Origin of the sequence: Streptomyces hygroscopicus, assembly GCF_026168105.1 — a bacterium.
GTDB lineage: Bacteria > Actinomycetota > Actinomycetes > Streptomycetales > Streptomycetaceae > Streptomyces > Streptomyces hygroscopicus_D.
The window spans coordinates 56,587-113,133 of the sequence record NZ_LBMW01000025.1 but is presented as its reverse complement, the minus strand read 5'-3'; the positions used below and the strand labels follow the sequence as shown (position 1 = coordinate 113,133).

Sequence of the window (56,547 nt, the reverse complement as noted above, 5' to 3'; positions counted from 1 at the left end):
TCAAGGACGGAATCGGCGACCTGGACCTGATGCAGCGCATCGTGAGCGCCGTACGCAGCGAGGCCCCGGGCGACTTCCTGTACTTCAACGGCCTGCCGACGGCCGAGCAGACCCAGCTCGCCTACCGCGCCATCGGCATCACCCTGTACTCGTCCGCCGTGTTCTGCTTCGTCCCTGAGATCGCCCTCGCCTTCCACGGGGCGCTCGACTCCGGCGACGACCCCACCGTCCACCGGCTCCTCGACGGCTTCTACCGCCCCTTCGTCGAACTGCGCGCCCGGGGCCGTGGCTATGCCGTCTCGCTCGTCAAGGCAGGCGTACGGCTGCGCGGACTCGAGGTCGGCGAGGTGCGGCCGCCGCTGCACGAACCGGCCGAGGAGGACGTCAAGGACCTCGCTGCGCTGATCGACCGCGGGTACGCGCTGCTGCGGGAGGGCAGGTGAAGGCGTCGGCGTTCGTCTACCCCTGGGACGTCAACGGGGACCCCCGGGCCCCGGACCGGATCGCCGGGCTGGGCGCGGACCAGGTGACGCTGGCATCCGCGTACCACTCCACACGCGCGCTCACGCCCCGGCACCCGCGGCACCGCATCGTGACGGCCCGCCACGCGGCCGTGCTCTATCCGGCGGACGGGCGCTGGGAGGGCCGGACGCTGCGGCCCCACGCGGCCGGGGACTGGGCTCCGGGCGACGCGTTCGGCGAGGCGGCCGGGGCGCTCGCCGGCGCCGGGCTCGAGGTGCACACGTGGGTCGTGCTCGCGCACAGCTCCCGTCTCGGTGAGGAGCATCCGGAGACCTCGGTGGTCAACGCCTACGGCGACCGCTACCCGTGGGCGCCCTGCATCGCGCAGTCGGGCACACGCGCGTACCTCGTCGACCTGGCTGCCGAGGCGGCGGTGCGGCCCGGGGCGTGCGGCACCGAACTGGAGTCGCTCGGCTGGTACGGCCTGACCCATCTGCACGCCCACGACAAGACCGGCGGGGTGGGGCTCGGGGACGCCGGGCAGTACCTCATGTCGCTGTGCTTCTGCGCGAGCTGCCGGGAGGGCTACGGGGGGCTGGGCCTGGACGCCGGGGAACTGGCGGCGGCGGTACGAGCCGCGCTGGAGCCGAGCTGGCGCGGCGCGCCCTCCGACGGGGGCTGGGCGGGAGTCGAGAAGCTTCTGGGGGACAGCACGGCGGCGGCCACGCGCGCGTGGCGTGACACGACCGCTCGCACGCTCCAGGAGGCGGCGGTTGCGGCGGTCCGCGCCTCGGCCCCCGAGGGCTTCCAGGTGCTGCTGCACGCGGACCCGGTGTCGTACCACTGCGGGGCCGACGCGGGCGTCGACCCCGCGCACGTCCTGTCCGTCGCGGACGGGGTGGTGGTGCCCTGCACGGGCGGCGTGGGCATGCTCACCCCGTTCGCCGAGCAGGGGCGGTCCGGTGCCGTCCTCGCCGCCAACCTCACCGTGGTCTCCGGGCTGGGCGGCAGCCCGGGCACGCTGCGGCGGGACGCGCGCGCGGCGGCGGACCTGGGCGCCAACGAACTGCGGCTCTATCACGCGGGACTGGCATCCGACGGCGACCTGGAGGCGGTACGGGGGGCGCTCGCCGGGCTCTGAGCCGCCGGCGCGAACCGGCACCAGCAGACCCAGGCCCAGCGCCACCAGGAGCAGCCGGTGGCCGAAGGCCGGTCGGCGCCGCCCCGGCCCGGACCAGCGCCCCGTTGAGCCACGTAGTGCGTTCGCGCAGCACACGCGCGACCGATGAGTTCCGTGGCGGCCGTCGGTCCACCTTCCGAGGAAGAAGACTTCGGAGGAGAACATGACCGACACGATTCTCGACCTGGGACCGCAGACACTGGTCGTCGCCCGGCTTGCGGCGGGCGTGCGCGACGAACAGCTCACGGACGTGACGCCGTGCCCGGGATGCGCCGTGCACAACATGCTGGGCCATCTGCTCGGACTCGCCGCCGCCTTCCGCGATGCCGGCCGCAAGGACCTGGGCGTCACCACGGACACCAGTCCGAACACCGTGGTGCCGGACATCGGGCCCGGCTGGCGCGAGGACCTTCCCGTGCTGCTCGACGAGCTGGCCGAGGCCTGGCGCGACCCGGCCGCCTGGACCGGCGAGACCCGGGCGGGCGGGGTGCCTTTGCCGGGCGCGGTCGCGGGCGCCGTCGCGGCCGACGAACTGGTGATCCACGGATGGGACCTGTCACGGGCCACCGGCCAGGAGTACGAGCCGGATCCGGCCGCGCTGGAGGCGTCGTACGGTTTCCTCCTCGCGGCGGCCGACGATCCCAACCGGGGCAGCGGCCTCTTCGGCCCCGTGGTGCCGGTACCGGCCGACGCCCCGCTCCTCGACCGTGCGGTCGGCCTCAGCGGACGCGATCCCGGCTGGAAGCCGTAGCGGACGGAACCCGGCTGGAAGCCGTAGCAGCCGCGATCCCGGCTGGAAGCCGTAAACAACGCCAAACGCCGGAAGCCGTAAACAGGCTGAAATGGCGGACGAACGCGGGCCCGGCTACGTACGCTCCCCACCATGCCCCTCAGCCTCACCGTCCTCGGTACCGCCTCCCCGCACCCGGGGCCGGACCGCCCCTGCTCGGGCTATCTGCTGCGCGGCGGGGGCGCCGAGGTGTGGCTGGACGCCGGGCCCGGCACGTTCGCGGAATTGCAGCGGCACACGGATCCCACCCGGCTCACCGCGATCTGGATCTCGCACCTCCACGCGGACCACAGCGCGGATCTGCTGTCCGCCGTCTACGCGTTCGCCTACGGCGGGCTCACCCCGCCGGCGCCGATCCCGGTCTACGCGCCGGTGGACTGCGCACGGCGGCTCGCGGGGTTCTTCGGGCGCCCGGACGTAGGGTTCCTGAGCGGCATCCTCGACTTCCGGCCCCTTTACGACGGCCACACCGTCCAGCACTGGAACCTGCGCCTTTCCGCACGCGGCGTCGCCCACGACGCCGAGGCGTACGGACTGCGCGCCGAGTGCCAGGGGAGCGTGCTCGCGTACTCCGGGGACAGCGGGCCCTGCGACGCGCTCGCCGAACTCTCCTCCGGGGCCGACCTGTTCCTGTGCGAGGCCGGCATCGACCGGCATGGCGAAGGCGCGCAGCAGGTGCACCTCACGCCCGAGGAAGCGGGCGCCTACGCGAAGGGAACGCGTGAGCTCCTCATCACCCACGTGGTACGCACGCTCACCCGGGAGGCGGCCGTGGGACGCGCCGCCGCGGTCTTCGGTGGCCGGACCGCCGCCGCCTACGAGGGCGACACGAAGACCGTCTGAACCCGGCCACCCCAACTTGCTCCGCCACAAGCGTTGGCGAAGCACATGCGCGCTCCCACCTTCGTCGCGTCGTGCTTCATACGTCATATATGAGACCCGATATATGAGATCCGAGAGGCGCACGACGCCGCCCGCTTCGCCGCCTTCGCGCGGGACGCGGGCCTCGAGCGCGCGCCGTCGAGACCGCTTCGGACGCGGTGTTCGGCCCGGTCGTCGTGCCCCGGGGGTCTGCCGCGCGGAAACCACCGTCGGTGCCATGAACTGCCCCCGACGGGTGAGTTGGGGCCCGCCGTCGTGGCCGAGAAGGTATCGATCAGGCAACGGGCCTCGCGCTCACCAGGGTGACGCGCGTAGAAAACCTGTCATGCATAAGCCACTTCGCATCGCGGCCCTCGCTGCCGCCTGTGCCGTCGCCGGTGGGGTCCTGTACGGGGCCGGCGCGGCCACCGCCGGTCAGTCGACGGCGAACTCCACCCACGAGCCCTACAACATCGGGCTCCTGACCAAGGACATCGACAGCTACTACGGCACCACCCTCGACGGCAACGGCGTGTACCAGCCGTCCCCGGACAGCCCGTACGCCAAGGACCTGGCGCGCATCGAGGCGGATGCCGAGCGCTACATCGACAGGGCGGCCCGCAGGGCGCACCGCCACGGCGAGAAGCCCGCGGTCATGTTCGACATCGACGACACGCTGCTGCTCAGCCTCGACTACGAGAAGAAGACCAACTACACGTACAACCCGACCACCTGGGCCGACTACGTGGCCAAGGCGGACCGGCCGTCCGTCCCGGGCACGCCCGCGCTCGTCCAGTACGCCAAGGACAGGGGTGTCGAGGTCTTCTACAACTCCGGCCTCAAGGAGTCGCAGCGCTCCGCTGCCGTCGAGAACCTGAAGAAGGTCGGCGCCGACATCAACCTCGACACCGACCACATGTTCCTCAAGGACGCGGCCAACCCGCCGTCCTACCTGAAGGACTGCGCCACCCCCCAGGCCTGGACCTGCACGACCGTGCAGTACAAGTCCGGCACCCGCGAGCACATCGAGTCCCTCGGGTACGACATCATCGCCAACTTCGGCGACCAGTATTCGGACCTCGACGGGGGCTACGCCGACAAGGCGTACAAGCTGCCCAACCCGACGTACTTCGTCGGCTAGCCGGTAGGGGCGCCCGTCCGTACGGGCCCGATCGGCTCCAGGGCCGGCACCACCGGCACGACGGTCCCGTCCGCCGCGAACCGAAGGCGGTCGACCGTCGTCTGCCGGTGCGTGCCGGTCCCGCCCTGCCTTTCCGGGCGGTTCGGCGCGCACCTCGTCCGCGCCGGCGGCCACTCCGCGGGACGGTTCGGTTCGGCATCTGTACGGAATGTCGAACGACGTGTGGCAGGTCGAACTCGATTCCGTAACACGGGGAAAACCTGAAACCGGTTCGCCAGGGGAACAATCCAGCCAGCATCCCGCACCGGTTCATCAGGCAACGAGGAGTATCGCCATGTCCGACACACAGAAGGCGACCGACCGGTCAAGTGCCGCTCCCCCGGAGGTGAACGGGGTCGACCGGTTCTTCCGGATCTCCGAACGGGGCTCCACCTTCGGCCGGGAGATACGTGGCGGCTTTGCCACGTTCTTCACCATGGCCTATATCCTTGTCCTGAATCCGATCATCCTGGGCAGCGCCAAGGACAAGTTCGGCCACCAGCTCGATGCGGGCCAACTGGTCACCGCCACCGCCCTGGTGGCCTGTGTGATGACGGTCGTCATGGGGGTCGGCGGCAACCTGCCGCTCGCCATCGCCGCGGGCCTCGGCCTCAACGCAGTCGTCGCCTTCCAGCTCGCCCCACTGATGAGCTGGGCCGACGCCATGGGCCTCGTGGTCATCGAGGGCATCCTGATCTGCATCCTGGTCCTCACCGGACTACGGGAAGCGATCATGAACGCCATCCCGCAGCAGCTCAAGCAGGCCATCGGCGTCGGCATCGGCCTCTTCATCGCCTTCATCGGCTTCGTCGACGCAGGGTTCGTCAGCCGTATCCCGGACGCGGCGAACACCACCGTGCCGGTGCAGTTGGGGGCCGTCGGCCGGCTGACCGGCTGGCCCGTGCTGGTGTTCTGTCTCGGCGTGCTTCTGACCATCGCGCTGCTCGCCCGCAGGGTGAAGGGCGCGATCCTGATCAGCATCGTGACCATGACCGTCGTCGCGATCGTCATCAACGCCGTCGCCGACATCAAGAGCTGGGGCCTGACCACCCCGAAGGTGCCCGACAAGATCGTGGCCACCCCCGACTTCGGGCTCGTCGGGCACTTCAGCCTGTTCGGCGCCTTCGGGAAGACCGGGGCGCTCACCGTGATCCTGCTGGTCTTCACCCTGATCCTGTCGGACTTCTTCGACGCCATGGGCACCATCGTGGGCATCAGCGCGGAAGCCGGGCTGCTCGACGAGAACGGCAAGGTGCCGGGCATCGGCCGCGTTCTGTTCATCGACGGTGCCGCCGCGGTGGCCGGTGGTGTCGCCTCCGGCTCGTCCAACACCGCCTACATCGAGTCCGCGGCCGGCGTGGGCGAGGGCGCGCGCACCGGCTTCGCCAACCTGGTCACCGGCGGCCTCTTCGGTCTCGCGCTCTTCCTCGCCCCGCTGCTGACCATCGTCCCGCTCCAGGCCGCCGCACCGGCCCTGATCGCGGTCGGGTTCCTGATGATGACCCACGTCAAGCACATCGACTGGGACCGGTACGAGATCGCCATCCCGGCGTTCCTCACCATCGCCGCGATGCCGTTCACGTACTCGATCACCGACGGCATCGGCGCCGGTTTCCTGTCGTACGTCGTCATCAAGGCGGTCCTCGGCAAGGCCAGGGAGGTGCACTGGCTGCTGTGGGGCGTGTCGGCGCTGTTCCTGGTGTACTTCGCGATCGACCCGGTGGAGCAGCTCCTCGGCGTGAAGTGAGGCGGCCGGGGGCAGCCCTGATGGGGTTGCCCCCGGGGGGCGCCTAGTTCTTGAGCGCTGCCTGCATCATCGCCTTGGCCACCGGCGCGGCCAGCCCGTTCCCGCTCACCTCGGAACGCGCCGCGTCCGACTGCTCGACCATCACAGCGACAGCGACCTCCTTGCCGTTGCCGGGGGACTTGGCGTACGACGTGAACCACGCGTACGGCGTCTTGCTGTTGTTCTCGCCGTGCTGGGCCGTGCCCGTCTTGCCGCCCACGGTGACGCCCGGGATCTGCGCGTTCGTACCCGTGCCCTGCTGCACGACCGCCTGCATCGCCGACTGGAGCTGCGCCGCGGTCGAGGAGCTGACGATCTGCCGTGAGCCGGCCTTGTCGTCGTCGTTCTCCAGCACATTGCCGTTGCCGTCGCTGATCTGCGACACCATGTGCGGCGAGACCAGCTTGCCACCGTTGGCTATGGCCGCCGACACCATCGCCATCTGCAGCGGGGTGGCGGTGACGTCGAACTGGCCGATGCCGGTCAGTGCCGTCTGCGCCCGGTCCAGCCCCGACGGGTACACGCTCGGGTACGCCCGCACGGGCACGTCCTGCGACTGGTCGTTGAAGCCGAACTTCTCGGCCATTGCCTTCACCTTCGCCTGGCCGAGGTCGACGGCCATCTTCGCGAAGACGTTGTTGCAGGAGTACTGCAGTGCGGTGCTGATCGTGGCGTTCGCGCAGGGGGCGTCCGGGTTCTCGTTCGACAGCGTCCGGGTGGTGCCCGGCAGCGTGTACGGGTCGGGACTGGCCGTGTGCTCGTCCACCGACGAGTACAGCCCGTTCTCCAGCGCGGCCGCCGCCACGACCAGCTTGAACGTCGAACCCGGCGGCAGCGGCTGGCGCAGTGCGCGGTTCGTCATCGGCTTCGCGGGGTCCTGGCTCAGCTGCTGCCAGGCCGTGCTGTCCCCGGCGCTGAGCGTCGCCGGGTCGTACGAGGGGGTGGAGACGACCGCGAGGATCCTGCCCGTGGCCGGGTCGATCGCGACGGCCGCGCCCTTGTTCCCGCCGAGCGCGTCGTACGCCGCCTTCTGTACGCCCGGGTCGATCGTCGTGACCACGTCACCGGGCTCGGCGCGCCGGCCGGTGATGGCGCCGAGGGGGTTCTTGAGCCGGCTGTCGGTGCCGTCGAGGAGGCTCTGGTAGAGGCCCTCCAGCTGGGTCGCTCCGTAGACCTGTGAGCTGTAGCCCGTGACGGCCGCGTACAGCTTGCCGTCCTTGTACGTGCGCTTGTACTTCAGGTCACCGCCCGTCGTCTTGGCGGAACCGGTGATCGCGCTGCCGGACACGATGATGTTCCCCAGTGGCTGGGCGTACGCCTCGATCGCCTTGCGTCGGTTGTTGTTGTCGTCCGCGAGGGCCTTGCCGTCGTAGAACTGCACCCACGTCGCCCTGACCAGCAGAGCGAACACGAGCAGCAGTGTGAAGACGGAAGCCCGCCTGATCGTCTTGTTCATCCCGCTCAGGAGGACGAACGAGGAGGAGCGAATCGTTCCCATCCGCCCCGGTTTCTCATCGGACGTTCATGAACCCGGGTGGGCCGTCCTCAGGAAGCCCGCCTCGTACGCGGCGATCACCGCCTGGGTACGGTCCCGTGCGCCGGTCTTCGCCAGGACCGCCGCCACGTGGGACTTAACGGTGGCGGAGCCGACCTCCATGCGCCGGGCGATCTCCGCGTTCGTGAGGCCGCCGGCCATGTGCCGCAGCACATCGCTCTCCCGGCCTGTGAGCTTTGCCACCCAGGCCGGAGGGGCCGCATGGGCGCGCGCGTGCTCGGCGGCCAGCGCCCGCACGGCCGACGGGAAGAGCAGGCTGTCCGTTCGCGCGACAAGCCGTACCGCCTGGACGAGCGTGTCCGCCTCGGCCCGCTTGAGCAGGAACCCGGCGGCCCCGGCGCGGAGCGCGTCGTACACGTAGGAGTCGTTCTCGAAGGTCGTGACGACGACAATGCGGGGCGGGCCGTCGAGTGTGGCGAGGATCTGCTCGGTGGCCCGGATACCGTCGGTCTCCGGCATGCGGACGTCCATGAGGACGACGTCGGGCCGCGCCTGACGGACGACGGACACGGCCTCCGCGCCGGTCGCGGCCTCGCCGACGACCTCCAGGTCCGGCTCGGCGGAGAGGATGGCGCGCAGGGCGGTGCGGACCATGCGTTCGTCGTCGGCGAGGACGACACGGATCCGGGCGTGGGTCATAAGGGTCCCTTCACTTCAACGGCAGTCGTACGCGCAGTCGCCAGGTTCCCCCGGCCGGACCCGCCTCGGCCGCCCCGCCAAGCAGCCGGGCCCGGTCCACGATGCCCCGCAGGCCGTGGCCGCCGCCGGGGCGGGAGGCGGAGGGATCGCCCAGCGGGTTTTCCACCGTGATTTCCAGATGTCCGTCGACGGCCTCGGTCCGCAGGGCGACGGTGCCCTGCCCGCCCGCGTGCTTGAGCGCATTGGTGAGTCCCTCCTGCACGATTCGGTAGGCCTCGCGGGAGACGAGGGGCGGCAGGGACGCGGGATCGGTACCGAGGGTGGCGCCGATGCGCAACCCGCTCGCCCGGGTCCGGCGCAGGAGGCCGTCGAGGTCGGCCGCGAGGGTGGGTGCGGGTGCCGTACCGGGGGCGTCGCCGTCGCGTAGCACGCCGAGCACGGCGTCGAGTTCGCCCACCGTGCGCCGGGTGGTGTCCTCGATCGCGGCGAGCGCCTCGCGCACGAACTCCCGGTCCGTGTCGAGGACGCGGCGGGCCGCGCTCGCCTGGAGAGTGACGGCGCTCAGCGCGTGGCCCACGGAGTCGTGCAGTTCGCGGGCGAGCCGGTTGCGTACCGCGAGGTCGGCGGCGCGTGCCTCCGCGACGGCGAGCCGGTCCTCGGGGGTGGGCCCGAGCAGCGTGGGCGCCCAGTGCGCCAGGAGCGCGCTCGCGCCGGCCGCGCAGGCCGCGAGCGCGACGAGCATCGCGCCTCCGCCGATCGGCGAAAGCGCCAACGCCCAGGAGTGGTCGAGGACTTCGGGCAGCCCGACCCGGCTGTCGCGCAGCCCCGCGAAGACCGGCAGCGCCATCAGCACCGCCGCGAACGGCGGCACCGCGAGCGACATACCCGACACGATCCCGCCGAGGCCGAGGTGCAGGGTGAACCAGGCCGCCGTCCGTGCCCTCGCGGCCCGGGTCCGCGCTGGACCGTCGGCGAGCCGTTCCGCATCGATGCCGCACAGGGCGCGCGCGGCGCTCGCCTCCAGGGGCCGGGTCAGCGGAAACAGCGAGGTGAGGGCGGCGAGCGGCAACCCGACGGCGAAGGAGACGAGTTGCAGTGGGAACGAGCCGAATACGTTGCCCGCGCCCCCGACCGGTCCTACGACGACCGAGCCGACGAGGACGTACGGCATCGCGAGCGCGCCGCCCAGGATCAGATGGATCCAGCGACGGCGCGCCCGCCGACCGAACAGGAGACGGCCCCACTTCCTCACGGCGACGGGTGCCTGCCGACCGCGGCGGACCGCTCCGCGAGGAAGTGGGCGCCGAGGGCGGCCACGAGAATGCCGACGATCATCTGGACAGCGTAGGTGAGGCTCATCATCGGCGTGGGTCGGCTGGCGGTGTCCTCCACGCCGGGGAGCGACGCCAGCAGCATCCAGGCGCCCCAGCACGCCGCGGCACCCGAGCCCACCCACGCCAGGGCCAGCGGCACCGCGACGCGCAGCGCCCGGCCGCGCCGAAAAGCGAGCAGCCAGGCGCCGGTGACGCAGGCGATCAGGAATCCGAGGTGGAGGACCTCCATGAGGGAGGAGTCGGCGCCCCGGTCAGCGATACGTCCCCGGCTCAGTCCGGTGGTGGCCCCGCAGGACCACAGCAGCCGCAGGGTCGCCGGCCACAGCGCGAGGACCGCCGCGGCGACGGCCGTGGCGCGCTGCGTCGCCCCGGTGACGGAGGCCGGCAGTTCGCACACCCAGCCACGCCACAGACGGCCCCACCGGTCCCGCGCGTACAGCCCGAACAGTGTGCCCAGCGCCAGTCCCTGCACGATGAACCCGCTGTACACGACCCCGAACACCCACGCGTCGAGGAACGGTTTCCCTCCGCCGCCGGGGTTGTCGTCGAACGCCCTCACCACCAGCTGAAGCGGGAACCCGGTCATGATCGGTGCAAGCAGCCCGGTGGCCGGCCACATCGGCACCGCGAGCGTCCAGGCCGGCACGCGCAGGCCCCAGGGCCGGGTGAGCAGGAGGGACAGCACGATGACCGTGCCGTCCATCAGCACGGTGATGCCGTTGGCGACGGCCATGGTCGTCCGATGCGTCAGCAGCGGGCTCCCCTGCGGTATCCCGAGATGACTCCCGGCGATCCAGGCGACCTTGAGGCAGAGATACGGCAGGCACGCGACGACGGCGACGGAGCGCAGGAGCCGACGGGGCCGGCTCGGGCTGCCGGGGAAGCGGGGGCGGGTCACGGGATCGGGGAGGAGTAAGTGCGTCATACGCCCAGGTTCCCGGGCGTGCGCCTTCGGGCGCCTCCTGCACGACGACGATCCGCCTCCGCCGGGCGGGGGAGACGGAAGGGTGCCGGGGCGTATCGGGCGGCGCCGGACACCGCCGCCTTCATCCCTCCACCGTCAGCACGACCTCGTCGATCTCATGGCCCCGTGCGTTCGCGTACCCCCTGGTCCGCGTGGTCGGCCGGAACCCGCACTTGCGGAGCACGCGCAGCGACCCCTCGTTGTCGGCCGCGGCCCGCGCGTACAGCGGGCGTTCGGGTACCACGCCCAGCAGGGCGCGTAGGGCGGCCGTGGCGATGCCGCGTCCCCAGCGGGCGCGGTCGACCCAGTAGGTCACCTCGCGCTCGCCCGGCTCGCCGTACACCGCGGTGCTGCCCACCACGTCCCCGTCGGCCAGGATCGTGCGCACCACGGCGGACGAGGCGCGGATCCGCTGCCAGTGGGCGGCGAAGACGTCGTGGTCGGCCGGGTCCGGCGGGGTGAACGCTGCCATCCGGAGGGCCTCCGGATCGTTCATCAGCCGGTAGAAGACCGGCAGGTCGCTGTCGTGGACCTCGCGGAGCGCAACCTCCATGCCTCAGAGCCTCCGGGTGGCCAGGGTGAGACGGTCACGGGCGTCGAACAGCGCATCCTTGATCATCTGTTCGTGCGCGGGGGTCAGCCGGGCGACCGGGACCGAGCAGCTGATCGCGTCCCGGGCGGGTGTCCGGTAGGGGATGGCGACGCCGAAGCAGCGCAGGCCCAGCGTGTTCTCCTCACGGTCGACGGCGAAGCCCTGCTCACGGACCTGGTGCAGCTCCGCGATGAGCTTCTCCCGGTCGGTGATGGTGTGTTCGGTCAGCGCGGGCAGCGTCTCGGGCAGCATCTTGCGGACCTGCTCGTCGGTGTACGTACTCAGCAGTGCCTTGCCCAGTGACGTCGAGTGTGCGGGCAGCCGACGGCCGACCCGGGTGAACGGGCGCAGATAGTGCTGCGACTGGCGGGTCGCGAGGTACACCACGTTCGTACCGTCGAGCCGCGCCAGGTGGATAGTCTCCGTCGTGTCGTCCGACAGCCGGTCGAGCGTCGGGCGGGCCGCCGCCACCACCTCGTCGCCGTCGATGTACGACGTGCCGACCAGCAGCGCCCGCACCCCGATGCCGTACCGCGTGCCCGTCGCGTCGGTCTCCACCCAGCCCAGCTCCACAAGCGTGCGCAGCAGCATGTACAGGCTGGACTTGGGGTAGCCCACCGCCTCCTGCACGGCGGCCAGCGAGTGCATACCGGGGCGGCCGGCGAAGTACTCGAGCAACTCGACAGTCCGCACCGCGGACTTGACCTGCGCCCCGCCTGTCTCGCCTTCCGACATCGCCCTTGACCCCTTCGTTCGACGGGAATTACTCTCCGAGCCTCCGAGCAGTATTCATCATCAGAGACAGCGTTCAGTATATCGAACGAGCCTGGCGGACGGCGTACGTACTGCGGCATGACATCTGGAGGGGACCCGCGGTGGCAGCAGCACCAGTCTGGAGCGTCGACCCCCGTACCGGGAAGCAGCGTGAACAGGTTGCGGTGGAGGCCACGGCCCAGGAGGTGGACACCGCCGTCCGCGCGGCCCGCGCCGCGTGCGGAGCCCTCGCCGACCGTGCGGTCCGCTCGGCCTTCCTGCGCTCCGCCGCGGACGGTTTGGAGGCCGCCGGGGACCGGCTCGTCGAGGCGGCGGACGCGGAGACCGCGCTCGGACCGGTCCGGCTGACGGGCGAGCTCGCCCGGACCTGCTACCAGCTGCGCGCCTTCGCGGACATCGTCGACGAGGGCGCCTTCCTCGACATCGTGATCAACCACCCGGACGACACGGCGACCCCGCCGATCCCCGACCTGCGCCGCTACAAGGTCCCGCTGGGCGTCGTCGCCGTCTACTCGGCCTCCAACTTCCCGTTCGCCTTCTCGGTGGCCGGCGGTGACACCGCGAGCGCGCTCGCCGCGGGCTGCCCCGTCGTCGTCAAGGCCCACCCGGACCACCCGGCGCTCTCCGAACTGGTCGCGGCGACCTTGCGCCGGTCCGCCGGGCGGCACGGCATCCCGAGGGGCGTCATCGGGCTCGTCCACGGTTTCGAGGCGGGCATCGAGCTGATCAAGCACCCGCTGGTCGCCGCCGCCGGGTTCACCGGCTCCGTACGCGGCGGCCGTGCCCTCTTCGACGCGGCGGCGGGCCGTCCCGTGCCGATCCCCTTCCACGGCGAGCTGGGCTCGCTCAACCCGGTGGTGGTCACCGAGGCCGCCGCCGCCGAGCGCGCCGAGGCGATCGGTGCCGGGCTCGCGGGCTCGATGACCCTGGGGACCGGCCAGTTCTGCGTCAAGCCGGGTCTCGTGCTGGCCCCCACGGGTGCGGCCGGCGACCGCCTGGTGAAGTCCCTGACCGACGCCGTCGGTGACACCGAGGCCGGGGTCCTGCTCGACCACCGGATGCGCGACAACTTCATCGCCGGGGTCGCCGAACGGGCCGCGCTTCCCGACGTGGAGTCCCCGGTCACCGCCGGAGCGGGCGGCGAGCACACCGTCAGCGCGGGCTTCCTCACCGTCCCGGCCCGGCGGCTCGCCGCCGAAGGTGAGCACGACCTCCTTCTGGAGGAGTGCTTCGGCCCGATCACCGTCGTCGCACACTACGAGGACGAGGACGAGGTCAGGCGAGTCCTGGACCGGCTTCCCGGCAATCTCACCGCGACGGTGCACCTGTCGGCGGAGGAGGCCGCGGGTGAGGGCCGTGGTGCGGAGATCCTTGCGGAGCTGACCCCGCTGGCCGGGCGGGTCCTGGTCAACGGCTGGCCCACCGGGGTCGCGGTGGCGCCCGCGCAGCACCACGGCGGCCCCTACCCGGCGACGACCTCCACGTCCACATCGGTCGGCGGTACGGCCATCGAGCGGTGGCTGCGGCCCGTTGTGTACCAGGGCGCCCCCGAGGCGCTGCTGCCGCCGGAGCTGCGGGACGGCAACCCGCTGGGATTGCCGCGGCGGTTCAACGGCCGTCCGCAGAGGTGACCGTTCAGTTCTCCGTGCCGCTGTCGGGCGTATCCACTCACCGGAACCCAGGAACTGGGACACTCCCCCAATGGACGTGAAACTTCCCGAACTCCCCTTCCTGCTTCGCACGTACGGGCCCGACGGGAACTGGTCGTACGAGGACGGGGTGCTCACCGGCTGGGCGGGCGCCCGGCAGGACCGTTTCGTGCCGCCCACCGGTGAGTCCCTGGACGCCGCCTCCGACGCGCCCCGGCTGCTCGGGGCGCCGGAAGGGGACTTCCAGCTGATCGCCCGGGTCACGGTCGGCTTCGCGTCGGCCTTCGACGCCGGCGTGCTCTACGTCCATGTCGGCGAACGGTCCTGGGCCAAGCTGTGCCTGGAGTACTCACCGGATGTGCCGACCGTCTGCACGGTGGTCACCCGGGGGCATTCCGACGACGCCAACTCCTTCACCATGGAAGGCAGTTCGGTCTGGTTGCGGATCAGCAGAACGGGCCGGGCGTTCGCGTTCCACGCGTCGCGGGACGGGCAGCGGTGGACGTTCGTCCGTGTGTTCACGCTGGCCGGCGAGGAGCCGACCTCGGCGGCGCTGGTGGGCTTCATGGCGCAGTCGCCGGTGGGCGAGGGGTGCGTCGTCACCTTCGACCACCTGGAGTACCGGGACGCGTGGCCGGAGGGCCTGCGGGACGGTTCGTAGGGATCTGGCTGCGCAGGCGCAGGGCGGCCGGACCCGGTTCACCCGGACCCCCGACGCCATCCGAACGGAGGAACGTCCGCACCGGAACCCATGGCTGAGCCGGGCGCAATCCCGGCAAGCCGCTCACGCTCGCCGACCCGGCTCGGCACGCGGGCGTCACCGTGCGCACCCTCACCCGCCGCTTCCCCGCCGGCAGAGGGGCCGGCCCGGCGCGTACCGCACCCGGTTCGGCCGCCTCGGAACCGCGGCGGACCCCGGCACGTCTTCCGCTGCATGATCAAAGCGCATCGGACCATGGAGTCCCTGGTGATCAGGACCGCCCTGCCCATCGAGGCCGAAGCCGTCGCCGGGCTGATGGTGCGCGCCAGGTCCACGTACTACCCGGACGGTCTCCCGGATGCCGGCGCCGACTGGTCGGCCAGGTGGCGGGGGGCAATCGAGCGCCCCGACGGCCATGTGCTGTGCGCCGTCACGCAGGGGCGCATCGCCGCCGTCGCCTCCTTCCGTACTCCGGAGGGCGCCACCCCCGACACGGTCAAGCTCTTCCAGTTCCACGTCGACCCGGACCACTGGCGGCGCGGCATCGGCACCGCCCTGCACGCGGCCTGTGTCGAGGAGTGGCAGGCCGACGGACGGCGCACGGCCGTTCTCGACGTGCATGTGGACAACCGGCGGGCCCAGGCTTTCTACGCCCGCCAGGGCTGGGTCCCCGACCCGGAGATCCCGCCCGCCGAGGACGACCACCATCTCTTCCTCAGGTTCTCCGTGCCCGCGGAATGAACTCCGCTGCTTGAACGTTCACGTACTGGCGGAGAGAGAGTCTCCCTGCCCGTACGAGCCGGAGAGAAGCCGAAGACATGCGCGTCGAAATATGGACCGACATCGCCTGCCCCTGGTGCTATGTCGGAAAGGCCCGATTCGACAAGGCGCTTCAGGCCTTCCCGCACCGCGACGAGGTCGAGGTGGTGCACCGCTCCTTCGAGCTCGACCCGCACCGTGCCAAGGGCGATGTCCAGCCGGTCCTCACGATGCTGGCCAGGAAGTACGGGATGAGCGAGGCGCAGGCGCAGGCCGGGGAGAACAACCTGGGCGCGCAGGCCGCCGCCGAGGGTCTTGAGTACCGGACCACGGGCCGCGACCACGGCAACACCTTCGACATGCACCGCCTGCTCCACTTCGCCAAGGAGCAGGGGCGGCAGGACCAGCTGGTTGAGATCCTGTACCGGGCGAACTTCGCCGAGGAGCGGTCCGTCTTCACCGAGGCCGACGAGAGGCTGGTCGAGCTGGCCGCGGAGGCCGGGCTCGACGCCGAGGACGCCCGGGGAGTGCTCGCCGACCCCACCGCCTACGCCGACGCCGTGCGGGCCGACGAGCGGGAGGCCGCCGAGCTGGGCGCGAATGGCGTGCCGTTCTTCGTCCTCGACCGTACGTACGGTGTCTCCGGCGCCCAGCCCGCCGAGGTCTTCACCCGGGCACTGACCCAGGCGTGGGGCGAGCGCCCGCAGCTGAAGCCGATCGAGGACGCCGGAGCGGACGCCTGCGGCCCGGACGGGTGCGCGGTGCCGCAGCCTTGAGCAAGGGTGCAGGTCAGGGCGGACGTATAAGCGTTGCTTGAGGGAAGCAGGCAGAATTCCGCAATGGACCTGGAGTTCTCGCGGCCGCACAGTGGTGCCATGGAGACCTTCGAGACCCTCGTCCGTACCGAGTTCGCCCCGAAGAACACCTATCTGAACACCGCGAGCACCGGGCTGCTGCCCGCCCGCACGGTGGAGGCCATGCGGACCGCCCTGGAGTCGGCCGCCGCCGGGCAGCCGACCGACATGTTCGCCGATGTGGAGGCCGCCCGCGCCTCATTCGCCCGGCTGACCGGGGTTCCCGTCAGCCAGGTGGCGGCGGGGGCCTCCGTCGCCGTCTACACCGGGCTGATCGCCGCCTCGCTGCCCGAGGGTGCCGAGGTCCTCACGGCCGAGGCCGACTTCAGCTCCGTGGTGAATCCCTTCCACATGCGCCGTGACCTCCGGGTGCGTACCGTTCCCCTGGAGCGGATCGCCGAGTCCGTGCGGCCCACCACGGCCCTCGTCGCGGTCAGCGCGGCTCAGTCCGCCGACGGCCGGATCGCCGACCTGCCCGCCATTCGCGCGGCCGCCGGGGAACACGGTGCCCGTACGTATGTGGACGCCTCCCAGGCCGTCGGCTGGCTGCCGATCGAGGCCGCGAAGTACGACTACGTCGCCGCTGTCGCCTTCAAGTGGCTCGTCTGTCCGCGCGGAGTGGCCTTCCTGGTGGTCCCCGAGGACCTCGGCGGGCTCACCCCCGTCTTCGCCGGCTGGGTCGCGGGCGAGGCACCCTGGGACAGCTGTTACGGACCGGTGACCGAACTCGCCCGCTCGGCGCGGCGGTTCGACGAGAGCCCCGCGCTCTTCTCGTACGCCGGCGCCCGCCACTCCCTGGCGCTCCTGGAGGAACTGGGCGTGAAGCGCGTACAGGCCCACGACCTCGCCCTGGCCGACCGCTTCCGTGCCGGCCTGCGCGCCCTGGACGTCGAACCGGTTCCGGCCCCGGACTCCCCGATCGTCTCCGTCCCGGGTCTCGGCGTCCGCCTGCCGGAGCTCAGCCGGGCGGGAGTCGAGGTCTCCGACCGCGCGGGACATCTGAGGGCCGCCTTCCATCTGTACAACACGGCCGCGGACGTCGATCGTCTCCTGGACGTGCTGTCGGGCTGACCCTCCGACACGGCGCAGCCCGCCCGTCCGGCTGCGGACGGGCGGGCCGCTCGGAGCGTTCGCGCTCACCTCACCGGGGTGAAGTCCCTCGCCCCGATGTACGCGGGCCTCGGGACCGGCGCCGCGAAGGGCTCCACCGCGGTGTTCTCCACGCTGTTGAACACGATGAAGACGTTGCTGCGCGGGAACGGGGTGATGTTGTCGCCCGACCCGTGCATGCAGTTGCAGTCGAACCAGGTTGCCGAACCGGCCTTGCCGGTGAACAGCTTGATGCCGTACTGGTTCGCCATCGCGGTCAGCGCCTCGTCGGACGGCGTACCCGCGTCCTGCATCTGCAGCGACTTCTTGTAGTTGTCCTTCGGCGTGGCACCCGCACAGCCGAGGAACGTCCTGTGCGACCCCGGCATGATCATGAGGCCGCCGTTGGTGTCGTAGTTCTCGGTCAGCGCGATCGAGACGGACACCGTCCGCATGTTCGGCAGACCGTCCTCGGCGTGCCAGGTCTCGAAGTCGGAGTGCCAGTAGAAGCCACTGGCCCCGAAGCCCGGCTTGATGTTGATCCTCGACTGGTGGACGTACACGTCCGAGCCGAGGATCTGCCGGGCCCGCCCGACGACGCGCTCGTCGCGGACGAGGCCCGCGAACACTTCGCTGATCTTGTGGACCTCGAAGACGGACCGGATCTCCTTGGACTTCGGCTCCACGATCGACCGCTCGTCGGTGCGGATCTCCGGGTCGGTGACCAGCCGCTGCAGCTCCTGCCGGTAGACGGCGACCTCGTCCGCGGTGATCAGTTCGTCGAGGGCGAGGAAGCCGTCGCGCTCATAGGCCTGCAGGTCGGCGACGGGGATCGGCCCGGGCGTGGCGGGCGACCCCCAGACGACGGGGTCCTGACGGGGGACGGACACCTCGGTGGTGCCGCGGCTGGGATAGAGATCGGTGACGGTGGTGGTCACGGTCATTCACACCTCCTCGGTGAGCAGCGGGTAGACGCCGTTCTCGTCGTGGTCCTCCCGTCCGGTCACGGGCGGGTTGAAGACGCAGATGCAGCGGAAGTCCTGCTTGACCCGCAGCGTGTGCCGCTCGTGCCCGTCCAGGAGGTACATGGTCCCGGGCGTGATTGTGTACGTCTTCCCGGTCTCCTGGTCGGTCAGCTCGGCCTCACCCTCGACGCACACGACGGCCTCGATGTGGTTCGCGTACCACATCGACGTCTCCGTGCCCGCGTACAGGATCGTCTCGTGCAGGGAGAAGCCGACCTTCTCCCGGGCGAGGACGATGCGTTTGCTCTCCCAGGTGCCGGACGCGGCCTTGACGTGGCGGTCGGTGCCTTCGATGTCCTTGAACGAACGGACGATCACGGTGGTACGTGCCTCCTTGTCGGGGTGGTTTCAGACGGTCTCGCGCACGGCGCGGGCGAGGACGCTCAGGCCCTCGTCCAGCTCGTCAGGGGTGACGGTGAGGGCGGGCAGCAGTTTGAGGACCTCGCTCTCGGGGCCCGAGGTCTCCACGAGCAGCCCGAGGTCGAAGGCGCGGCGGGCGATGCGCTCGGCACGCTGCTTGTCGTGGAACTCCAGGCCCCAGACCAGTCCGCGCCCGCGGTACTCCTTGACGTCGGCGAGGTTCTCCTCGGTGATCGAGATCAGCGCCTGCTCGACCTGCTCGCCGCGGGTGCGCGTCTGCTTCTCCATGGCGGACCCGTCGGCCCAGTACGCCTCCAGGGCGGCGGTCGCCGTCACGAACGCGGGGTTGTTCCCCCGGAAGGTGCCGTTGTGCTCGCCCGGCTCCCAGACGTCCAGCTCGGGCTTGAACAGGCAGAGCGACATGGGCAGTCCGTAGCCGCTGATGGACTTGGAGACCGTGACGATGTCCGGCGTGATCCCCGCCTCTTCGAAGGAGAAGAAGGCGCCGGTGCGTCCGCAGCCCATCTGGATGTCGTCGACGATCAGCAGCATGTCGCGGCGCGCGCACAGATCGGCGAGCCCCCGCAGCCACTCTGGCCGGGCGACGTTGATGCCGCCCTCGCCCTGCACCGTCTCGACGATGACGGCGGCGGGCTGGTTGAGCCCGGAGCCCTGGTCCTCCAGGAGCCGCTCGAACCACAGGAAGTCCGGGACCCGGCCGTCCAGATAGTGGTCGAAGGGCATCGGCGTCCCGTGCACGAGCGGTATGCCCGCGCCGGCGCGCTTGAAGGCGTTGCCGGTGACCGCGAGGGACCCCAGGGACATCCCGTGGAAGGCGTTGGTGAAGGACACGATGGCCTCGCGCCCCTTCACCTTGCGGGCCAGTTTGAGCGCGGACTCCACGGCGTTGGTGCCTGTGGGGCCCGGGAACATGACCTTGTACGGCAGATCGCGCGGCCGCAGGACGAGGTCCTGGAAGGTCTGGAGGAAGGAACGCTTGGCGGTGGTGGACATGTCGAGCCCGTGGGTGACGCCGTCCCGCTCCAGATAGTCGATCAGCGCCCGTTTCAGCACGGGGTTGTTGTGGCCGTAGTTGAGTGATCCGGCGCCGGCGAAGAAGTCGAGGTACTCGTGTCCGTCCTCGTCGTACATGCGGCTGCCGTGCGCGCGGTCGAAGACGGTGGGCCAGCCGCGGCAGTAGCTGCGCACCTCCGACTCCAGGGTCTCAAAGACGCTGAGGTCGGGCTGGGTGATGGTCACGGCTCAAACGCTCCTCGGTGCGTGGGGGAGAGGGGGAGGGGGAGTGTGGGGGTCAGACGGAGAGGGGGCCGATGCGGTAGAGGACCTCGGGGTTGTGCGGCCCGTCGGGGAACTGGCTCGTCTCGAAGAGGACCTCGCGTTCCACGTCCGCACCGTGTCGGCGGGCGTAGGACGTGAACAGGCGCTCGGAGGCGGTGTTGCCCGGGGTGATCGTCGTCTCGATCCGGGTCACACCGTGCTCGGCCCTGACCCGCGCCGTGAGCGCGTCGAGCAGTTGCGCCGCGAGTCCGCGCCCGCGGTGGGAGGCGTCGACGGCCACCTGCCAGACCAGGAGGGTGCGCGGGTGGTCGGGCCTCAGGTACGCCGTGACGAAGCCGACGGGCCGCCCGTCGGGCTCGGCCCGCGCCACCGCCGAGGTGCCCGCGAAATCACGGCACCACAGCAGATAGCTGTAGGAGGAGTTCAGGTCGAGCTCTCCGGAGTCCTTGGCGATGCGCCAGAGCGCGGCCCCGTCCGCCGTCTCCGGACGGTCGATCCGCAGTCCCTTCCGCATTTCCAGGATTTCCGCTTGCAGGTCTGCTTGTGCGGCGGTCATGCGGATTGAATTTACCCATGGAAATTGGAAAATGCATCGCTGGAGGGGGTTACGGATGAGCGATCCATGTGTTATTGCGCGTGCGCGCGCGTTCGCGTGAAGGTGAGAAGATTTGCCCATGTATGACCGGAAAATACAGGCCAAAAGGGGTGCGATGTGGAGTCGATCACATGCCGGTAATCCCCGGGAGATCTGCCCGAATTACATCGGTTCGCGTTCGCAGAATCTTTGCGTTTAGGTCCGGAAAAAGCGGGCAGAAGAATGTGGGAAGCTGCCCACCGGGGATTTAATGAAAAAGGGAGCCGGGGGAGCCGGAAAGTAATGCCGATTTCAGGCGCCGGTCACTCCGTCGATAGTCTCCCGCAGTATGTCCGCATGGCCGTTGTGGCGGGCGTACTCCTCGATCATGTGCACGTACGTCCAGCGGAGGCTGACCTCACGAAGGTCCGCCGCGTGCTCCCGGATGATCACGTTCGGCGTCGTCGTGCCGGGCCCGGCGCATCCATGGATCGCGCCCGCAGCGGCAGCGGCGCCTCACTCTGTGTGACCGCGGTCGAGGGTGAGGCGAGGCTGAACCGTATGTGATTTGCCCCTCTTGCCATCGATGCCTGAGGCGTAACCGTCTCGTAGCCATCGGATTGATTTGAGGGACTCAAACTTCTCCTTATAATCGGAACCCACAGCTCCCCCATAGACCCCTAGAGAGGTCCTCCGTGAACACGCTCCTCGGGCGCCGGGCCCGCATCCTGGCCGCCACCACCGCGACGGCCGGTGTGATGCTCGTGGCCGGCTGCACCTCGAGCGGCAGCGGCGGTGGTGCCGGCAAGGCGGCGGGCGGCGTCCAGGTCGTCAAGGCGGGCCAGCTCACCACCTGCACACACCTGCCGTACCCGCCCTTCCAGTCGGAGATCAACGGCAAGGTGCAGGGCTTCGACGTCTCGCTGATCGACCTGGTCGCCAAGGGCCTCGGCGTGAAGCAGCAGATCCTCGACACGCCCTTCGAGAACTTCAAGACCGGCGCGTTCCTGAACTCCGGCCAGTGCGACCTGGCGGCGGCCGGTATGACCATCACGCCCGAGCGCAAGAAGAACGTCGACTTCTCCGACCCGTACTTCGACGCCACCCAGGCCGTCCTGGTCAGCAAGAAGAGCGGCATCGGCTCGCTCGCCGACGTGAAGGCCAAGGGCAGGAAGCTCGGCGTCCAGGCGCAGACCACCGGCGAGGACTACGCGAAGAAGCAGGGCTTCGACCCCATCTCCTTCGAGTCCTCCGACGCCGTCATCAACGGTCTTCGCAGCGGCCAGGTCCAGGCGGTGGTCATCGACTACCCGGTCGTCCAGGGCTGGCTCAAGGACAAGGCCAACGCCGACGCCTTCAAGCTGGTCGGCAACCTCAACACCGGTGAGCAGTACGGCTTCACGGTGAAGAAGGGCAACGACAAGCTCCGCGCCGCGATCAACAAGGCGATCAAGGACGCGAAGGCCGACGGCACGTACAAGAAGCTGTACGAGCAGTGGATCGGCCCGTACAACCCCTCCCCGGCCTCGCCCTCCGCCTCATGAGTGGCACCACGGACACAGCCGAAACCGGATTCCAGCCGCGCAGAAGGGGCCTGACGCGACGTCAGAAGCGCAAGGTGTCGCGCGGCGTCCAGTACGCCGTCTTCGTCGCCGCCGTGATCGCCTTCGCGGTCACGGCGGACTGGGGGCGGCTGCAGAATCAGTTCGCACAGCCGGACATCGCGAAGCAGATGTTCCCGGACGTCATCACGCTGGCGCTGAAGAACACGGTGCTGTACACCGTGACCGGCTTCGCCGTCGGCCTGGTGCTCGGCATCGCCCTCGCCCTGATGCGACTGTCGTCCGTCGGCCCGTACCGCTGGGTCGCCGGCGTCTACATCGAGATCTTCCGCGGCCTGCCCGCCCTGCTGATCTTCATCTTCATCGGTGTGGCGGTGCCGCTGGCCTTCCCGGGCACGGAGATCGTCGGCGGCACCTACGGCAAGGCGGCCATCGCGCTCGGCCTGGTGGGTGCCGCGTACATGGCGGAGACCTTCCGTGCAGGCATCCAAGCGGTGCCCAAGGGCCAGATGGAGGCGGGCCGTTCGCTGGGCTTCTCGCCCGCCCGGGCCATGGTCTCGATCATCATCCCGCAGGCGTTCCGGATCATCCTCCCGCCGCTCACCAACGAGTTCGTCCAGCTCTTCAAGGACTCCTCGCTGGTCCTGCTCCTCGGAGTCACGCTGGAGGAGCGCGAACTGTCCAAGTTCGGCCGGGACCTGGCCAGCACGACAGCCAACTCCACCCCGATCCTGGTCGCCGGCCTGTGCTACTTGCTGGTCACGATCCCGCTCGGCTTCGTCGTACGCCGCCTGGAGTCCAAGGCCCGGGAGGCCGTCAAGTGAGCAGTTCCGCAGAGATCCGGATCCGGGACCTGCACAAGTCCTTCGGCGACAACCAGGTGCTGCGCGGCATCGACCTGGAGATCGGCCAGGGCGAGGTGGTCTGCGTCATCGGCCCGTCCGGCTCGGGCAAGTCCACCCTGCTGCGCTGTGTGAACCTCCTGGAGGAGCCCACCGAGGGGCAGGTCTTCGTCGGCGGCACCGAGGTGACCGACCCCGATGTGGACATCGACGCCGTACGCCGCCGTATCGGCATGGTCTTCCAGCAGTTCAACCTCTTCCCGCACCTCACCGTGACGGAGAACCTCACGCTGCCGCAGCGCCGGGTTCTCAAGCGGAACAAGGCGAAGGCCGCGGCGATCGCCGCCGAGAACCTGCGACGCGTGGGCCTCGCGGAGAAGATGGACGCGTACCCTTCCTCCCTCTCCGGCGGCCAGCAGCAGCGTGTCGCGATCGCCCGTGCGCTCGCCATGGGTCCCGAGGTGATGCTCTTCGACGAGCCGACCTCCGCGCTCGACCCCGAGCTGGTGGGTGACGTTCTCGCCGTGATGCGGATGCTCGCGGACGAGGGCATGACGATGATGGTGGTCACCCATGAGATGACCTTCGCCCGGGAGGTCGCCGACCGGGTCGTCTTCATGGACGGCGGCGTGGTCGTCGAGGAGGGCACGCCCGACCGGGTCATCGCAGACCCCCGCCACGAGCGCACCCGGCACTTCCTCTCCCGGCTACTCGACCCCGCGATGGCCGAGGTCGAGGAGGAGATTTCCGGCCGGGTGGGTGGAGGCGAGTAGCACCGAATTAAGGTTCGGTACATGAGCGATCACGCGGTGCTGCACGTGAAGGGGCGGGTGCTCGTCGGACCCGAGGAGGTCCGCGACGAGGTGTGGGTGGTCGGCGGACGGATCTCGTACGACCGCCCCGCCGGCGCCCGGGACGTCCGAACCGTCCAGGGCTGGGCGCTGCCCGGTCTCGTCGACGCGCACTGTCATGTCGGCCTCGACGCCCATGGCCCGGTCCCGGAGGACGTCTCGGAGAAGCAGGCGCTGACCGACCGGGACGCGGGCACCCTGCTGATCCGTGACGCGGGCTCCCCGTCCGACACACGCTGGATCGACGACCGCGACGACCTGCCGAAGATCATCCGGGCCGGCCGCCACATCGCGCGCACCCGCCGCTACATCCGCAACTACGCCTGGGAGATCGAGCCGGACGACCTGGTCGCGTACGTCGCCCAGGAGGCCCGGCGCGGTGACGGCTGGGTCAAGCTGGTCGGCGACTGGATCGACCGGGAGGCCGGGGACCTGACCGCGTGCTGGCCGCGGGAGGCGGTCGAGGCGGCGATCGCGGAGGCGCACCGGCAGGGCGCGCGTGTCACCGCGCACTGCTTCGCCGAGGACTCGCTGCGGGACCTGGTCGAGGCGGGCATCGACTGCATCGAGCACGCGACGGGTCTCACGGAGGAGACGATTCCGCTGTTCGCGGAGCGGGGCGTCGCGATCGTCCCGACCCTCGTGAACATCGCCACCTTTCCCAGGCTCGCGGACGGCGGGGAAGCGAAGTTCCCGCGCTGGTCGGCACATATGCGACGGCTGCACGAGCGGCGGTACGACACCGTGCGGGCCGCCTACGACGCGGGAATCCCGGTGTACGTCGGCACCGATGCGGGCGGCTCGCTGCCGCACGGGCTGGTGGCGGCCGAGGTGGCCGAGTTGGTGACCGCGGGGATCCCGCCCGTCGAGGCGCTGTCGGCGACCGCGTGGGGCGCCCGCCGGTGGCTGGGGCGGCCCGGTCTCGAAGAGGGAGCGCCCGCGGACCTCGTGGTCTACGAGGCGGATCCGCGCGCGGACGTACGGGTGCTGGCGGCGCCGCGACGGGTGGTGCTGAACGGGCAGGTGATCGAGTAGACGCCGCTCAGGCACCGCATAGGCGTCGCACTGACGCCTAGGGCATCCCGGTCACGCCTCCGTGAACCCGCTGAGCGCGAACGTGGCGGAGGTGAAGGGGACGGTGACGCTGGCCGACGTGTCGTGCGAGGCGCCGTCGGCGGCGCCGGACACGTCCGCCGCGCGGATCACGTCCGCCGGGTCGGCCGCGCCGGTCGCGTCCGTCGCTTTCGGGACGGCCCCCGCGCAGGACTCGAGGCCGCAGGGGCGCCCGCAAAGGCCGGTCTGGCGCAGACCGGGGGCAGTTCGGCGACGCCGTATGTCGTGGGCGGGGCGGTTGCCCTGTTGGCGGTGGGCGGCGGAGCGGTGGGGGTGGCACGCCGCCGCCGGGGCTGAGGCCGAGGGTTTCGCCCCCGCGCGCCGACCCCGCCGGGGGGCCGGGCCACCTGGTCCCCGTGCCCCGGGCTCCGGGGGCGGAGCCCGGGGCACGGCGGGCGCAGTTTCACCGCCCCGCCCGTGTCACCGCCCGGTCCAGCGCCCGCAGGAAGCGGTCCATCGTCGGCCGGTCCCGTACCGCGAGCCGCAGCCACTCCTCGTCCAGCCCGGGGAACGTGTCCCCACGCCGCACCGCGAACCCGAGGTCCCGCAGATGGCGTCGCACGGCCGCCGCCCTGGGCAGCCGGACCAGCAAGAACGGCCCCCGGGCGGGCTCGGCCACGTAGAGCCCGGCGGACCCGAACTCCCGCAGGCCCGCCACCAGATGCGCCCGGTCCGCGGCGACACGGTGTGCCGCGTGCGCCGCCTCAGCCAGTGCCCGGGGCGACACGCATGCCTCCGCCGCCGCGAGCGCGGGCGTGGACACCGGCCACAGGGGCTGCGCCCGCTCCAGCTCGGCGATCGTCCCGGGGTCGGCGAGGACGTAGCCGATGCGCAGGCCGGCCAGCCCCCACGTCTTGGTCAGACTGCGCAGGACCACGAGACCGGGCACGTCGGTGCGGCCCGCCAGCGCCTCGCATTCCCCGGGAACCGCGTCCATGAACGCCTCGTCGATCACCAACGTCCGGCCGGGGCGCGCCAGTTCGGTGATCACGGCCGCGGGGTGCAGCACCGACGTCGGGTTCGTCGGGTTGCCGATCACCACCAGGTCCGCGTCGTCCGGGACCAGCGCCGCATCCAGGCGGAAGCCGTCCGATTGACGCAGCAGGACCCGGTCCACCGTGTGCCCGGCATCGCGCAGCGCCGCCTCCGGCTCGGTGAACTGCGGATGCACCACGACCGCCCGGCGCACCTTCAGAGCCCGGGCGAGCAGCACGAAGGCCTCGGCCGCGCCCGCCGTGAGCAGGACACGCTCGGCCGGCAGCCCGTGCCGCGCCGCCACCGCCGCCCGGGCGGCCCGCCCGTCGGGGTAGGCCGCGAGCCCGCCCAGCGACCCGGCGATCACCTCGCGCAGCCACGCCGGAGGCGTGTCGGCGCGTACGTTCACCGCGAGGTCGGTCAGCGCCGCCCCGCCGTCACGGACCTCGGCGTCCCCGTGGTGCCGCAGATCGTGCACGTCGGCAGCGGACCCGGTCTCAGTGCGTGTGGGAATGTGCATGGCCGCCGTGGTGCCCCTGGTGGTGATGGCCGTGACCGTGGTGGTGGCCGTCGTCGTCCGGGTGGAAGTGCGGCTGCTGCGGCAGCCCCACCTTGTCCTCGAACCCCGGCAGCGCGATGCGGTACACGCACGAGTCGCAGTTCATCCGCAGATCGCCCTTCACCGCCTCCTCGTACCGCTCCATCACCAGGCCGACCAGCTCCGGCTCCGGCCCGATGACGTCCGCCGAGCGCACCTCGATCTCCGGGTGCGCCGCCGCCCAGCCCTCGGTCTGCTGCTGCACGCGGTCCGGCAGGATCCCGGTGAACAGGAAGTACGGCAGGACCACGATCCGGCGTGCCCCAAGCCGCGCGCACCGGTCCAGGCCGCTCGGCACGTCCGGCGCGGCCAGCGACACGAACGCCGTCTCGACACCCGCGTACCCGCGCCCCTCCCACAGCAGCCGCGCCGCCTTGTACACCTCGGCGTTGGCGTCCGGGTCGGTCGAGCCGCGCCCGACCAGCAGCACGGTCACATCGGCCCGGTCCGCGGGAGTGCGGGCGGTGCCTCCGAGAGCCTCGTCCAGACGCCGCTCCAGGACCGACAGCAGCGCAGGGTGCGGGCCCAGCGGACGCCCGTACGTGTACGAGATTCCTGGGTGCCGCTCCTTCTCCCGGGCCAGTGCCGCCGGGATGTCCCCCTTGGCGTGCCCGGCGGACACCAGCATCAGCGGAACGGCGGCGAATCGGCGTACCCCGCGCTCCACCAGCTCGGTCACCGCTTCGCCCAGCGGCGGCGGCGACAGCTCGATGAAACCGCCCGCGACGGGCAGTTCGGGGTGGCGGCGTCCCAGCTCCCGAACGAAGTCGCGGAACGCCTCGGCTCCGGCCTCGTCCCGGGTGCCATGGCCGGCGATGAGCAGGGCGGGCGGCGGGGTGGTCACGGCATCTCCTTTGAAATGGGGTGGTACAGCAGGGCGTTGAGCGCGGCGGCGGCGACCGCCGAACCGCCCTTCTCGGACACGTTGCTCACGGCCGGCAGTCCGCTCTCACGCAGCGCGGCCTTGGACTCGGACGCACCGACGAAACCGACGGGCAGACCGATGACCAGCGCGGGCGAGGCGTCGAGCTTCAGCAGCTCCTCCAGGGCGGTCGGCGCGCAGCCGATCACCCAGAGCGCTCCGGGGCCGACGTCCTCGTAGGCCAGCCGGATCGCATGCGCCGAACGCGTCAGTCCCGGGCCGGACTTGGCGTCCTTGAGGCGGCAGACGGTGTCGCGGCGGGTGATCCCGGCCGCGACCATCTCCACGTCCACCACCACCGGCGCCCCGTCGTGCAACGCCGCGTGCGCCGTCCTCAGATCGGTCTCGTCCATGACGAGGTCGGCCGCGTAGTCGAGGTCGGCGGCGGAGTGGATGACGCGTTCCACCACCGCCCGGGTCAGCGGCGCGAAGTGCGAGGTGTCCAGGCGGGTGCGCAGCCGCCGGAAGGACTCCTGCTCGATCGGGTGGACCACACGGTTCACCGGTCGGCCTCCTGTCGGTTGTCCTGCCAGCGGTAGCCGCGAGGCGTCACCATGCGCCCCGCGATCTCCCGGGTCGCCGTGTTGCCCACGGTCACGACCGTCATCATGTCGACCGTCGCCGGGTCGAGCGCGGCCAGTGTCGTCACACGGCTGGATCCGTCCGGCCGCGACGCGTTCCGTACGACACCGACCGGCGTCGTCGGCGCCCGGTGCCCGGCCAGGATCGCGAGCGCCTTCGGCAGTTGCCAGTCCCGGCCCCGGCTGCGGGGGTTGTAGAAGGTCACGACGAGGTCGGCCTCGGCCGCGGCCCGCACCCGCCGCTCGATGACCTCCCACGGGGTGTGCAGGTCGGACAGGCTGATCGACACGTGGTCGTGGCCCAGCGGAGCGCCGAGGATCGCGCCCGCGGCCAGGGCGGCCGTCACCCCGGGCACCCCGACCACGTCGATGTCGTCGGACGCCTCGGCCAGCGCGGGCGAGGCCATGGCGTACACACCGGCGTCCCCGCTGCCGATCAACGCGACCGCGTGCCCCCTGCGGGCCTCCGCCACGGCCGTGCGTGCCCGTTCCTCCTCCGCGCCGAGCCCCGACTCCAGGATCCGTGTGCCGGGACGCAGCAGATCGCGGATCTGGTCGACGTACTGGTCGAGCCCGACGAGCACGGAGGCACGCCGAAGCTCTGCCTTGGCGCGCGGTGTCAGCAGGTCACGGGCACCCGGCCCGAGCCCGACGACGGCCAGCCGCCCGCGCCCCGGCCTGCGAACGACGGCGCAGGTCGCCATGGCGGGATTCGCGGCCGACTTCCGCTTCGGAACGAGGAGTTCGCCGCCTCGTACGAGCGCGGCGGCCTCCGCGACGGACGGCGTGCCGACGGCGGCGAGCGGCGCGTCGGAGGGGTTCGGCACGTCGACCGCCGCCAGCTCCTCGGCGGAGAAGGTCACCAGGGGCAACCCCAGCCGTTCCGCCGCCTCGACGATGCCGGGCTCGTCGGCCTTGGCGTCGACGGTGGCGAACTCGGCGAGCGACGCGGCGGAGAGTCCGGCGTCCCGCAGCGAACCCTCCACGAGCCCCAGGATCTCGTCGGCGGAAGCGCCCCTGGAGGCGCCGACGCCGACGACGAGGGTGGGCGGCCGCAGCACGGCCTCGCGTTCGGCGGGCTGCACCAGGGCGTCGGTGACGCGGACGGTGTACGCGCCCTCGGCGGTGACGGACAGCGCCGGCAGCGGCCAGCTCACCTCCGCCTTCAGGGCGACCGGCTCCCCGTCCAGCAGCGCCCGTGAGACGCCGGCGACATCGCCCTCCGCCGGGAACCCGAGCGTGTCGAGGCCCGGCAGTCCCACGGAGTCCGTCGCGGTCGTCACCACGGGCTGCGCGCCGAGCACCTCGCCGACCTCACCGGCGAGTTCGTTCGCCCCACCCGCGTGCCCGCCCACGAGGGACACCGCGAACCGGCCGCCCTCGTCGACGCACACCACTCCCGGATCGGACGTCTTTTCGCCCAGCAGCGGGGCGAGCAGACGTACGACGGCCCCCGTCGCCAGGAAACACACGAGCTGCTCGCACTCCGCGAAGGCGGCCCGTACGGCGTCGCCGACGGGGCCGTCGTACACGCGCGCCCGGTCGGGCCACGCCGTGGCCAGCCGGTCCCGCGCAGCCGCCCCCGCCGCGGTGGCGGAAATGAGGCCGATCACTGAGGAACTCCTTCGGTACGCGCCGGAGGCCGCGTGCCCCACAGCAGGAAAACAGGGTTGGTCGCCGCCAGCCGGGTCACATCCCCCGGCAGCGGCGCGAGCCGCGACGACTGCAGCAGCACGCCGTCGCAGGAGAACCCGGCCTTGACGAGCGCCTCGCGCGCCGCCGGCACGCGGTCCAGCGCGGCCATGGCGACCACCACCGCCCGCCGGGCGCGCCACGCGCACGCGGTCACGATCGCGGGCATTTCCCGGCCGCCGCCGCCGACGAACACCGCGTCGGGGTCGTCGAGACCGTCCAGCACGTCGGGCGCGGCCCCGTGCACGACCCGCACGTCCACGCCGTGCGCCGCCGCATTGGCCCGGATGCGCTCCACCCCGTCCCGGGACTTCTCGACCGCGGTGACGGCGGCGCCCAGCCGGGCGCACTCCACGGCGACCGACCCGGAGCCGGCGCCGACGTCCCAGATCAGCTCCCCGAGTCGCGGACCCAGCCGGGCCAGGGCGAGTGCACGCACCTCGAACTTGGTGATCATCGAGTCCCGGTGGGCGAACTCGTCCTCCTCCAGGGCCCATCGGGACGGGCCGGACGGCGGCCCGGCGAGGGTGCGCACGGATCCCAGCGTCCGCGCCGTGTCGAGGCACAGCACCACGCTCACCGCCGCACCCCAGTCGCGCGCCGCGGCCCGAGCGGGCGTGATCCGCTCCACGCGCTCGTGCTCCGGATCGCCGAGCGCGCTCGCCACGACGAGGACGCGCTCGCCGGGATCCTCGGCGAGCGCCGCCCCCAGCTCGGCGGGACCGGCACCGGGTCCGGTCAGCACGGCGACCTTCGGACGAGCCCGGCAGACGTTCACCGCCGTACGCAGATCGCGCCCGTGCGCGCTCACCACCACCGCGTCGTCCCACGGCAGCCCGACGCGCCCGAAGGCAGCGGCCACGGAGGAGACGTCCGGCCTCACGTCGAGCCGTTCCGGCCCGAACCGTTCGGCCAGCGCCCGGACGATCCCGAAGAACCCGGGGTCCCCGGAAGCCAGCACGACGACCCGCCGCCCCTTGTCGAGGTAGCGCTCGATGGCGTCGAGCGCGGGCGCCAGCGGTCCGAGGACGATCCGCTCCGCGTCCGCAGGCAGCCGCGCGCCCTCCAGATGGCGCCGTGCGCCCACCACGAGGTCCGCTCCGGCCGGCACGTCGGCGGGAAGCGGCGCCCCGGTGCCCGTACCGACGACCGTGATCACGTGCTCGCGCTCCGGGCGCGCAGGGCCCTGCGGGCCTCGGGGTCGGCCTTGCGGTAACCGTGGAAGTGGCCGGGGTGGTAGAGGTGCGAGCGCGTGCCGTGCGCGTCGAGCGCCGGCCCGACCAGGAAGAGCGTGTGCTTCCAGAGCTTGTGCTCCTTGACCGTCTCCTCCAGCGTGCTGATCGTGCACTTCACGACCAGTTCCTCGGGCCAGGTCGCCTGGTACGCGATCACCACCGGGGTGGTCGTCGGGTAGCCGCCTTCCAGCAGCTCCCGCACGAGCTGGCCGCTGCGGGCCGCCGACAGGAAGATCGCCATGGTGGTGCCGTGCCGGGCGAACTCGCGTACCTCCTCCCCGGGCGGCATGGGTGTCTTGCCGCCGCCGAGCCGGGTGAGGATCACGGACTGCGCGACCTCGGGGACGGTCAGCTCCCGCTGGGCGAGCGCGGCGACGGCGGAGAAAGACGAGACGCCCGGGACGACCTCCGTCTCGATGCCGATGGCGGCACAGCGGTCCAGCTGCTCCTGCGTGCCGCCCCACAGGGCCGGGTCGCCGGAGTGGATACGGGCCACGCGCAGGTCCTCTTCCTGAGCGCGCCGGTAGACGGCGACGACGTCCTCGAGGGACAGGGCGGCCGAGTCGAGGATCTCGGCGTCCTCGCGCGCGTGCTCGAGGACCTCCGCCTGCACCAGGCTGGCCGCCCAGATCACGACGTCGGCCTCGGCGATGGCGCGCGCGGCACGGAACGTCAGCAGATCGGCGGCGCCGGGGCCGGCACCGACGAAGGTCACCTTGCCGGTGATGGCATCGGCCATGACAATCGGTCCTCTCCTACGAAAACTCGGGTGGTGCGAAACGCCGGTGCGCACACGGCCGCCGGTCCTGTGCGCACCGGGGCCGATCGGATAGCAAAGGCATATGGCGGTCTTCGTCGCGCTCGGCGCGTTCCTGATGACGCTGGCGGGCGGCTGGACGGCACAGCGCGTGACCGACCGCCGCCATCTCGTCCTGGGCCTGGCCGGCGGGCTGATGCTCGGCGTGGTGGGCCTGGATCTGCTGCCGGAGGCGCTGCACGCGGCGGGTGGCCAGGTGTTCGGCGTACCGGCCGCGCTGCTGCTGTTCGTGGCCGGCTTCCTGCTGGCCCATCTCGTGGAGCGCCTGCTGGCCGCGCGGCGCGTCTCCCACGGAGCCGACGAGCACGAACACCGCGCGCCCGAAGTGGGCCTGGCGGCGGCCGCGGCGATGGTCGGGCACAGCGCCATGGACGGCATCGCGATCGGCGCCGCGCTCCAGGTGGGGGGCGGCATGGGCGCGGCGGTCGCACTCGCGGTCATCGCGCACGACTTCGCGGACGGCTTCAACACCTACACGATCACGAGCCTGTACGGGAACGCGCGCCGCAAGGCCGTCACGATGCTGGTCGCCGACGCGACGGCACCCGTCCTCGGCGCCGCGTCCACCCTGGCGTTCACGATCCCGGAGCAACTGCTCGGCGGCTATCTGGGCCTGTTCGGCGGAGTGCTCCTGTATCTCGCGGCCGCCGAGATCCTCCCCGAGGCGCACCACGTGCACCCCGCCCGCTCGACCCTGCTGTGCACGGTCGCGGGCGCGGCACTCATCTGGCTGCTGGTGGGGCTTTCGGGGTGATCTGCCCGCGGTCACAGTTTGCCGCCGCGGGTGCCGTCGCGCCGGGCGGGCGCGATGAGGGTCGACAAGTAGGGGAGCGGTTCGCCGTCGAGGTCGGCGGCCGGCCGGATGGACTCCTCGGGCAGTCCGAGCGCCGACCCCCAGACGGCGTCGTCGATGCGCCCGGTCTCGCGCAGCACCTCGGCGACCTCCTGCGCCTGCCGCCCGAACTTGTAGGCGACGACGGTGCCGGGCCCGCCGAGCGCCTCCTTGAGCGCGGTGGCCCCGGCGGTGACGGGCACGAGCGTGAGCGGCTCGGTGCCCTCGGTCAGCACTGCCCCCGAGCGCGCGGCGAGATCCTGCATCGCGGTGATTCCGGGCACGGTCTCGACGACGGTTCCCGGCACGAGCTCCTGAACGGTCTGCGCGAGATAGGTGAACGTCGAGTACACGTTGGGGTCGCCGATGGTGGCGAAGGCGACGGCGGTGTACCGCTCGAGGAGCCGGGCCACGCGCTCCCCGGCGGCGTCCCAGGCCGCCTCGCGGCGCGCGCGGTCGCTGCGCTCATTGAGCGCGAACACGACGCGCAGGACCTTCTCCTCGGGCACGTAGTGCAGCACGGTCGCCTCGGCGCGCCCGCGTTCCCCGCCGTCCTTTCCGTCGGATGCGGCCATGACGGGCACGACGACGACGTCCGCCGCGCGCAGAGCGTTGACGCCCTTGACGGTCACCAGTTCGGGGTCACCGGGGCCCACCCCGACACCGATCAGCCTGCTGCTCATGACGTCCGGCACCTCTCCACGAACCGACGGGCGACACCGGGCTCGGCGGCCCAGTGGGTGTGCAGATAACTCGCGTGCACACCTTGTTGTACGAAACCTTCGAGGCGCCGGTCAGGGGCGCGCACCCCCCAGGCGGGAGCCGCCCCCGCGCCGGGTTCGACGACGGTCCGGTGGAACTCGTGTCCGCGCATCCGCGTCCCGGCCGCCGCGAGGACGCCGTCGCTCACGGCCACGGCGTCCCGGTAGCCGAGGGTGAGCCGTTCATTCATGCGGGCGCTCGCGTCGAGAACACCGCACATCGGCTGCCCGTCCAGCTCCCGGCACAGATACAGCAGCCCGGCGCACTCGGCGGCAACGGGAGCGCCGCTCAGCGCGAGATCGGCGACGGCCTTGCGGAGCGGCTCGTTGCCGGACAGCTCGGACGCGTACACCTCGGGGAATCCGCCGCCCACGACCAACCCGCGTGTGCCCTCCGGTAGTTGCTCGTCCCGCAAGGGATCGAAGACGACGACGTCGGCTCCGGCGGCGGAGAGCAGCTCGGCGTGCTCGGCGTAGGAGAAGGTGAAGGCGGGGCCGCCGGCGACCGCGACCACCTCCCGCTCCTTCGTGGGGGTGGCCGGTGGGCGCCAAGGATCACCGGGCAGCGGCCCCGCACTGCGCGCCAGCGCGGCCAGCGCCTCCAGATCGCAGCCCGCCGACACCTGCGCGGCCATCGCCGCGACCGCCTCCACGGCCTCCGCCCGACGCTCCGCAACGGGTACCAGCCCGAGGTGACGGGACGGCGTGCCGACCTGCCGAGCCCGCCGCAAGGCGCCGAGCACCGGCACCCCGGCCGAGTCCAGTGCCTCGCGGAGAAGCGTCTCGTGCCGGTCCGACCCCACCTTGTTCAGAATCACGCCCCCGACCCGCACCTGCGGATCCCAGGACGCGAACCCGTGTACCAGCGCCGCCACCGACCGCGACTGCGACGACGCGTCGACCACGAGCACCACGGGGGCGCGCAGCAACTTGGCGACATGGGCGGTCGACGCGAGTTCACCCTCGCCGGCCGCCCCGTCGTACAGCCCCATCACACCCTCGACAACGGCGAGGTCGCAGCCCCGCGCTCCGTGCAGGAACAGCGGCGCGATCAGCTCCGGCCCGCACAGATACGCGTCGAGGTTCCGCCCCACGCGCCCGGTCGCGAGCGCGTGATACCCGGGGTCGATGTAGTCCGGTCCGGCCTTGTGCGGGGACACGGCCAGTCCCCGCCGGGCGAACGCGGCCATCAACCCCGTGGCGACGGTGGTCTTGCCGCTGCCCGAAGCGGGCGCGGCAATGACCAGCCGGGGCACGGACGTCACCACTCGATGCCCCTCTGGCCCTTCTGCCCGGCGTCCATCGGGTGCTTGACCTTGGACATGTCGGTGACGAGGTCGGCGAAGTCGACGAGTTTCCCGGGCGCGTTCCGCCCGGTGATCACGACATGCTGGGTGCCCGGCCGGTTGCGCAGTACGTCGACGACCTCATCGGCGTCGACCCATCCCCAGTGCATGGGGTACGCGAACTCGTCGAGCACGTAGAGGCGGTAGGTCTCGGCGGCCAGGTCCCGCTTGACCTGCTCCCAGCCCTCGCGGGCCTTGTCCTCGTTGTCCATCTGATCATCGCGCTGGACCCAGGACCAGCCCTCGCCCATCTTGTGCCAGGCCACGGTCCCGCCCTGCCCGGACGCCCCCAGCACCCGCAGCGCGTTCTCCTCGCCGACCTTCCACTTCGCCGACTTGACGAACTGGAACACCCCGATCGGCCATCCCTGGTTCCAGGCGCGCAGCGCGAGCCCGAAAGCCGCGGTCGACTTGCCCTTCCCGATGCCCGTGTGCACGACGACGAGCGGACGGTTGCGCCGCTGACGAGTCGTCAGTCCGTCGTCCGGCACCACACTCGGCTGTCCCTGCGGCATTACGCGGCCCTCCTCGCGGTCCTCTGCGTCCCCTGCACGTTCCGTACCAGCCCGGCGATGCTGTCCGCGCGCAGCTCGTCCAGCGTCACCGCCGTACCGTCCAGCTCACCGGCGAGCTGTTCGGCGAGCCCCAGCCGTACCGGGCCCGACTCGCAGTCCACGACGACGGACGCCACTCCGTCGGCGGCCAGCAGCCGCGCCGCGCGCGAGGACAGCGCCACCGGCTCGGCACCGCCCGTGGCCCGCCCGTCCGTCACCACCACGACCAGCGCCCGCCGTGCGGGATCCCGCAGCCGCTCGACCCGCAGCACGTCATGGGCCTTCAGCAGCCCGGCGGCCAGCGGTGTCCTGCCTCCCGTCGGCAGCGACTCCAGCCGGGCCGCGGCCGCGTCCACCGACGAGGTCGGCGGCAGCGCGACCTCGGCCGTCGAGCCCCGGAAGGTCACGAGCCCGACCTTGTCCCGGCGCTGATAGGCGTCGAGCAGCAGCGACAGCACTGCGCCCTTCACGGCGCTCATCCGCTGCCGGGCCGCCATCGACCCCGAGGCGTCGACCACGAACAGCACGAGGTTCCCCTCGCGCCCCTCCCGCGTCGCCTGCCGCAGATCGTCCCGGCGCACCACGAGTCCCGGCCCCGACCGCCCGCGCGCCAGCTGGTGCGGCGCCGCCGCCTGCACGGTCGCCGCCAGGTGCAGCTTGGTGAGGGCCCCCTGGGGCCGGCGCGCTCCGGTGGTGCGCCCGTGCTCGGTGCGGGCCCGCGAACGCCGTCCCGCGGCGCCCTCGCCCAGCCCCGGGACGGTCAGCGCCTTCGTACGAAAGGGCTCGGAGGCCCGTACGGGCTGCTGTTCCCCGGAGCCGGAGGCCTGAGGCTCCCCGCCCTCCCCGGCCTCGGGCCGCGCGCCGGTGTCCCCGCCCCCGGGGCCCTCCTCCGGCGACGGCTGCCCGCCACCCCCACCGGGCCCGTCCGGGTCCGGATCGTCGTCCTCCGGGCCCCCGAACTCCTGGAGAGTCTCGTCGAGTTTGTCCTCGTCGAGGCCCGGCGCGTCGAAGGGATTGCGCCGCCGCCGGTGCGGCAGGGCAAGCAGGGCCGCCTGCCGCACGTCCTCCGCGAGCACATCGGTCCGCCCGGCCCACGCCGCCAGCGCGGTGGCGGTACGCGCCATCACGATGTCGGCCCGCATGCCGTCCACCTCGAACGCGGCACAGGTCGCCGCGATCTGCCGCAGCGCCCCGTCCCCGAGCCGCACCGACGGAAGCAGCTCGCGCGCCCCCACGATCCGGGCCCGTACGGCGGCCTCCTCCTCGCCCCAGCGCGCCGCGAAACCGTCGGGGTCGTCGTCGTAGGCGAGCCGTCGCCGTACCACCTCCACCCGCTGGTCGGGCTCGCGTGAGGCCGACACCTCGACGGTCAGCCCGAACCGGTCGAGCAGCTGCGGCCGCAGCTCGCCCTCCTCGGGGTTCATGGTGCCGACGAGCAGGAAACGGGCGGCGTGCCGTACGGAGACGCCCTCGCGCTCCACGTACGAGGCACCCATGGCGGCGGCGTCCAGCAGCAGGTCGACCAGGTGGTCGTGGAGCAGGTTGACCTCGTCGACGTACAGGATCCCGCGGTGCGCGTCGGCCAGCAGCCCCGGTTCGAAGGCCTTCACGCCCTCGGCGAGCGCCCGCTCGATGTCCAGTGCGCCTACCAGCCGGTCCTCGGAGGCGCCGACCGGCAGCTCCACCATGCGGGCAGGCCGCTGTGTGCCGGCTCCCGCCTCGTGCGGCCCGTCCGGGCAGCCGGGATCCGGCGCCGCGGGATCGCACGAGAACCGGCACCCGGCGATCACGTCCACCCCCGGCAGCAGCGCCGAAAGCGCCCGCACGGCCGTGGACTTGGCGGTGCCCTTCTCACCCCGCACCAGCACCCCGCCGACCGCCGGAGACACGGCGTTCAACAGCAGCGCGAGCCGCAGGTCGTCCTGGCCGACGACGGCCGTGAACGGAAACGGAGTACTCACTTCTCGTCGCCCTCCAGGTCGCCCTCGAGTTCCAGGTAGGTGGCGCGCAGCCGCTCCAGCGTGTCCGCGTCCGGCTCGGCCCACAGGCCACGGTCGGCGGCCTCCAGCAGCCGTTCCGTGATCCCGCGCAGCGCCCACGGGTTGGACTTCTTCATGAAGTCCCGGTTCTCCGCGTCGAAGACGTACTCCGCGCTGAGCTTCTCGTACATCCAGTCGTCCACGACCCCGGCCGTGGCGTCGTACCCGAAGAGGTAGTCGACGGTCGCCGCCATCTCGAAGGCGCCCTTGTACCCGTGTCGCCGCATGGCCGCCATCCAGCGCGGATTGACCACGCGGGCACGGAAGACGCGGTGGGTCTCCTCGCCGAGCGTGCGGGTCCTCACCTGGTCGGGCACGGCGGAGTCACCGACGTACGCCTCCGGGCTGGCGCCCGTCAGGTGCCGCACCATGGCGACCATCCCGCCGTGGTACTGGAAGTAGTCGTCGGCGTCCACGAGGTCGTGCTCGCGGGTGTCGACGTTCTTCGCGGCCACGGCGATCCGCCGGAATGCCGTCTCCATGTCCCCGCGCGCGGCCCGCCCGTCGAGTCCGCGCCCGTAGGCATAGCCGCCCCACACCGCGTACACCTCGGCGAGGTCGGCGTCGGAGCGCCAGTTTCGGGCGTCGATCAGCGGCAGCAGACCGGCGCCGTACGCGCCCGGCTTGGAGCCGAAGACACGGGCGGTGGCGCGCCGGCGGTCACCGTGTTCGGCGGTGTCCTCGTCGGCATGGGCGCGCACGAAGTTCTGCCCGGTGGGCTCGTCCAGCTCGGCGACGGCCCGCACGGCGTCGTCGATGAGACCGACGACGTGCGGGAAGGCATCGCGGAAGAAGCCCGAGATACGGACGGTGACGTCGATGCGGGGGCGGCCCAGTTCGCCGAGCGGCACGATCTCGAAGCCCGTCACGCGGCGCGAGGCATCGTCCCAGACCGGACGGCAGCCGAGCAGCGCGAGGATCTCGGCGATGTCGTCGCCCTGGGTGCGCATGGCGGACGTGCCCCAGACCGTCAGGCCGACCGACTTCGGGTACTCGCCGGTGTCCTGCAGATAGCGGGCGACGAGGGAGTCGGCGAGCGACTGGCCGACCTCCCAGCTCAGACGCGACGGGATCGCCTTGGGGTCGACGGAGTAGAAGTTGCGGCCGGTCGGCAGGACGTTGACCAGGCCCCGGGTCGGGGAGCCGGACGGGCCCGCCGGGACGTAACCGCCGTCCAGCGCCCTGAGGATGTGGCCGATCTCGTCGGTGGTCCGGGCGAGCCGCGGCACGACCTCGGTGCAGGCGAACTCCAGGACGGCCGCGGCACCGGGGAGTTCGGTGCCGACCACGTCACGGATGAGAGCCGAGCTCTCGGCGGCGGCCCAGCCGCGCTCCTCCATGTCCTGCGCGATCCGCCGGCACAACTGCTCCAGCAGGTCGATCGCGTCCGCGGCCGTACGGGACGGACCGTCCACCAGGTCCGTCAGCTCGACCGGAACCTTCACCGGCGCACCGGGCTCGGCGAGCAGTTCCTTCTCCACCAGCCCGAAGTGCTCGGCCAGCGAAGCCCGCAGCCCCGGCAGCGCGTTCGCCTGCCCGCCCCACACCTGGGAGGCGCGCAGCACGGCGAGCACCAGGTTGACGCGCGGCTCGCCCACGGGACCGCCGCCCAGAATGTGCAGACCGTCCCGGATCTGCACGTCCTTGATCTCGCACAGATAGCCGTCGATGTGCATGACGAACTCGTCGAACTCCTCGTCGTCCGGCTGCTCGTCCACATGCAGGTCGTGGTGGAGTTCGGCGGCCTTCACGAGCGTCCAGATCTGGGCCCGGACGGTAGGCGCCTTGGCCGGGTCCAGGTCGGAGACGAGCGCGTACTCGTCGAGCAGCTGCTCCAGCTTGGCCAGGTCACCGTAGGTGTCGGCACGCGCCATCGGCGGTACGAGGTGGTCGACGACCGTGGCGTGCCCGCGCCGCTTGGCCTGGGTGCCCTCACCGGGGTCGTTGACGATGAACGGGTAGATCAGGGGGAGGTCGCCGAGGACTGCGTCCGGCGCGCAGCCCTTGCTCAGCCCGAGACCCTTGCCCGGCAGCCACTCCATCGTGCCGTGCTTGCCCATGTGGACGATCGCGTCGGCACCGAAGCTGTTCTCCAGCCAGCGGTAGGCCGCCATGTAGTGGTGCGACGGGGGCATGTCGGGGTCGTGGTAGATGGCGATCGGGTTCTCGCCGAAGCCGCGCGGCGGCTGGATCATGACCACGACGTTCCCGAACTGGAGGGAGGCGAGCACGATATCGTCCCCGTCGACGTACAGCGAGCCCGGCGGCTCGCCCCACGCCTCCAGCATGGCGTCCCGCAGCTCCGGCTCGAGCTTGCCGAACCAGGCCCGGTAGTCGGCGAGCGGCACGCGCGCGGGCGCGGCGGCCAACTGTTCCTCCGTGAGCCACTCGACGTCGTGGCCACCGGCCTCGATCAGCCGGTGGATCAACTCGTCGCCGTTGTCCGGGTATTGGGTGAGGGAGTACCCGGCGTCCCGCAGCGCGTCCAGCACCCGTACCGCCGAGGCGGGCGTGTCCAGGCCCACCGCGTTGCCGACGCGTGAGTGCTTGGTCGGGTAGGCGGTGAAGACCAGCGCGACCTTCTTGGCGCCGTTCTCCTTGTGCTTCAACCGGGCGTGCCGTACGGCGATCCCGGCGACACGGCCGGCTCGCTCCGGATCGGCGACGTACACGGGCACCTCGTCCGGGCCCTGCTCCTTGAAGGAGAACGGCACGGTGACCAGGCGCCCGTCGAACTCCGGGATCGCGACCTGCATCGCCGCGTCCATGGGGGAGAGGGCGGCGTCGGACTCGTCCCAGGCGGCGCGCGAGGAGGTCAGGCAGAGCCCCTGCAGCACCGGGACGTCGAGGTCGGCCAGCGCCCCGATGTCCCACGCCTCCTCGTCGCCGCCCGCCGAGGCCCCCGCGGCGTGCGTGCCGCCCGCGGCGAGCACGGTGGCCACGAGGGCGTCGGCCCGGCCGAGGATCTCGTACAGGCCAGCCTCCGCCCCGCGCAGCGAACCGCAGTACACCGGAAGGGCGTTGGCGCCGCGCGCCTCGATCGCGTCGCACAAGGTGTCCACGAAGGCGGTGTTGCCGCTCAGCTCGTGGGCGCGGTAGAAGAGCACGCCGATCGTCGGACGGCCATCGACGTACGCACGCTCGCCGTGCACGCCGTACTCGGGCATCTTCCGCGGCTCGACGAACCCCTCGCCGGTCAGGAGCACGGTGTCGGACAGGAACCGGGCGAGTTCGGTGAGGTTTTCGGGGCCGCCCTCGACCAGGTACCTCAGGGCCTCGGCCACCACACCGGCGGGCACGGACGACTCGGCCATCAACTCGGCGTCGGGGACCGCCTCTCCGCCGAGCAGCACGGTCGGGATTCCCGAGGCCTTGAGCGTGGCCAGCCCCTCCTCCCAGGCGCGCTTGCCGCCCAGCAGCCGTACGACGGCGATGTCCGCGCCCTCGATCAGCGCCGGAAGCTCCCCGGCCACGTCCACGCGGGTCGGGTTGCCGATCCGGTAGGGCGCGCCGGAGGCACGGGCCGCCAGCAGATCGGTGTCGGCGGTCGACAACAACAACACTGTGCTCATGCGGGCGCTCCCGGTGGAATGAAAGGCAGTCCTTGCGGCGCGCCCGACTCGATGAGCCGCCACAGCGCGTCCGTGTCCGCGTGCTGTTCGATCAGGTCGCCGAGCCGGTCGAGCTGCTCCTCGCGCAGCGCGGCGAACGAGGTGTCGGGGGCCGGAACGAAGCGGCGGCCCGCGGCGGCCGCCACCTCGCGCAGGAAGGCCCGCCGGAATCCGTCCGACTCCAGGGAGCCGTGCCAGTGCGTGCCCCAGGTCTGGCCGACCCGGCAGCCGTCGAGGAAGGGGTCACCGCCGGTGACGTCGGCGACTCCGTGGTGGATCTCGTAGCCTTCGACGCGCTCGCCGAGGGCCTCACCGGCCGGCCGGGTGAGGGTCTTCTCCCGGGCGAACCGAACCTGCACCGGGAGCACCCCGAGCCCCTCCACATGTCCCCGGCGGCTCTCGACCTCGTCCTCGATGTGCTCGCCGAGGATCTGGAAGCCGCCGCAGATGCCGAGAACGGGCAGATCCTCGGCGGCGCGCCGTGCGATCGCCTCCGCGAGGCCGCGCTCGCGCAGCCACTCCAGGGCGCGGACCGTCCCCCGGGTTCCCGGGATCACGACGAGGTCGGCATCGGCCAGCTCCTCGGGCCGGTCCACGAACCGCACCACGACGCCCGGTTCGGCGGCCAGCGCGTCCACGTCGGTGAAGTTGGACATGAGGGGAACCGCGCAGACGGCGACCCGCAGCACGTCCTCGCCGACCGGAGGGGCCACCACGGACTCCGGGACCGTTCCCCGCAAGGACACCCTCCCCCGGCCACCGCTGGGAGGTACCCCCATTCCGTCCTCCTCGTCGATGCCGAGGCCGTGCCGGAAGGGCAGCACGCCGTACGTACGCCGCCCGGTGAGCCCGCGCAGCATCTCCAGCCCCGGTTCCAGCAACGAGACGTCCCCGCGGAACTTGTTCACGAGGAAACCGGCGACGAGTTCCTGGTCCTCGCGCGACAACAGCGCGACGGTCCCGAAGAAGGAGGCGAAGACCCCGCCGCGGTCGATGTCACCCACGACGAGCACGGGCAGCCGCGCGGTGCGCGCGATCCCCATGTTCACGATGTCGGTCCGCCGAAGATTGATCTCGGCAGGACTGCCCGCCCCCTCACAGATCACCGCGTCATATGTGCCCCGCAACTCGGTGAGGCACTCCAGCACGGTCCCGAGCAGCCGCTGCTGACGCCCGCCGTGGTAACCCCGTGCGCTCAACTCGCCGACCGGCTTCCCCAGCAGTACGACCTGGCTGCTCTGCTCGCCCCCCGGCTTCAGCAGCACGGGGTTCATCAGCGCGGTCGGCTCGATACGGCACGCCTGGGCCTGCATGGCCTGTGCCCGTCCGATCTCGGCGCCCTCGCGCGTGACGAAGGAATTGAGGGACATGTTCTGCGCCTTGAAGGGCGCGACCTTGACCCCCTGCCGCACCAGCCACCGGCAGATCCCGGCGGTGACGACGCTCTTGCCGGCGTCGGAGGTGGTGCCGGCGACGAGGAGACCACCGCTCATGACGTACGCCCCTTCACGACGAGTCGCGCGACGGCACTGACACCGAGCGCGAGCCAGCTGACGCGACGGGAGAGCCGGACGGCCCGGTCGATGTCCGTGACCCGGACGGCCCGCCCGTCACCACCGTTGAGCACGGGCCGGTGCTCGACCCGGCCGCCGTACGACAGAGTCCCGCCCAGCCGAACCCCCAGGGCGCCCGCGAACGAGGCCTCCACCGGCCCGGCGTTGGGACTGGGATGCTTCGCCGCGTCGGCCCGCCAGGCCCGTACGGCTCCGCGCGGATCGGGACCGGCCAGGGCGGCGAGGACGGCGGTGAGGCGCGCCCCCGGCCACCCCGCGACGTCGTCGAGCCGCGCGGAGGCCCACCCGTACCGCCGGTACCGGGGGGACCTGTGCCCGACCATGGCGTCGAGGGTGTTCACCGCCCGGAAGCCGGCCAGCCCCGGCACGCCCGCGACGGCTCCCCACACCAGGGCCCCCACGACGGCGTCGGAGGTGTTCTCGGCGACGGACTCCACCACCGCGCGGGCGATCCCGTCGGAGTCGAGGGACTGCGGGTCCCGCCCGCACAGATGCGGCAGTTGCGCGCGGGCGGCCTCGACGTCCCCCGCCTCCAGGGCGCGCCCGATCAGCCGGGCCTCGCGGGCGAGGGAGGTTCCTCCGACGACGGTCCAGGTGGCGGCCGCGGTCAGGGCGAGGGACGCGGGACGGGACGGACGTACGGAGGATGCGGCGAGTGCCGCCAGCGACACGGCACCCCCCACGCATACGGCCGTGTGCAACGCCCCCCACCCCCGATGGTCCCGCCACAGCACCCGCTCCACGACGCCGGCGGCCCGCCCGAACACGGCGACCGGGTGCCCGCGGCGCGGATCGCCGAGCAGGTGGTCACCGAGGAGGCCGACGGCGGCGCCGTACGCGAAGACGCGATCGGCACCCATCGGTTCAGCCGACCGTGGGGTCGGGCAGGGCTCGGGTACGGGACCTCGATCGGCAGCCGCGCATCACGATATGTCCTCACTCAGGGTGTCCACGCCCTGGTTCGACTGGGCCGGCGGTGAGAGTTCCTGGCTCCCGGGGGTTCTTCCCCGGTGACAGTGGCGGGACCGCGCCGGACTCGCACCGGCTTCCTCTCCTGCCGCCGTACATGGCCCCGGAAGTCCACCACGGTCCCGGAACAGCCGTCAACTTGCTCTTGACCTGCGATGCTGCGGTGTGCTGAGCCCCACACCGCTGAAATATCGTCAGCCGCACGAATCGGCGCTTTCTGTGCTCGTTCCGGGCCGGGAAGCCGGGAAGACTGGAGAACGACAGTACGAACGAATGCGGCAGTACGAACGAATACGGCAGGACGAACGAATACGGCAGGACCCACGCGAGAGCGCCGACGAGCGGCATTGGGTGATTCGTTGCGGGGAGACGAGCCTGGTGTGGCCGGCCTTTGCTACTGCGGCAGCGGGGAACACGGCGCTCGGGAGCGTCGCGGTGAGGACGCCGTGTCGGCGCGCTGACTCTTGGGGCAGGAGGAGGTCGGTGTGATCGGCAGGGCGGAGTCGACGCGTGTGTGGTGGAAGAGCAGCCATTCGCAAGGGGATACGGCGACGTGCCTCGAAGTGGCCTTCGTGGGGGCGCGCGTTCTGGTGCGTGACTCGAAACGGCGCGATGGCCCGGTGCTCGTCTTCCGCCGTACCGCTTGGTGTGGTTTGCTGGCGGGACTTGAGAACCCGGCAGCGGACGGCTTCTGAGGATCCGTCCACGGGACGGGAGGGACCCACATGGGGGACAGGGCCAGGGAAGTCCCGGCGCGCGCGGGAGGTCCCCACGTCGCGCGCGCATCGTTGTCGGCGGCGGCCCCGCTGGCACTCTTCTCCTTGACGACAGGCGTGTTCGCGGTGGGTTTCGGCGCCCTGGCGGCCTTGCTGGTGCCCGGGTCCTCGGCTCGGGCCCTCGTCTGGCTGGTGGTGACGGTCGCGGCGGCCGGGTGTGCGGGCCTGTGGTGGGGGCTCACTCCGCTCACGGAACGTCTCCGTGTTCTGGACCGGGCCGTGGCGGCGGTGCGTCCGCGGGGCCCGGGGAGTCGCTGACCTCGAGGGGGCGCTTTCCGCCCGAGGACATGCGGCCGCGCAGGGCTCTGCCGGTGACGGCCGCGAGGGCGGTGACCGCGGCGGCGCCGAGCGACCCGAGCACCGCGGTGGTCAGGGGTGCGAGGGCGTCCGTCCCGAGGCCGGCCGCCACCCGGGCGGAGACGGCGATACTGAACAGCAGGACGCTCCCGCACGCCGTGCCCATCAGCAGACGGACCGGCCCGCCGTGCTCCGGGGGCGTGGCGGGCGGCCGCCCGGTCACGGCGGAACGCGTCGGATGCAGCCGCCTGTACCAGCCAAGGAACCCGAAGACCGCCATCGGCCCTCCCCGTTGTCCGCCCGGTCCGTGCCCCCGGGTCAGGTGTTGTCCAGACTCTCCATGACCGCGTCGATCAGCTCGATCATGCGGTCACCCCGGTACGCCTTGTTGCTGATCTCCTCGAAGCACTCCAGATAGCGTGCCGTCAGCTCGAGGTCGTCACGGCTCGACGACATGCTGGTGGGGCCCTCCAGGAAGAGCAGGTCGTCGCCGTCCCTGAAGCCGAGCAGGATGAACGAACCGGCCACGCTGTAGTGCGCCCCCGCCGTGAACGGCAGCAGGCGCATGGTGACCCTGGGGTGCCGGGACATCGTCTTGAGGTGCTCCAGCTGGTGGCGCATCACCCCCGGGCCGCCGACGACCCGGCGGATCGCGGCCTCGTCCAGCACGATCCGCACCTCGGGCCCCTGCCCGCCGTCGAACATCCGCTCCTGGCGGGTGGTGCGCAGTTCCGCGGAACGCCGTGCCTCCTCGGGAGCCGAGCGGGGCGCCAGTTGGGCCATCGCGTAGTCCTCCGTCTGGAACAGCGCGGGGATCAGGACGGGGTTGTAGGTGCGCAGCGAGGTCGTGGCGCTCTCGTAGCCCAGGTACTGAGCGAACTGCGGATGCACCATGTCGTTGTACGGCGCCCACCACGACTGTCCCTTGGAGCCCCGGGCGGCCTCCTCGAGTTCGGCCACCAGGCCGGGCTCGGTGACGCCGTACAGCTGCAGCAGCGCGCGCAGATCCGTGACGCTGAGGCTGACCGTGCCGGCCTCCAGCCGGATCAGCTTCGACAGGGACCATTCGACCGAGTCGGCGGCGTCCCGCTGGGTGAGCCCCGCGTCCTCGCGCGCCTTGCGCAGCTCGATGCGGAGCCTGCGTCGGTTCAGGCTCGGATCGATGTCCCTGGCCATGTCGCTCCCTGCTGCACGTCGTCTCGACTGGTCCTGGCGGCCGACGCCGAGCGGAACTCGTCCCACACACTAGGCGAGTTGGACAAGGGCGGCCAGACTCCTGGCGATCCGCCACCTGTCCAATCGGCGTGGTCGCAATGCGGTGATGACCGTAGCGAAACGGAATTTACGTGCCAAAAGACCGAGCCCCCGCAGTGAGAGGTCACTGCGGGGGCTCGAAGCGAGCACCTGAACGGGCGGATGAGCGCGCGGTGTCAGGCCACGATCAGATAGATCCCGTACGCCACCGCCGCCGTGCACGCCGCGAAGCAGGCGTATGCGCCGGTGGCCGCCAGAGCGGCGCCGCCGCCCCGGGACGATTCCTTCTTCGTCAGGCTCACGACGCCCAGGGTGAACAGGCCCACCAGGGCCACGGTGACCGCGAGGCTGACGCCGAAGACGGAGCCGAGAGCTGCCCAGTCGATCTTCATTGGTGTGCTTCCTTATACCGTCGCGGGCCGGGTCGGCTCCGCGGAGGGACCGGCATCCGGGGCCGGGATCGTGGCTTTGAGGTCGGCGGCGGCATCCGTCGCGGTGTCGGCCGTGACGAGCTGGCCGGCGGGCGGCGGGGTCACCGCGGCGATCGCCGCGGTGACGACGCCCACGGGCTCCGTCTCGACGTCGTTGACGTTGTCGACCGTGATCGGCTTGCGGCGGGACAGGGACCAGATGACGCCGGCGCCGGCGATCAGCAGCACGCCGGTGGCGGCCGTGCCCCAGGTGCCCTGCTTGGTGAGGAGTTCGGCGCCCGCGCCGACCAGACCGGCGGCCGGGAGCGTCATGATCCAGGCGGCCAGCATCCGGGTCGCGGTGGACCAGCGGACCACGCCGCCCTTGCGGCCGAGGCCGGCGCCGAGGACGGCACCGGAGCAGACCTGGGTGGTGGAGAGCGAGAAGCCGATGTGCGAGGAGGCGAGGATCGCGGTCGCCGCGCTGGTCTGGGCGGCGAAGCCCTGCTGCGGCGCCAGGTCCGTCAGGCCCTTGCCGAGGGTGCGGATGATGCGCCAGCCGCCTAGGTAGGTGCCGAGCGCGATGGCCAGACCGGCCGAGACGATCACCCAGGTGGGAGGGTTGGAGCCGGGTGCGATGACACCGCCGGTGACGAGCGCCAGCGTGATGATGCCCATCGTCTTCTGCGCGTCGTTCGTGCCGTGCGCCAGGGAGACGAGGCCGGCCGAGGCGATCGAACCGGCGCGATAGCCCTTCGCGGTCGCCTTGTTCTCGGCGCGGCTGCCGATCGCGTACGACAGGCGGGTGGCCAGCATCGAGGCGAGGCCCGCCACGATCGGTGCGGCGACGGCGGGGATCAGGACCTTGGTGACGATCGTCGAGCCGTTCACCGCGGACCAGCCCGCCGAGGAGACAGCGGCGCCGATCAGACCGCCGAAGAGAGCGTGGGAGGAACTGGAGGGCAGACCGAGGAGCCAGGTCAGCAGATTCCACAGGATGGCGCCCACCAGGGCCGCGAAGATGACTTCGACGCGTATGCCCTTTTCGTTGATGATGCCGCCGGAGATCGTCTTGGCGACCTCCACCGAGAGGAAGGCACCGAGGAGGTTCAGTGCGGCGGACATCGCCACCGCCATCTTGGGCCTCAGGGCGCCGGTCGAGATGGTCGTGGCCATCGCGTTGGCTGTGTCGTGGAAACCGTTCGTGAAATCGAACACGAGAGCGGTGACGATCACGATTCCGAGGAGGAGCGTGATGTGTTCCATTTACCCAGGCTTCTGTGGGAGGTCAGTGGCTTGTGGACCGTAGGCAACCTGGGTGAACGGAAGATGAACTGAGGCAGACCTGGGGGTGTATCAATCAGGGCGCTGCCCCTCCGCTTGCGACGGAGGGGCAGCGGTCGCACCTTTCGAACGAAGCCGGAATTTCGGTCTCCGGAGGCCTGCAGAGCCTTCGGGTGGGTTTCGGCTAGTTCATCGCGAACCTCTTCAGCGTGGTCATGGAGCCGTTGAAGAGATTTTGGTCACCCGGCAGGCTTCCGCCGTTGTCGTACTGCCAGAAGGTCCAGGACGACCAGCCCCCGGGCAGCGTCCCGCCCTCCGCGGGGTCATGGCCCGCGAGCCACAGGGCGTGACCGGAGGCGAAGGCGCGGCTGCCACCGGTGCAGACGTTCCACCAGCGGGAGGCCGTGTAGATCACCGGGCGGCGGCCCGTCTCCCGCTTGATCTCGTCACTGAACGACTTGATCCAGCCGACCATGGCGGTCTTGCTCAGCCCGTAGCAGGCGTCCTTGCCGTAGGGGTTGTACTCGATGTCGAGCGCTGGCGGCAGGGTCCAGCCGTCCGCGCGCCAGGCGCCGCCGTTGCGCACGAAGTACGCCGCCTGGGCGGCGCCGGACGACTGGTCGGGTACCGCGAAGTGGTACGCACCGCGGATGATGCCCGCACTGCGGGCGCCGTTGTACTGCGGGCCGAAGTAGGGGTTGCGGTAGGCGGTGGACTCGGTCGCCTTGACGTACACGAACGCCGCGCCGTTCGCCTTCGCCCGGGCCCAGTCGACGTCCTTCTGGTGCGAGGAGACGTCGTGTCCCCTCGGTTCGGCCGCCGCGCTCGCCGGGCTCCCGGCGAGCGCGGTGCCGCACAGGGTGAGTGCTGTCACGGACACCGCGGCCGCGATGACGCGGGCAGGGCGACGGGACGATGTGTGATCACGGGCCATGGTTCCCCCCGGAATGGCGACGTGCGCGACAAATCGTCCAGAGGCTACTGGAAGATCGGCGGAAGCCGGTCGATCACCGGCCACTACCGGCTGTAAGACGATGTTTCCGTATATGCACCCTTGCGGACGCCCGGCCTTGGCCCTGCGGTGCGCCCGGTCACCGGCAGGCCGGGCTCCCGCCTGACAGGATCGCGGCATGGCTGAGCAGCGACGCGACGCACGGGACACACGGGACGACGCACGTGATGGAAGGGCGGGAGGTGTGCGGGACACGGACGGCGAGGTGGCGCGGGCGTGGGAGGAACTCGTCGCGACAGCCCGCCGGACCGTGTCCGACGGGCTGGTGGTCGGCACGTCCGGCAACGTCTCCGTGCGCGTCGGCGACACCGTGCTGGTCACACCCACGGGAGTGCCGTACGAGCGGTTGACGCCGGCCGACGCGGTCGGGGTCGACCTCGGCGGCCGGCAGGTGCTGGGCTCGCTCCTGCCGACGAGCGAACTGCCGATGCACCTGGCGGTCTACCGCACGACCGGGGCAGGCGCCGTCGTCCATACGCACGCCGTGCACGCCACGGCCGTCTCCACACTGGTACAGGAGCTGCCGCTGATCCACTACATGGCGGGTGCGCTCGGTGGTGCGGTCCGGGTCGCCCCCTATGCGGCCTACGGCACACCGGAGTTGGCCGAGAACATGCTCCGCGCGCTGACGGACCGCACCGCGTGTCTCCTGCAGAATCACGGCACGATCGCCCATGGCGCGTCACTGAGCCAGGCATACGACCGCACGGCCCAGCTGGAGTGGATGTGCCGGGTGTGGCTGACGGCGTCGTCGGTGCCGGGCCTGTCGCCGCACCTGCTCACCGGCGAGCAGGTGGCTCAGGCGGGGGAGCGGTTGCGGGAATACGGGCAGCGGTAGGGGCAGCCGGGGCGCCTGCGGCCGCGATGGCGTGCGCCTCATGGCTCAGCTCGCGCCGTCCTCCCGCTGGCCGGGGGCGGGCTCCACCGGGAGACTGGATGGGTGCGCACTGTCAAAGCGGCGGCCGCAGCCGCCACCGTAGCCATCGCCGCGGGCGCGGCCGGCGTCCTCGCGGGCCGCTTCGCCAGCGACGCCGCGCTCAAGGCGCCGCCGGGCCGCCCGTTGCCCACGGAACCACGCCTCACCGTGCACTCCCTGGCGGCCGGGCGGATCACGCTCACCCGCGCCCTGGCTTCCCAGCGGCCCGGCACCTACGGCCTGTCCGGCGACGGCTCGCACGCGGTCGTCGGGCCGGTCCTGGACACCGCGCCCCACTCCGCCGACACCGTGGTGCGCCGTCTGGAACGCGTGACCCACGGCACGCTCGAACCCGGTGACCGCGTCTGGCTCACCCCCAACCTGTACATCGGCGACCCGGGCTCGGCCCTCGGCCTCGAGTACGCCGACGTCGATGTGCCCGGCGAGCTCGGGGCCCTGCCCGCCTGGTTCGTGCCAGGGGTGCGCGACACGTGGGTGATCGCCGTCCACGGGCTCGGCACCACCCGGGAACACCCCATGAATGTCATGGAGTTCCTCAACCGCCACCGATTCCCGGTCCTGGGCCTCGCCTACCGCGGTGATCTCGGAGCACCGCGTCCACCGGACGGCCTGAACCACCTCGGCGAGAGCGAGTGGCGCGACGTCGACGCCGCGGTCCGCTACGCGGTGCGGTACGGCGCCGAGCGCGTCGTCCTGCACGGCTGGTCCATCGGCGCCGCCATGGCGTTGCGTGCCGCCGCGCGTTCCGCGGTGCGCGAGCGGATCTCCGGCCTCATCCTGGACTCGCCCGTGCTCAGCTGGGAGGCCACGCTGCGTGCCCTCGCCGCGGCCCGGCGCACCCCCGGCGCGCTGCTGCCCCTGGCCGTCCGCGCGGCCCAGGGCCGCACCGGCCTGTACGGCGACCGCACCCACGGGGCCGTCGACCCGCATCGGCTCCAGGTGCCGACCCTGATCTTCCACGGCCCCGACGACACGGTCGCCCCCTGGGAGCTCTCACGCCGCCTGGCGGCGCGCCGCGGTGACCTGGTCACACTGCAGACGGTGCGGGACGCTCCGCACGGCGCGATGTGGAACGCGGACCCGGGGACCTACGAAGAGGCGATGCGACGCTTCCTGACCCCGCTGATGTGACGGCGGCGGCCGCGGGCGGGTGATCCGGTGGCCGCTGACGGTCGGGCCGGTAACTCCGGCCGTCGGCCTGGTGGTTCCGCGGACGGCTCGTCCGCCCGTTCGGCGGGAGTTCTCCCGGCGGTTCCGCGGGAGTTCTCCCGGCGGTTCCGTTCTCCCGAGACCAGGTCCCCTCCCCTCGCGCAGTCCCTTCCGGTTAGTCGCCCCGGCAAGGCCTATCCCCCCTTCATGCACTGGCCGAGCCGTGCGCGTTGGCCAGCCCTGTGGCTCCTCGTGACATTCCGTTTGGGTTTTCGGACCGTCAACCGGGAGACTGCACCCGTGACGTCCCGTAACCCGCGCGACTCCAGGCTCCGACTCGTCCGCCCGCGGCCCCTGGCCGCCGCCCCCCGAGCAGTGGCCCAGCGCCGCTCCCGCCGCTCCGCACCCCGGCCGCCCGAGGGCACGCCCCCGCCCGCGGAATTGGCCGGAATGGCCCGCACCCGCCTCGCCGACGCGGCCCGTGTCGCCCGCTGGGCCGACGCCGCGCTCGGGCCGGGCCGCGACGGCGCGACGTCCGACGGCAAGGGCACCCTGTCCGACGCCACGGCGGAACGGGCAGCCACCGACCTCGGCCTGACCGTGGCTCAGGTCCGCACCGACTGGGACACCGCCCGTCTGGCCGGCCTCGTCGAGGTGCACGGCGACAGTGCCCGCCCCGGCTGGCGGCTGCGCGCCTGGAACCGCGACGACTCCGCCGTTCTGCGCGGCTGGGTCGCCCTCTTCGACGCCTGGTCGCTCGCCTGCCCCGAGCCCGCGGACCGTGAGCACGCCGCCGTCGCCGAGGTCGTATCGGCCATGCCGCAGGTGCTCTCCTTCCTGCAGCTGTCCGCGGGTCCCGTGCCCGTCGAGCAGCTCCTCGACCTGCTGGAGCAGCGGGTCACCGAACTGCGTACGGCGCGGTGCGAGATCCCCTACGGTCCCCGGCCCGAGCCCGTCCCGGCGCAGCTCCAGTACCCCGCCGAGGACACCCCGCTCGCCCCCCTGCTCGACTGGGCGCTCGACGCGCTCGCCCATGTCGGCGCCCTCACCTGCGCCGACGGGCAGGCGACCCTCACTCCGCTCGGCAGTTGGGCGGTCTGGGTCAAACTGGAGCAGATCTGCGTCGCCGCGCAGAGCCCCGCCGGCAACATCGAGCAGAACGCCGAGGACATGCTCCGCGGCTGCGCCCAGCTCCGCCCGAACGCGGCCCGCGCCGAGTACCGCGCCTGGCTCGCCGCCCGCACGGTCGGCAGCGCCGTCACCGAACTCCTGGACGCGGCCCGCGGCGAGGACGCCCTCCTGCGCGGTCTGGCCTTCGAGGCGCTGCGGGTCGTCGGAGCCCCCGCCGAGCCCGAGGTGCGGGGCGCCGCGAACGAGACCCCGCTGCGCCCATACGCCCTGCTCTGGCTCGCCGAGCACGACGGTGCCGACCCGGAGGACGCCCACGAGGTGCTCACCCGGGACGAGGCCACCTGGCTGTGGGTCGACACCGCCGCGGCCGTCGCCGACCACGGTGAAGCCCCGCTCCTCGTGCGCCACTTGGAGTCCGCTCTGCAGCCCACCGTGCCCGCGCTCCTCGACGAGGTGCGCGCGGTCGGGCATCCCCGCACCGTGCAGGTCCTGGTCGCCCTCGCCGCCGCCCACCCGGACCCGGCGCTGGCCAGGGCCGTGCGCCGCGCCGCGTTCCAGGTGCACACCGGAGGCAGCTGACCTCGCGTCAGACCGCGATCTCGGGCGCGTATGTGCCGAAGCTCCAGATGTTGCCCTCGGCGTCCCGGGCCATGTAGTCCCGCGAGCCGTACTCCTGGTCCGTCGGGGGCATCAGGATCTCCGCGCCGTGCTCCACGGCTCGCTGATGGTGTGCGTCGACGTCGTCCACGACGACGTACACGCCGCTCGGGCCCGCCTTCTTCATCGCCTCGTCGAAGGTGCCGCCCCGGCCCTTGGTGCCGAGCATCACCGCGCCGTTGCCCTGCACCAGCTCGGCGTGCAGCACCGAGCCGTCCTCGCCCTCGTACACCGACAGCTCGGTGAAGCCGAACGCCTCCGTGAGCTGCTTGATCGCCGCCTTGGCATCCACGTACAACAGCGTCGGGTAGATACTCGGACGCCTGCCGTCCATTCCCGCCATCCCGATCACTCCCTACCGTGTCCCACCGGAATCCTGGTCTGCCGCACAGTCTTGCACCGGCCACTGACAACGCTCCTCGCGCCGGGAGTGACGGGCCGATCCGGGCCCCCGCCGCACCACCGGCCCCCGCGCCGTCCCGCGGCCTCATCCTCGTACGGCCCCGGCGGCGCGCGGCCGGTTCATGGCCCGAACGGGGGACCCACCGGCCGCGTCACATCACCGTGGGCCGCGCCCACTCCTAAGATCCGCCCCGCCGGACCGCGGCCCGCGCCCAGGATCCACGCCGCCCGCGGAACGAGATTCACCGCTACGGACACCGGGCACGTCACGGCAGCGGACATCGGGCACATCACAGTCCCGGACCCCCGCGCACAGAAAAAGCGCTTGCGCCGCCCCGTTAGACTGACACCCATGGCCATTCTCCTCGCGCATTAGACGGCGGGCACGTCCTCAGCCGTCCATCCCGCCCCTCCCCCAAGCTGTCGGATTCGCCCGAGCAGGGGGACCCCAGCCCTGGAGTCTGTCCGTGATCTCCGCCTCCGGTATCGAGCTGCGCGCCGGTGCTCGCATCCTCATCGAGAACGCCACGTTCCGCGTCGCCAAGGGCGACCGCATCGGCCTGGTCGGCCGTAACGGCGCAGGCAAGACCACCCTCACCAAGGTCCTGGCCGGCGAGGGCATCCCCGCAGCGGGCACCGTCGCCCGCTCCGGCGAGGTCGGCTACCTCCCGCAGGACCCGCGCACGGGCGACCTGGACGTGCTGGCCCGCGACCGCGTCCTCTCCGCGCGCGGCCTCGACGTCCTGATCCGCAAGATGCGCGAGAACGAGCAGCGCATCGCCACGGGCACGGGCGCCACCCGCGAGAAGGCCCTCAAGCAGTACGAGCGCCAGGAGACGGAGTTCCTCACCAAGGGCGGGTACGCCGCCGAGGCGGAGGCCGCCACCATCGCCGCCGCCCTCAACCTGCCCGACCGCGTGCTCGGCCAGCCGCTGCACACGCTCTCCGGCGGTCAGCGCCGCCGCATCGAGCTGGCGCGCATCCTGTTCTCCGACGCGGACACTCTGCTGCTCGACGAGCCGACGAACCACCTCGACGCCGACTCGATCATCTGGCTGCGCGACTACCTCAAGACCTACCGCGGCGGCTTCATCGTCATCTCGCACGACGTCGACCTGGTCGACACGGTCGTCAACAAGGTCTTCTACCTGGACGCCAACCGCTCCACGATCGACATCTACAACATGGGCTGGAAGCTCTACCAGCAGCAGCGCGAGGCCGACGAGAAGCGTCGCAAGCGCGAGCGGCAGAACGCCGAGAAGAAGGCGGCCGCGCTCAACGCCCAGGCGGACAAGATGCGCGCCAAGGCCACCAAGACGGTCGCCGCGCAGAACATGGCCCGCCGTGCCGAGAAGCTGCTGGCCGGCCTCGAGGAGGTCCGCCAGTCCGACAAGGTGGCCAAGCTCCGTTTCCCGGAGCCGTCACCCTGCGGCAAGACCCCGCTGATGGCCGAGGGCCTGTCGAAGTCGTACGGCTCGCTGGAGATCTTCACCGACGTCGACCTGGCCATCGACAAGGGTTCCCGGGTCGTCATCCTCGGCCTCAACGGCGCGGGCAAGACCACCCTGCTGCGGCTGCTCGCGGGCGTCGAACAGCCGGACACGGGTGCCGTCGTCCCCGGCCACGGCCTCAAGCTCGGCTACTACGCCCAGGAGCACGAGACCCTCGACCGGGACCGCACGGTCCTGGAGAACATGCGCTCCGCCGCGCCCGACATGGACCTCGTCGAGGTCCGCAAGGTGCTCGGCTCGTTCCTGTTCTCCGGCGACGACGTGGACAAACCGGCCGGCGTGCTCTCGGGCGGTGAGAAGACCCGGCTCGCCCTCGCCACCCTGGTGGTCTCGTCCGCGAACGTGCTGCTCCTCGACGAGCCGACCAACAACCTCGACCCGGCCAGCCGCGAGGAGATCCTGGGCGCCCTGCGCACCTACAAGGGTGCGGTCGTCCTCGTCACCCACGACGAGGGCGCGGTCGAGGCGCTCCAGCCGGAGCGGATCATCCTGCTGCCCGACGGCGTCGAGGATCTGTGGGGCGCGGACTACGCCGACCTCGTCACCCTCGCCTGATCGCCGGGTGCCCGAGCGGTCACTTCCGCTTGATCGAATGGTTGATCCACAGCGTATGGATCATTCGGCCGATCCGTGATCCATCATCTGTGTGAGATCTCCTCGTACCGAAGTGTGTCTTACACCGATTTCGCGGCCGAGCCCTTTCGCCCCAAGGGCTCGGCCGTAGCGCGTCGCTGACCTGCTGCTTCCCGGATCAACCCGTTCGGGCGTACGGACGCCACCGGGTGGATTGCTGGATTCCGCTTGTGGGGATGCGCTCCCGTCGTCACAACCTTGTCGCACGGACCTTGCCGAATGGGTGGCCATCGCGCCCCCGAGGGGTGATCATGAGGAGACCAGAGCGCACTTCCCATGAGGAGGCACGGGTGGCCGAGACTCTGAAGAAGGGCAGCCGGGTGACCGGCGCCGCGCGCGACAAGCTCGCGGCAGACCTGAAGAAGAAGTACGACTCCGGTGCGAGCATCCGGGCGCTGGCCGAGGAGACCGGCCGCTCGTATGGCTTCGTTCACCGGATGCTCAGCGAGTCGGGCGTCACGCTGCGAGGGCGTGGCGGGGCGACGCGGGGCAAGAAGGCCACGTCGGCCTGACGCCGGGCGGCCCCTCGGCTTCGGTGGTGGCCACCCGGTCGGTCGGGCGACCGGCCGGGTGGTTACTGTGCAGTCACTTGTGGATGTCGTCGTACGGCATCCCCTTCGGACCGCACCCATCGGAGGCGCCCCATGGCTTCGCTCGACCCGGTACTCGACAAGGACGGCGTACGGCTCACCGTCGACGAGGCGATCGCCACGGTGACGCTGACCAATGCCGCCAAGCGCAACGTCCAGAGCCCTGCTCTGTGGCGGGCGCTCGCGGAGGCCGGCCGCGCGCTGCCCGGTTCCGTCCGCGTGGTCGTGCTGCGCGGTGAGGGCAAGTCGTTCTCGGCGGGGCTCGACCGGCAGATGTTCACGCCCGAGGGGATCGACGGCGAGCCGAACTTCATCGACCTCGCGCGCAGCAGCGACGCGGAGCTGGACGCGACCATCGCCGAGTACCAGGAGGCGTTCACCTGGTGGCGGCGCAATGACGTGGTGTCCATCGCCGCGGTGCAGGGGCATGCGATCGGCGCGGGATTCCAGCTCGCCCTCGCCTGTGACCTGCGGGTGGTTGCGGACGACGTGCAGTTCGCCATGCGTGAGACCAGCCTGGGCCTCGTACCGGACCTGACCGGCACGCATCCGCTGGTGGCCCTGGTCGGCTACGCCCGCGCGCTGGAGATCTGCGCGACGGGCCGTTTCGTGCTGGCCGAGGAGGCCCTGGCCACCGGGCTCGCGAACATCGCCGTGCCGGGCGGGCAACTGGACGACACCGTACGGGACCTGGCGTCCGCGCTGCTCGCGGCGCCCCGTGACGCCGTGATCGAGACCAAGGCCCTGCTGCGCGGGGCGCAGGAGCGGTCGTACGAGGAGCAGCGCGCCGCGGAGCGGGCCGCACAGGCCCGTCGGCTGCGCGACCTGGCGGGGGTCGGCGACTAGGAAACCACGGACGTCACCAGGACGGCGGCCGACGGGTGGTCCGGCAGGCCTCCGTCGCCGCCCGCCCGCACCGCCCGGGCCACATGCACGCCGTTGTCCTTCTGGGCCTCGATCTGTACGGGGCGGCCCAGGGAGCCGAGCACACCTGCGCGACGGACCACGCCCGGGACGCCCCGGCCGCCGTCGCCGGGAGCGGTTCGGCACCCGGGCGCAGAGGTCCGCCACGACGACCGCGGGACGCGCTGTACCGCTTGGTCGCCTGGACCCCCGCCCCCGCGACTTTGCCGGTCTCGCGGCCCTGCCCGCGGAGGTACGGGCGCGCGGGACCGGACACCGGGCGGAGCGGGTGACCCGCCGG

The 56,547-nt window shown here is 71.7% G+C and carries 53 protein-coding genes, 2 pseudogenes and 1 riboswitch (1 of these 56 only partly in view); of the genes and pseudogenes, 24 read left to right on the top strand and 31 right to left on the bottom strand.

The window, feature by feature from the left end:
• The 6 genes from AAW14_RS23520 to AAW14_RS23495 all read left to right on the top strand — a co-directional run.
• Positions 1-443: the end of a 5-dehydro-4-deoxyglucarate dehydratase gene (locus AAW14_RS23520; RefSeq protein WP_265565918.1), read on the top strand. It extends 499 nt beyond the left edge of the window; 443 of the gene's 942 nt are visible here — the last part of the coding sequence; the start codon falls outside the window, past its left edge; the stop codon is at positions 441-443.
• A complete protein-coding gene (locus AAW14_RS23515; RefSeq protein ID WP_265565917.1) occupies positions 440-1,603 on the top strand; it encodes a hypothetical protein in 1,164 nt (387 codons plus the stop codon). The genes AAW14_RS23520 and AAW14_RS23515 overlap by 4 nt, the downstream gene beginning before the upstream one ends.
• Before the next feature lie 202 nt (positions 1,604-1,805).
• Positions 1,806-2,393: a TIGR03086 family metal-binding protein gene (locus AAW14_RS23510; RefSeq protein WP_265565916.1), complete on the top strand. Its 588-nt coding sequence runs from the start codon at positions 1,806-1,808 to the stop codon at positions 2,391-2,393.
• Positions 2,394-2,525: 132 nt separating this feature from the next.
• On the top strand, positions 2,526-3,275 hold the full coding sequence (locus tag AAW14_RS23505) for an MBL fold metallo-hydrolase (protein WP_265565915.1): 750 nt from the start codon (positions 2,526-2,528) through the stop codon (positions 3,273-3,275).
• Between the two features lie 364 nt (positions 3,276-3,639).
• Positions 3,640-4,434 (top strand): HAD family acid phosphatase, encoded by a 795-nt coding sequence (locus AAW14_RS23500; protein ID WP_265565914.1) that lies wholly within the window; start codon positions 3,640-3,642, stop codon positions 4,432-4,434.
• A 334-nt stretch (positions 4,435-4,768) separates the two neighbouring features.
• Positions 4,769-6,220, top strand: a complete 1,452-nt coding sequence (locus AAW14_RS23495; RefSeq protein ID WP_265565913.1) for an NCS2 family permease — start codon at positions 4,769-4,771, stop codon at positions 6,218-6,220.
• Positions 6,221-6,263: 43 nt separating this feature from the next.
• Here AAW14_RS23495 and AAW14_RS23490 read toward each other — a convergent pair whose 3' ends face one another.
• From AAW14_RS23490 to AAW14_RS23465, 6 genes are all read right to left on the bottom strand, one after another.
• Positions 6,264-7,715, bottom strand: a complete 1,452-nt coding sequence (locus AAW14_RS23490; protein ID WP_265565929.1) for a peptidoglycan D,D-transpeptidase FtsI family protein — start codon at positions 7,713-7,715, stop codon at positions 6,264-6,266.
• 66 nt (positions 7,716-7,781) lie between these two features.
• The gene (locus AAW14_RS23485) at positions 7,782-8,453 is read right to left on the bottom strand and encodes a response regulator transcription factor (protein WP_265565912.1); all 672 of its coding nucleotides are present in this window, start codon (positions 8,451-8,453) and stop codon (positions 7,782-7,784) included.
• A gap of 10 nt (positions 8,454-8,463) precedes the next feature.
• Positions 8,464-9,705 carry a sensor histidine kinase gene (locus AAW14_RS23480; protein WP_265565911.1) on the bottom strand — a complete coding sequence of 414 codons (1,242 nt, stop codon included), beginning with the start codon at positions 9,703-9,705 and terminating at the stop codon, positions 8,464-8,466.
• Entirely contained in the window at positions 9,702-10,712 is a 1,011-nt protein-coding gene (locus AAW14_RS23475; RefSeq protein WP_265565910.1) for a hypothetical protein, read from the bottom strand. Before AAW14_RS23475 ends, AAW14_RS23480 begins: the two co-directional genes overlap by 4 nt.
• Positions 10,713-10,833: 121 nt before the next feature.
• Complete coding sequence (locus AAW14_RS23470) at positions 10,834-11,304, bottom strand: GNAT family N-acetyltransferase (protein WP_265565909.1); 471 nt, start codon at positions 11,302-11,304, stop codon at positions 10,834-10,836.
• Between the two features lie 3 nt (positions 11,305-11,307).
• A complete protein-coding gene (locus AAW14_RS23465; protein WP_265565908.1) occupies positions 11,308-12,078 on the bottom strand; it encodes an IclR family transcriptional regulator in 771 nt (256 codons plus the stop codon).
• A 140-nt stretch (positions 12,079-12,218) separates the two neighbouring features.
• Between AAW14_RS23465 and AAW14_RS23460 the strand changes: the two genes are divergently transcribed.
• The 5 genes from AAW14_RS23460 (at position 12,219) to AAW14_RS23440 (ending at position 17,150) form a co-directional block, all read left to right on the top strand.
• Entirely contained in the window at positions 12,219-13,748 is a 1,530-nt protein-coding gene (locus AAW14_RS23460; RefSeq protein WP_265565907.1) for an aldehyde dehydrogenase (NADP(+)), read from the top strand.
• Positions 13,749-13,818: 70 nt separating this feature from the next.
• On the top strand, positions 13,819-14,427 hold the full coding sequence (locus tag AAW14_RS23455; RefSeq protein WP_265565906.1) for a DUF1349 domain-containing protein: 609 nt from the start codon (positions 13,819-13,821) through the stop codon (positions 14,425-14,427).
• Positions 14,428-14,700: 273 nt separating this feature from the next.
• Positions 14,701-15,207 (top strand): GNAT family N-acetyltransferase, encoded by a 507-nt coding sequence (locus tag AAW14_RS23450; RefSeq protein ID WP_265565905.1) that lies wholly within the window; start codon positions 14,701-14,703, stop codon positions 15,205-15,207.
• A gap of 77 nt (positions 15,208-15,284) precedes the next feature.
• Entirely contained in the window at positions 15,285-16,001 is a 717-nt protein-coding gene (locus AAW14_RS23445; RefSeq protein WP_265565904.1) for a DsbA family oxidoreductase, read from the top strand.
• Positions 16,002-16,064: 63 nt separating this feature from the next.
• Positions 16,065-17,150: an aminotransferase class V-fold PLP-dependent enzyme gene (locus tag AAW14_RS23440; RefSeq protein ID WP_265565903.1), complete on the top strand. Its 1,086-nt coding sequence runs from the start codon at positions 16,065-16,067 to the stop codon at positions 17,148-17,150.
• Positions 17,151-17,215: 65 nt separating this feature from the next.
• Here the strand turns inward: AAW14_RS23440 and thpD are convergent, their stop codons facing one another.
• The 5 genes and pseudogenes from thpD to AAW14_RS23415 form a co-directional block, all read right to left on the bottom strand.
• Positions 17,216-18,112 carry an ectoine hydroxylase gene (gene thpD, locus AAW14_RS23435; protein WP_265565902.1) on the bottom strand — a complete coding sequence of 299 codons (897 nt, stop codon included), beginning with the start codon at positions 18,110-18,112 and terminating at the stop codon, positions 17,216-17,218.
• Complete coding sequence (locus AAW14_RS23430) at positions 18,113-18,511, bottom strand: ectoine synthase (protein ID WP_265565901.1); 399 nt, start codon at positions 18,509-18,511, stop codon at positions 18,113-18,115.
• 30 nt (positions 18,512-18,541) lie between these two features.
• On the bottom strand, positions 18,542-19,813 hold the full coding sequence (ectB, locus tag AAW14_RS23425) for a diaminobutyrate--2-oxoglutarate transaminase (RefSeq protein ID WP_265565900.1): 1,272 nt from the start codon (positions 19,811-19,813) through the stop codon (positions 18,542-18,544).
• 52 nt (positions 19,814-19,865) lie between these two features.
• Positions 19,866-20,408, bottom strand: coding sequence for a diaminobutyrate acetyltransferase (ectA, locus tag AAW14_RS23420; RefSeq protein ID WP_265565899.1), 543 nt, complete (start codon positions 20,406-20,408; stop codon positions 19,866-19,868).
• 330 nt (positions 20,409-20,738) lie between these two features.
• Positions 20,739-20,849 (bottom strand): annotated as a pseudogene (locus AAW14_RS23415) (DUF664 domain-containing protein); the annotation flags it as partial.
• A 272-nt stretch (positions 20,850-21,121) separates the two neighbouring features.
• Between AAW14_RS23415 and AAW14_RS23410 the strand changes: the two are divergent.
• From AAW14_RS23410 to AAW14_RS39510, 5 genes and pseudogenes are all read left to right on the top strand, one after another.
• The gene (locus AAW14_RS23410; RefSeq protein WP_265565898.1) at positions 21,122-21,970 is read left to right on the top strand and encodes a transporter substrate-binding domain-containing protein; all 849 of its coding nucleotides are present in this window, start codon (positions 21,122-21,124) and stop codon (positions 21,968-21,970) included.
• On the top strand, positions 21,967-22,812 hold the full coding sequence (locus AAW14_RS23405; protein WP_265565897.1) for an amino acid ABC transporter permease: 846 nt from the start codon (positions 21,967-21,969) through the stop codon (positions 22,810-22,812). The genes AAW14_RS23410 and AAW14_RS23405 overlap by 4 nt, the downstream gene beginning before the upstream one ends.
• A complete protein-coding gene (locus AAW14_RS23400) occupies positions 22,809-23,603 on the top strand; it encodes an amino acid ABC transporter ATP-binding protein (RefSeq protein WP_265565896.1) in 795 nt (264 codons plus the stop codon). Before AAW14_RS23405 ends, AAW14_RS23400 begins: the two co-directional genes overlap by 4 nt.
• Before the next feature lie 21 nt (positions 23,604-23,624).
• Entirely contained in the window at positions 23,625-24,716 is a 1,092-nt protein-coding gene (locus tag AAW14_RS23395; RefSeq protein ID WP_265565895.1) for an amidohydrolase family protein, read from the top strand.
• Between the two features lie 58 nt (positions 24,717-24,774).
• Positions 24,775-25,091, top strand: a pseudogene (locus AAW14_RS39510) (LAETG motif-containing sortase-dependent surface protein); the annotation flags it as partial.
• A 106-nt stretch (positions 25,092-25,197) separates the two neighbouring features.
• Here the strand turns inward: AAW14_RS39510 and cobC are convergent.
• Genes cobC through cobM form a run of 6 tightly spaced genes read right to left on the bottom strand, consistent with a single transcriptional unit; the run spans position 25,198 to position 31,536 of the window.
• On the bottom strand, positions 25,198-26,289 hold the full coding sequence (gene cobC, locus AAW14_RS23385; protein WP_265565894.1) for an Rv2231c family pyridoxal phosphate-dependent protein CobC: 1,092 nt from the start codon (positions 26,287-26,289) through the stop codon (positions 25,198-25,200).
• Positions 26,267-27,211 carry a sirohydrochlorin chelatase gene (locus tag AAW14_RS23380; RefSeq protein WP_265565893.1) on the bottom strand — a complete coding sequence of 315 codons (945 nt, stop codon included), beginning with the start codon at positions 27,209-27,211 and terminating at the stop codon, positions 26,267-26,269. The genes cobC and AAW14_RS23380 overlap by 23 nt, the downstream gene beginning before the upstream one ends.
• Positions 27,208-27,792: a precorrin-8X methylmutase gene (locus AAW14_RS23375; protein WP_265565892.1), complete on the bottom strand. Its 585-nt coding sequence runs from the start codon at positions 27,790-27,792 to the stop codon at positions 27,208-27,210. The genes AAW14_RS23380 and AAW14_RS23375 overlap by 4 nt, the downstream gene beginning before the upstream one ends.
• Positions 27,789-29,483 carry a precorrin-3B C(17)-methyltransferase gene (gene cobJ / locus AAW14_RS23370; protein ID WP_265565891.1) on the bottom strand — a complete coding sequence of 565 codons (1,695 nt, stop codon included), beginning with the start codon at positions 29,481-29,483 and terminating at the stop codon, positions 27,789-27,791. The genes AAW14_RS23375 and cobJ overlap by 4 nt, the downstream gene beginning before the upstream one ends.
• Positions 29,480-30,721: a precorrin-6y C5,15-methyltransferase (decarboxylating) subunit CbiE gene (gene cbiE, locus AAW14_RS23365; protein WP_265565890.1), complete on the bottom strand. Its 1,242-nt coding sequence runs from the start codon at positions 30,719-30,721 to the stop codon at positions 29,480-29,482. Before cbiE ends, cobJ begins: the two co-directional genes overlap by 4 nt.
• Positions 30,718-31,536: a precorrin-4 C(11)-methyltransferase gene (cobM, locus tag AAW14_RS23360; protein WP_265565889.1), complete on the bottom strand. Its 819-nt coding sequence runs from the start codon at positions 31,534-31,536 to the stop codon at positions 30,718-30,720. The genes cbiE and cobM overlap by 4 nt, the downstream gene beginning before the upstream one ends.
• Before the next feature lie 103 nt (positions 31,537-31,639).
• Between cobM and AAW14_RS23355 the strand changes: the two genes are divergently transcribed.
• Entirely contained in the window at positions 31,640-32,368 is a 729-nt protein-coding gene (locus AAW14_RS23355; RefSeq protein ID WP_265565888.1) for a ZIP family metal transporter, read from the top strand.
• Positions 32,369-32,379: 11 nt separating this feature from the next.
• On the opposite strand, the gene cobI is transcribed toward AAW14_RS23355, so the two are convergent.
• The 7 genes from cobI to AAW14_RS23320 are packed head-to-tail and all read right to left on the bottom strand — an operon-like array spanning position 32,380 to position 43,191.
• Positions 32,380-33,129 (bottom strand): precorrin-2 C(20)-methyltransferase, encoded by a 750-nt coding sequence (cobI, locus tag AAW14_RS23350; RefSeq protein WP_265565887.1) that lies wholly within the window; start codon positions 33,127-33,129, stop codon positions 32,380-32,382.
• On the bottom strand, positions 33,126-34,475 hold the full coding sequence (locus tag AAW14_RS23345) for a cobyrinate a,c-diamide synthase (RefSeq protein ID WP_265565886.1): 1,350 nt from the start codon (positions 34,473-34,475) through the stop codon (positions 33,126-33,128). Before AAW14_RS23345 ends, cobI begins: the two co-directional genes overlap by 4 nt.
• Complete coding sequence (gene cobO / locus AAW14_RS23340; protein ID WP_265565885.1) at positions 34,469-35,068, bottom strand: cob(I)yrinic acid a,c-diamide adenosyltransferase; 600 nt, start codon at positions 35,066-35,068, stop codon at positions 34,469-34,471. The genes AAW14_RS23345 and cobO overlap by 7 nt, the downstream gene beginning before the upstream one ends.
• Positions 35,068-37,068: a putative cobaltochelatase gene (locus tag AAW14_RS23335; protein ID WP_265565884.1), complete on the bottom strand. Its 2,001-nt coding sequence runs from the start codon at positions 37,066-37,068 to the stop codon at positions 35,068-35,070. The genes cobO and AAW14_RS23335 overlap by 1 nt, the downstream gene beginning before the upstream one ends.
• On the bottom strand, positions 37,065-40,718 hold the full coding sequence (gene cobN, locus AAW14_RS23330; RefSeq protein WP_265565883.1) for a cobaltochelatase subunit CobN: 3,654 nt from the start codon (positions 40,716-40,718) through the stop codon (positions 37,065-37,067). The genes AAW14_RS23335 and cobN overlap by 4 nt, the downstream gene beginning before the upstream one ends.
• Positions 40,715-42,250 carry a cobyric acid synthase gene (locus AAW14_RS23325; RefSeq protein WP_265565882.1) on the bottom strand — a complete coding sequence of 512 codons (1,536 nt, stop codon included), beginning with the start codon at positions 42,248-42,250 and terminating at the stop codon, positions 40,715-40,717. Before AAW14_RS23325 ends, cobN begins: the two co-directional genes overlap by 4 nt.
• Complete coding sequence (locus AAW14_RS23320; protein WP_265565881.1) at positions 42,247-43,191, bottom strand: cobalamin biosynthesis protein; 945 nt, start codon at positions 43,189-43,191, stop codon at positions 42,247-42,249. The genes AAW14_RS23325 and AAW14_RS23320 overlap by 4 nt, the downstream gene beginning before the upstream one ends.
• Before the next feature lie 120 nt (positions 43,192-43,311).
• A riboswitch (cobalamin riboswitch) is annotated at positions 43,312-43,384 on the bottom strand.
• 401 nt (positions 43,385-43,785) lie between these two features.
• Between AAW14_RS23320 and AAW14_RS23315 the strand changes: the two genes are divergently transcribed.
• On the top strand, positions 43,786-43,995 hold the full coding sequence (locus AAW14_RS23315) for a DUF397 domain-containing protein (protein ID WP_322741095.1): 210 nt from the start codon (positions 43,786-43,788) through the stop codon (positions 43,993-43,995).
• 268 nt (positions 43,996-44,263) lie between these two features.
• Here the strand turns inward: AAW14_RS23315 and AAW14_RS23310 are convergent, their stop codons facing one another.
• The 5 genes from AAW14_RS23310 to AAW14_RS23290 form a co-directional block, all read right to left on the bottom strand.
• Positions 44,264-44,653: a hypothetical protein gene (locus AAW14_RS23310; RefSeq protein WP_265565880.1), complete on the bottom strand. Its 390-nt coding sequence runs from the start codon at positions 44,651-44,653 to the stop codon at positions 44,264-44,266.
• A 38-nt stretch (positions 44,654-44,691) separates the two neighbouring features.
• Positions 44,692-45,549 carry a helix-turn-helix domain-containing protein gene (locus tag AAW14_RS23305; RefSeq protein ID WP_265565879.1) on the bottom strand — a complete coding sequence of 286 codons (858 nt, stop codon included), beginning with the start codon at positions 45,547-45,549 and terminating at the stop codon, positions 44,692-44,694.
• Positions 45,550-45,803: 254 nt separating this feature from the next.
• Positions 45,804-46,019 carry a hypothetical protein gene (locus AAW14_RS23300; protein ID WP_265565878.1) on the bottom strand — a complete coding sequence of 72 codons (216 nt, stop codon included), beginning with the start codon at positions 46,017-46,019 and terminating at the stop codon, positions 45,804-45,806.
• Between the two features lie 12 nt (positions 46,020-46,031).
• A complete protein-coding gene (locus tag AAW14_RS23295) occupies positions 46,032-47,303 on the bottom strand; it encodes an inorganic phosphate transporter (protein WP_265565877.1) in 1,272 nt (423 codons plus the stop codon).
• A 202-nt stretch (positions 47,304-47,505) separates the two neighbouring features.
• Positions 47,506-48,255 carry a lysozyme gene (locus tag AAW14_RS23290; protein WP_265565876.1) on the bottom strand — a complete coding sequence of 250 codons (750 nt, stop codon included), beginning with the start codon at positions 48,253-48,255 and terminating at the stop codon, positions 47,506-47,508.
• A gap of 196 nt (positions 48,256-48,451) precedes the next feature.
• On the opposite strand from AAW14_RS23290, the gene AAW14_RS23285 reads away from it, so the two are divergent.
• The 3 genes from AAW14_RS23285 (at position 48,452) to AAW14_RS23275 (ending at position 52,129) form a co-directional block, all read left to right on the top strand.
• The gene (locus AAW14_RS23285; RefSeq protein ID WP_265565875.1) at positions 48,452-49,171 is read left to right on the top strand and encodes a class II aldolase/adducin family protein; all 720 of its coding nucleotides are present in this window, start codon (positions 48,452-48,454) and stop codon (positions 49,169-49,171) included.
• Between the two features lie 102 nt (positions 49,172-49,273).
• Positions 49,274-50,401 carry an alpha/beta hydrolase gene (locus AAW14_RS23280; RefSeq protein WP_265565874.1) on the top strand — a complete coding sequence of 376 codons (1,128 nt, stop codon included), beginning with the start codon at positions 49,274-49,276 and terminating at the stop codon, positions 50,399-50,401.
• A 318-nt stretch (positions 50,402-50,719) separates the two neighbouring features.
• Positions 50,720-52,129: a hypothetical protein gene (locus AAW14_RS23275; protein WP_265565873.1), complete on the top strand. Its 1,410-nt coding sequence runs from the start codon at positions 50,720-50,722 to the stop codon at positions 52,127-52,129.
• Between the two features lie 7 nt (positions 52,130-52,136).
• Here AAW14_RS23275 and AAW14_RS23270 read toward each other — a convergent pair whose 3' ends face one another.
• Complete coding sequence (locus AAW14_RS23270; protein WP_265565872.1) at positions 52,137-52,550, bottom strand: VOC family protein; 414 nt, start codon at positions 52,548-52,550, stop codon at positions 52,137-52,139.
• Positions 52,551-53,076: 526 nt separating this feature from the next.
• Here AAW14_RS23270 and AAW14_RS23265 point away from each other — a divergent pair.
• The 3 genes from AAW14_RS23265 (at position 53,077) to AAW14_RS23255 (ending at position 56,189) form a co-directional block, all read left to right on the top strand.
• Positions 53,077-54,675, top strand: coding sequence for an ABC-F family ATP-binding cassette domain-containing protein (locus tag AAW14_RS23265; RefSeq protein WP_265565871.1), 1,599 nt, complete (start codon positions 53,077-53,079; stop codon positions 54,673-54,675).
• Positions 54,676-55,043: 368 nt separating this feature from the next.
• Positions 55,044-55,265, top strand: a complete 222-nt coding sequence (locus AAW14_RS23260; protein WP_009337982.1) for a helix-turn-helix domain-containing protein — start codon at positions 55,044-55,046, stop codon at positions 55,263-55,265.
• 132 nt (positions 55,266-55,397) lie between these two features.
• Positions 55,398-56,189, top strand: coding sequence for an enoyl-CoA hydratase/isomerase family protein (locus AAW14_RS23255; protein WP_265565870.1), 792 nt, complete (start codon positions 55,398-55,400; stop codon positions 56,187-56,189).
• Here the strand turns inward: AAW14_RS23255 and AAW14_RS23250 are convergent.
• Positions 56,186-56,350, bottom strand: a complete 165-nt coding sequence (locus AAW14_RS23250; RefSeq protein ID WP_265565869.1) for a hypothetical protein — start codon at positions 56,348-56,350, stop codon at positions 56,186-56,188. The genes AAW14_RS23255 and AAW14_RS23250 overlap by 4 nt on opposite strands.
• Between the last annotated feature and the right edge of the window lie 197 nt (positions 56,351-56,547).

Excerpts from the sequence above, each read along its gene's own strand:
- AAW14_RS23510 (WP_265565916.1), top strand. The coding sequence starts at position 1,806 with ATGACCGACACGATTCTCGACCTGGGACCGCAGACACTGGTCGTCGCC.
- AAW14_RS23505 (WP_265565915.1), top strand. The coding sequence starts at position 2,526 with ATGCCCCTCAGCCTCACCGTCCTCGGTACCGCCTCCCCGCACCCGGGG.
- AAW14_RS23500 (WP_265565914.1), top strand. The coding sequence starts at position 3,640 with ATGCATAAGCCACTTCGCATCGCGGCCCTCGCTGCCGCCTGTGCCGTC.
- AAW14_RS23495 (WP_265565913.1), top strand. The coding sequence starts at position 4,769 with ATGTCCGACACACAGAAGGCGACCGACCGGTCAAGTGCCGCTCCCCCG.
- AAW14_RS23490 (WP_265565929.1), bottom strand. The coding sequence starts at position 7,715 with ATGAACAAGACGATCAGGCGGGCTTCCGTCTTCACACTGCTGCTCGTG.
- AAW14_RS23485 (WP_265565912.1), bottom strand. The coding sequence starts at position 8,453 with ATGACCCACGCCCGGATCCGTGTCGTCCTCGCCGACGACGAACGCATG.
- AAW14_RS23475 (WP_265565910.1), bottom strand. The coding sequence starts at position 10,712 with ATGACGCACTTACTCCTCCCCGATCCCGTGACCCGCCCCCGCTTCCCC.
- AAW14_RS23470 (WP_265565909.1), bottom strand. The coding sequence starts at position 11,304 with ATGGAGGTTGCGCTCCGCGAGGTCCACGACAGCGACCTGCCGGTCTTC.
- AAW14_RS23465 (WP_265565908.1), bottom strand. The coding sequence starts at position 12,078 with ATGTCGGAAGGCGAGACAGGCGGGGCGCAGGTCAAGTCCGCGGTGCGG.
- AAW14_RS23455 (WP_265565906.1), top strand. The coding sequence starts at position 13,819 with ATGGACGTGAAACTTCCCGAACTCCCCTTCCTGCTTCGCACGTACGGG.
- AAW14_RS23450 (WP_265565905.1), top strand. The coding sequence starts at position 14,701 with ATGATCAAAGCGCATCGGACCATGGAGTCCCTGGTGATCAGGACCGCC.
- AAW14_RS23445 (WP_265565904.1), top strand. The coding sequence starts at position 15,285 with ATGCGCGTCGAAATATGGACCGACATCGCCTGCCCCTGGTGCTATGTC.
- AAW14_RS23440 (WP_265565903.1), top strand. The coding sequence starts at position 16,065 with ATGGACCTGGAGTTCTCGCGGCCGCACAGTGGTGCCATGGAGACCTTC.
- thpD (WP_265565902.1), bottom strand. The coding sequence starts at position 18,112 with ATGACCGTGACCACCACCGTCACCGATCTCTATCCCAGCCGCGGCACC.
- ectA (WP_265565899.1), bottom strand. The coding sequence starts at position 20,408 with ATGACCGCCGCACAAGCAGACCTGCAAGCGGAAATCCTGGAAATGCGG.
- AAW14_RS23405 (WP_265565897.1), top strand. The coding sequence starts at position 21,967 with ATGAGTGGCACCACGGACACAGCCGAAACCGGATTCCAGCCGCGCAGA.
- AAW14_RS23395 (WP_265565895.1), top strand. The coding sequence starts at position 23,625 with ATGAGCGATCACGCGGTGCTGCACGTGAAGGGGCGGGTGCTCGTCGGA.
- cobC (WP_265565894.1), bottom strand. The coding sequence starts at position 26,289 with ATGCACATTCCCACACGCACTGAGACCGGGTCCGCTGCCGACGTGCAC.
- cobM (WP_265565889.1), bottom strand. The coding sequence starts at position 31,536 with ATGGCCGATGCCATCACCGGCAAGGTGACCTTCGTCGGTGCCGGCCCC.
- AAW14_RS23355 (WP_265565888.1), top strand. The coding sequence starts at position 31,640 with ATGGCGGTCTTCGTCGCGCTCGGCGCGTTCCTGATGACGCTGGCGGGC.
- cobI (WP_265565887.1), bottom strand. The coding sequence starts at position 33,129 with ATGAGCAGCAGGCTGATCGGTGTCGGGGTGGGCCCCGGTGACCCCGAA.
- cobO (WP_265565885.1), bottom strand. The coding sequence starts at position 35,068 with ATGCCGCAGGGACAGCCGAGTGTGGTGCCGGACGACGGACTGACGACT.
- cobN (WP_265565883.1), bottom strand. The coding sequence starts at position 40,718 with ATGAGCACAGTGTTGTTGTTGTCGACCGCCGACACCGATCTGCTGGCG.
- AAW14_RS23325 (WP_265565882.1), bottom strand. The coding sequence starts at position 42,250 with ATGAGCGGTGGTCTCCTCGTCGCCGGCACCACCTCCGACGCCGGCAAG.
- AAW14_RS23320 (WP_265565881.1), bottom strand. The coding sequence starts at position 43,191 with ATGGGTGCCGATCGCGTCTTCGCGTACGGCGCCGCCGTCGGCCTCCTC.
- AAW14_RS23310 (WP_265565880.1), bottom strand. The coding sequence starts at position 44,653 with ATGGCGGTCTTCGGGTTCCTTGGCTGGTACAGGCGGCTGCATCCGACG.
- AAW14_RS23305 (WP_265565879.1), bottom strand. The coding sequence starts at position 45,549 with ATGGCCAGGGACATCGATCCGAGCCTGAACCGACGCAGGCTCCGCATC.
- AAW14_RS23300 (WP_265565878.1), bottom strand. The coding sequence starts at position 46,019 with ATGAAGATCGACTGGGCAGCTCTCGGCTCCGTCTTCGGCGTCAGCCTC.
- AAW14_RS23295 (WP_265565877.1), bottom strand. The coding sequence starts at position 47,303 with ATGGAACACATCACGCTCCTCCTCGGAATCGTGATCGTCACCGCTCTC.
- AAW14_RS23290 (WP_265565876.1), bottom strand. The coding sequence starts at position 48,255 with ATGGCCCGTGATCACACATCGTCCCGTCGCCCTGCCCGCGTCATCGCG.
- AAW14_RS23285 (WP_265565875.1), top strand. The coding sequence starts at position 48,452 with ATGGCTGAGCAGCGACGCGACGCACGGGACACACGGGACGACGCACGT.
- AAW14_RS23270 (WP_265565872.1), bottom strand. The coding sequence starts at position 52,550 with ATGGCGGGAATGGACGGCAGGCGTCCGAGTATCTACCCGACGCTGTTG.
- AAW14_RS23255 (WP_265565870.1), top strand. The coding sequence starts at position 55,398 with ATGGCTTCGCTCGACCCGGTACTCGACAAGGACGGCGTACGGCTCACC.